This window comes from Serratia rubidaea, from assembly GCF_016026735.1.
In the GTDB taxonomy this organism is placed as follows: Bacteria; Pseudomonadota; Gammaproteobacteria; order Enterobacterales; family Enterobacteriaceae; genus Serratia_B; species Serratia_B rubidaea.
Genome location: NZ_CP065640.1, coordinates 4,401,891 through 4,459,561, shown reverse-complemented (window position 1 = coordinate 4,459,561; position 57,671 = coordinate 4,401,891). Strand labels below are relative to the sequence as shown.

The window sequence follows — 57,671 nt, the reverse complement described above, 5'->3', positions numbered from 1 at the left end:
GCGGCAATCTCGCCGCCTTGCTGGTGGTCTAGCCCGCTTTTCAGGCCGTTGTCGATAATGTTTATCGCCTTGGACAGCGCCTGGCCCTTGCCGGTGATATTGCCTTGTTCCATCAGTATGCGTGCGCGGGACAGGGCGCTTTGCGCCCCGTCGAATAGCATTACGATTAACTGATGCGGACTGGCGCTCATGACGCCGCTTTCCAAACCAACCTGTGCGTAGGCCTGCGTTCCGCTACGGTTATACATGCTGTTGTTTACCTGTCTTTAGACTGCTCAAGAGAACTGTTGGGTTAAATAGCTGCTGGTGCCGTTGAGTTTGGTCAGAACGGTATCCAGCTGGACGAATTGCTGTTTATAGCGGTCGATGGTGTTCTGAATGCTTTCCGACACGCGGTCGATTTGCGTGTTCAGCCGGTCGAGGCTGCTGTTGATGCTCTTGGTGGAGCTCTCGATAATGCCGCCGGCCTTGATATAGTTCTGGATCTCGTTATGAATCTCCGTCGCCATACCGCTGTCTTTACCGTTGCCGGCAAAGAAGTTCGCCACCTGGTCAGGTTTGTCTTCAATCGCTTTTTTCAGTTTGTCACTGTCGATTTCCAGCTTGCCGGTTTTGACATCGGTCTTGATGCCCAGGTTGCCGAGGCCCTTGAGTTCCGGGTTATTTTGCGCGGTGCTCAGCGCGTTCTTAATCGATGACTGAATGCCGCGCAGGGTGTTGTCCCCCAGCAGCGCGCCGTTACTGGTCGACTGCTTTTCGCCGCTTTTTACCGGCGTGTATTTGGTCAGCGAGTTAAAGGTATCCAGCAGGGAGTTGTAACTGTCGACCCACTCTTTGATCTTGTCGGCGGAGCCGCTCTTGTCGGCGTCAATCACCAGGTTCTGCGACTCGCCGGGCTTGGTGAGGGTCTTCAGATCCAGCGTGACGCCCTGCAGCGCATCGGAGATAGAGTTGGTGCTGCGCTGAATCTGCGTGCCGTTAATGGTGACTTTGGCGTCCTGGCCTTTCACCGTTTCCTGCAGCGCGCCCGTGCCGCTGGTGCTGTCGTAGTTCAGCACCGCGCCCAGTTTGTCGTCGTTATTCACCTGCACGGAGATTTTGCTCTCTGCGCCCGGGGTGCTGGCGCTGATGGCCAGTTTGTACTCATTGTCGCCGACGCGCATGATGCTGGCGTTGACGCCGGCCTTGGCGCCGTTGATGGCGTCGCGCATTTCCACCAGCGACGTCTGGTCGTCGCCGAGCGGAATGGTCACCGCTTTCGGCGGGTTGCCGGAGGTCAGGGTGAGGGAGCGGTCGCTGGCGCCGCTTTCGCCCAGTTTCTCCGTCTGGCTGGCAATATGGGCTTTAGTGGTCAGCGTTTGCGGCTGCGCCAGCTGGTCGACGGTGATGGTGTAGTTGCCCGGCACCGCTTTGGCGTTGGTGGTGACGTTAAACTGATCGTGCTTGCTGGCGGTGGTGTTGGTGAAAAATTCCGGCTTGGCCAGCTCTTTACTCAGGTTGTCGAACTTCTCCAGCGCGCCTTTCAGCGTGCCGTAAGCGGTCAGCTTGGCGTTATAGCTGCTCTGCTGGGTGGTGTAGGGCGTCAGACGCTGCTTTTCCGCCTGGCTCAGTTTGTCCAGTAATCCATTCATGTCCATGCCGGTGCTGATGCCTAATGAACTGATCGCTGCCATGGGTCGTGCTCCTTGTTGGTTGTATTCACTTAATGCGTTATCGGCCCGGCGGATAAAAAGTTTACGCAGAAAAGTAAAAAACGATGGCGCAATAGAAGAGGGAAAAAGCGTGTTATTTACGCCATTGGGCAATGGCGAAAAAAAAATAAAAAAAATCTAAAGGTTGCAAGGGCAGCGCCGATACCTGAGTGGACGGTGATTGACGCCGTGGGCAACAGCCCGAACCTTTAATTGTGAATATGAATGACGCTATGCATTCATACTGATTCGTAAGGAAACTCACACTATGGCACAAGTAATTAACACCAACAGCCTGTCGCTGATGGCGCAGAACAACCTGAACAAATCTCAGTCTTCTCTGGGCACCGCGATTGAGCGTCTGTCTTCCGGTCTGCGTATCAACAGCGCGAAGGACGATGCGGCCGGCCAGGCGATCTCCAACCGCTTCAGCGCCAACATCAAAGGCCTGACTCAGGCGTCCCGCAACGCTAACGACGGCATCTCCCTGGCGCAGACCACCGAAGGCGCGCTGAACGAAGTTAACGACAACCTGCAGAACATCCGTCGTCTGACCGTACAGGCGCAGAACGGTTCCAACTCTGACAGCGACCTGAAATCCATCCAGGACGAGATCACCCAGCGTCTGTCTGAAGTTAACCGTATCTCTGAGCAAACTGACTTCAACGGCGTGAAAGTGCTGAGCAAAGATCAGTCTCTGACTATCCAGGTTGGCGCTAACGACGGCGAAACCATCAACATCGATCTGCAAAAAATCGATGCCAAGCAGCTGGGTCTGGAAGGTTTTGACGTGACCGTTAAAGGCCCGACCGCGGGTAACGAAGTTGCCAAGGGCGCAACCATCAAGGCCTCTACCGGCGAAGACGTGAGCTACGATCCGGCGGCAAGCGGTCTGGCGGCAGGTAAGACGCTGATTACCGGTAAAGATGCGGACGGTAAAGACACCATGTTCGTTGAAACCACCGATGCGGCCACCGGCGCGAAAACCTACGCGGGAGCGACCGTGGATAAAGACGGTAAAGTCACCGAAGACAGCACCGCCGTTACCATGAAAACGCCGCTGGATACCCTGGACAAAGCGCTGTCTCAGGTTGATAAACTGCGTTCTTCTCTGGGTGCGGTACAGAACCGTTTCGATTCTGTCATCAACAACCTGAACAGCACCGTTAACAACCTGTCCGCTTCCCAGTCCCGTATTCAGGATGCCGACTACGCGACCGAAGTGTCCAACATGAGCCGCGCCAACATCCTGCAGCAGGCTGGCACCTCCGTGCTGGCGCAGGCTAACCAGTCGACTCAGAACGTGCTGTCTCTGCTGCGTTAATCCCCGCTCTCCGATTAACTGTCGCTTATCACCCCGCCTGCCTCGGCGGGGTTTTTTTATGCCCGTGCGCCGGCGTTGAGCCGCATGGGGTAAATAAGGCCCGTTTTTTGCGGCTGTTCCGCCGATTGTCATTGCGTCCACTGCGGATAATAACGCTGACTCCTTAATCCGCAGGTTTTAGACATAGTGAGCGATCTGTATACCGCCGAAGGCGTAATGGACAAAAACTCCCTCTGGCTGCGCTACGTTCCGCTGGTGCGCCACGAGGCGCTGCGCCTGCAGGTCCGGCTGCCCGCCAGCGTCGAGCTTGACGATCTGCTGCAGGCCGGCGGCATCGGGCTGCTGAACGCCGTCGAACGTTACGACGCGCTGCAGGGGACCGCCTTTACCACCTATGCGGTGCAGCGCATCCGCGGCGCAATGCTCGATGAGCTGCGCAGCCGCGACTGGGTGCCGCGCAGCGTGCGGCGTCACGCCCGCGAAGTAGCGCAGGCGATGCAGCGGCTGGAGCAGCAGTTGGGGCGTCCGCCTGCCGAGCTGGAGGTGGCGCAGGCGCTGGACATTTCGCTCAGCGATTACCGTCAGATCCTGCTGGATACCAATAACAGTCAGCTGTTCTCCTACGACGAGTGGCGCGAAGAGCAGGGGGAAAGCGTCGAGCTGATGCTGGAAGGGCATGAAGAGGCCAATCCGCTGCAGCAGCTGCTGGAGGGCAACCTGCGTCAGCGGGTGATTAACGCCATCGAAGCCCTGCCGGAGCGCGAGAAGATGGTGCTGACGCTCTATTACCAGGAGGAGTTGAACCTGAAGGAGATTGGCGCGGTGCTGGACGTCGGCGAATCGCGCGTCAGTCAATTACACAGCCAGGCGATTAAACGTCTGCGCGCCCGTTTGGCAAATGATTGATCGGCGATAACAGGAGCTATCATTATGTCTGGAACAGTACTGAAAAAGCGGCCGCTAAGCCGCTATATGAAAGATTACAAACACACCCAGACCCACTGCGGTCAGTGCGGTAAACTGCTGGACCGCATGGCGCTGGTGTTTCGCGGCAAGATCATCAATAAAGAGGCCATCGCCCGTATGGATCAGCCGATCGATGATCAGGTATGGCAAAACGTGCAGCAGGAGCTGACCGCGCTGTGCCGTTTCTGCAGTGAAATTTCCTGCAACAGCCACCCCAGCTATTTCGACATTATGGCGTTCAAGCAGTACCTGTTCGAACAGACCGAAATGAGCCACAGCACCGTGCGTGAATACGTGGTGCGCCTGCGGCGGCTGGATGAAATGCTGACCGCACGCAACTATCCGGCGGATAAATTCAGCAACGGCGGCAGCCACCACCTGATTGACGACCTGCCCAGCGCCGGACATAACAACTATCGCATCGCGCTGCGTAAATACGACCAGTATCTCGCCTGGCAGAAGAGCTACTAGGCCCGTGGCGGCCGTCTGCGGGCGGTCGCCGGCACTCCCATGATGAATAATGAGTGATTATTGACGTCACTTCTGTTACACCTAGCTGTCAGACGTTAATACCGCTTTACTGGGAGTAAGCTGTGAATCTGCAACAGCAACTGGCGCAATTCCCGCGCCTCGATTTGGTTGGCTCCGCCACGCCGCTGGAGAAACTGTCCCGCCTTTCTGACTACCTTGGCCGTGAAATATACATCAAACGTGACGACGTCACGCCGATGGCTATGGGTGGCAACAAACTGAGAAAACTGGAGTTTTTGGCCGCCGATGCGCTGGAGCAGGGGGCCGATACGCTGGTGACCGCCGGCGCCATCCAGTCCAACCACGTCCGCCAGACCGCCGCCGTCGCCGCCAAACTTGGCCTGCACTGCGTGGCGCTGCTGGAAAACCCCATCAATACGCAGGCGGAAAACTACCTGAGCAACGGCAACCGCCTGCTGCTGGATCTGTTCAATACGGAAGTGGTGATGTGCGATGCGCTGCACGCGCCGCAGCAGCAGCTGGAGGAGCTGGCGACGCGTCTGGAAGCGCAGGGCTTCCGGCCTTATGTGGTGCCGGTGGGCGGCTCTAACGCACTCGGCGCGCTGGGCTACGTGCAGTGCGCGCTGGAAATCGCGCATCAGGGCAAGGACGTTGCCTTCAGTTCCGTGGTGGTGGCCTCCGGCAGCGCCGGTACCCATGCCGGTTTGGCGCTCGGGCTGCAGCAGCTGCTGCCGGACAGCGAACTGATTGGCGTCACCGTTTCACGCCGCGCTGAGGAGCAACTGCCGAAGGTCGAACAGATCCGGCAGGAACTGGCCCTTGCGCTGGGTCTGGAGGCGCAGGCGCCGATTACGCTGTGGGATGACTATTTTGCACCGCAGTACGGCATGCCGAACGACGAGGGCATGGCGGCGGTGCAGCTGCTGGCGCAGCAGGAAGGCATTTTGCTTGACCCGGTGTATACCGGTAAGGCGATGGCCGGGCTGATCGACGGCATTGCTCAGGGGCGTTTCCGCGATGACGGCCCAATCTTGTTTGTGCACACCGGCGGCGCGCCGGCGCTGTTCGCCTATCACCCGCAGGTATAGGCCGGCAGGTAGTTATATTCCATTCTGGACTATATTTATTAGGTAATATTCCTTTATACCGCGATGCAGGCTGTTAAAGTCCTGAAATCAAAAAAGATAACATTTTATACGGGGTATCTATGCTCTTTTCCAAAGTTCGACGCCAACTGGCACTGGGGATGATGGCGGTGGCGCTGACCGCCGGCCTGACGGCAAACACCTTCGCGGCAGACAATCTGCTGGAGCAGGTCAAACATAACGGCACGCTGAAAGTGGGGCTGGAAGGCACCTATCCGCCGTTCAGTTTCCAGGGGGAAGACGGTAAGCTGACCGGCTTCGAAGTGGACTTCGCCAACGCGCTGGCGCAGCATCTGGGCGTCAAGGCCAAGCTGAGCCCGACCAAATGGGACGGCATGCTGGCGTCGCTGGATTCCAAACGCATCGACGTGGTGATCAATCAGGTCACCATTTCCGACGAGCGGAAGAAAAAATATGACTTCTCCACGCCGTACACCGTCTCCGGCATTCAGGCGCTGGTGAAGAAGGGCAATGAGGGGCAGATCGCCAAACCGGAAGACCTGAAGGGTAAAAAGGTCGGCGTAGGCCTCGGCACCAACTATGAACAGTGGCTGCGCGAAAATGTGCAGGGCGTTGACGTGCGCACCTATGACGACGACCCGACCAAATATCAGGATCTGCGCGTTGGCCGCATCAACGTGATTCTGGTGGACCGCCTGGCGGCGCTGGATCTGGTGAAGAAAACCGGCAATACGCTGGCGGTCGCCGGCCCGGCGTTCTCCCGTCAGGAGTCCGGCGTTGCGGTGCGTAAAAATAATCCGGAGTTGCTGAACGCCATTAACCAGGCGATCGCCGAGATGCAGAAAGACGGCACGCTGGCGAAAATCTCTGACAAATGGTTTGGTGCGGACGTAACGAAATAATGCAAGAAAGTATTCAACTGGCGCTGGATTCAGCGCCGTTTTTATTGAAGGGCGCCATACTCACGCTGCAGCTGAGCCTGGGCGGGATGGCGCTGGGGCTGATTCTGGGCTTTCTGCTGGCGCTGATGCGCCTTTCGCATTTCTGGCCGCTGTCGTGGTTGTCGCGTATTTACGTGTCACTGTTCCGCGGCACGCCGCTGATTGCCCAGCTGTTTATGATTTATTACGGCCTGCCGCAGTTCGGCATTGAGTTTGACCCGTTCCCGGCGGCGCTGATCGGCCTGTCGCTCAATACGGCGGCCTACACCTCGGAAACCCTGCGTGCCGCTATTTCTTCCATTGATAAAGGTCAGTGGGAAGCGGCGGCCAGCATCGGCATGTCGCCGTGGCAGACCCTGCGCCGGGTGATCCTGCCGCAGGCGGCGCGCACCGCGCTGCCGCCACTGGGCAACAGCTTTATCGGGCTGGTGAAAGACACCTCGCTGGCGGCGACGATTCAGGTGCCGGAACTGTTCCGTCAGGCGCAGCTGATCACCTCGCGCACGCTGGAGGTGTTCACCATGTATCTGGCGGCATCGCTGATCTACTGGCTGATGGCGACGCTGCTGTCTGCGCTGCAGAACCGTCTGGAATCGCACGTTAACCGTCAGGATAAGGAATAAGCCCATGAGCGCCATCGAAGTAAAGGACGTAGTGAAAAAGTTCAATGGCCATACGGTGCTGCACGGTATCGATCTCGAGGTGAATTCCGGCGAAGTGGTGGCTATTATCGGGCCGAGCGGCTCGGGGAAGACCACGCTGCTGCGCTGCATCAACCTGCTGGAAGTGCCGGATTCCGGCACTATCCGCGTGGGGGATATCGAGATCGACAGCGCGCGTTCGCTCGGTAAACAGAAAAGCCAGGTGCGCGAACTGCGCCAGCAGGTGGGGTTTGTGTTTCAGAACTTCAACCTGTTCCCGCACCGTTCGGTGCTGGAGAACATCATTGAAGGGCCGGTGATCGTGAAGGGCGAAGAGCGCGCCAAGGCTGAGCAGCGCGCTCGCGAGCTGCTGGCGAAGGTCGGGCTGAGCGGCAAAGAGCAGGCCTATCCGAAGCGCCTGTCCGGCGGTCAGCAGCAGCGGGTGGCGATCGCCCGCGCGTTGGCGATGCAGCCGGAAGTAATCCTGTTTGACGAACCCACCTCGGCGCTGGACCCGGAGCTGGTGGGCGAGGTGCTCAACACCATTCGCGCGCTGGCGGAAGAGAAGCGCACCATGGTGATCGTCACCCACGAGATGAGCTTTGCCCGCGACGTCGCCGACCGCGCCATCTTTATGGACAACGGCCGCATTGTCGAACAGGGGCCGGCGAAGGCGCTGTTTGCCGACCCTCAGCACCAGCGCACCCGTCAGTTCCTCGATAAGTTTATTAACCAGTAAACGCTGCCGGGCGCGGTATGCCGCGTCCGGCTTGTTCAGCCCGTCCGTGCTCTGCATCACACTATCGTCGTTTTTGGGCAGAGAATCTGTATCAGGTTCTATACTTGGTCGTTGGCTGGTGCCATCTCGTCTTTTAGCTAGGGAAGGATCTCATGAGCGGCAGCGGAACGCAGTTTGATTTTGTGGCGCTGATGCAGGAAAAATCCAGCGCGCATGGCTTTGTGCTGGATGACGATCAGTGTCGCGTCGTGGCTCGGCTGGGCAGCCTGATCGCTGCGCAGGCGCCCCGCCCGCCGCATCATGCCGGCGGCGTTTATCTGTGGGGTAAGGTCGGGCGGGGCAAGACGTTTATCCTCGACGCGTTTTATGATGCGGCGCCAATCCGCAGCAAACGCCGCGTACACTTCCATTATTTTTTCCGTGAACTACACCAACGCATGGCCGCACAGGATAACCGCGGGCGGTCAATAACCGAGGTGTTGAGCGCGCAACTGGGCGACTGCCGGTTATTGTGTTTTGATGAGTTCCATCTGCACGATATTGGCGACGCGATGCTGATCAAACCCCTGCTGGAGTTTATTTTTCAGCGGCAGATTGTGTTGGTGACAACCTCCAACTATCCGCCGGATGAACTGCTGGCCAACCCCCTCTACCACCAGCGCTTTGTGCCTTCGATAGCGTTAATCAAACAGCATATGGAGATCTTCGCGCTGACCGGCGGGCAGGATTACCGCCTGCTGGGGGCGAATGACAGCACGCCGTTTTGCGAGGGCGTCTATCTTAGCCCCGGCAGCGCAGAGCAGCGCCGGGCGTGCGGGCTGCCGCAGCCTGACGGTGAGCACGCCCTCGAGGTTGGCTACCGCAGGCTGGCGGTGCTTTCTCCCGCCGGCGACGTTCTGCACTTTTCTTTTGCGGCGCTGTGCGTGGCGCCGACGGCGGTGATGGATTATCTGGCGCTGTGTGAACGCTGCCGCTGCTGGATTATCGAAGACGTTCCGGCGCTGGCGACCCAGTCTGCGGCGGCGCAGCAGCGTTTTATCAACGTGATTGACGTGCTCTACGATCAGAGTTGCCGGCTGTATATCATCAGCGACTACCCGCTGGACGCGATGACTGACGGCGTGGCGCAGGAAGATATCCAGCGCACCCGCAGCCGGCTGAGACAGCTGAAACACGCCGTGCCGGCCGGCCGGCCATAACATCAGGCTGATACCGACATGCAAGACGCACTGCAGCTTTCCCATTATCTGGTGCTGGCCGGCGCGCTGCTGGCGGCCTATGTGATCTTCGGCATTGCCGGGTTCGGCACCGCGCTGATCGCCAGCCCGGTGATGGCGCTGTATATCCCGGTGGCGAAAATCGTGCCGTTGCTGGCGCTGTTGGATATGTGCGCGGCGCTGGTCAATGTGAGCCGCGACGGGCGCAACGCAAACCGGCCGGAATTAAGGCGGCTGATCCCGCTGATGATCGCCGGCAGCCTGATTGGCGCGCTGATCCTGCTGAGAACCCGACCCGATATCCTGCTGTTGGCGCTGGGGATCTTCGTGGTGCTGTATGCCGTCTACGCCCTCAGCGGCCTGAAACCGGATCGCCGCTTTTCCGCCAAAGCCGCCGTACCGTTTGGCCTGGTCGGCGGCGTGTTCAGTGCGCTGTTCGGCAGCGGCGGTTTTATTTACGCGATTTACCTTAGCGGACGCATTGAGCGCAAAGAGGCGATGCGCATTACGCAAACCACGCTGATCGGCCTGAGCACGCTGACCCGGGTGGTGATTTTTGCGCTGGCCGGGGTCTATTTTGACGCCGATCTGCTGCTGTTGGCGTTGGCGCTGGCACCGGGGATGCTGCTGGGTATCACGCTTGGCCGCTATTTCACGCTCAAGATGTCACGTGAACAGTTCCTGAAACTGATTAATATGATCCTGCTGGCCTCGGGCAGTATGCTGATTATCCGCTATCTGTCCGCCGCGCTGTGAATTTAAGTTTATTCCTAGCAATATCTGTGAGTTACGTCGATCAGATAGACCGCTGTCGTTGTTGAAACCCTGACCAGGAATCGGGAAAGATACCTTTGCACCCGCAGAAGCCTATGCCTTTATGCAGTCCCTGCCTCGCGAATTGGCGGGATGGATCACGATATATTATTGGATGCATTTTATCTGGATGAACATGATTGCGGTTGGCGGCGTCATGTTGGTGATTGCCAAACTCGCGGGCGTCGATCCTAACGCCTGAGCTTGAAGTAAGAGGGCGTCATAACGCGTTACCTGAGGTTTGGCTATTCCGGGGCGTCAAACGATACTACCATCAAGACAAACCCCGCCAAAGGCGGGGTTTGTGTTACTACGAGCCGGCCGATCAGCCGATGGTCATCAGGCTGGCGTTACCGCCGGCGGCGGCGGTGTTGACGCTCAGCGAGCGTTCAACCAGCAGGCGCTCCAGCAGGATATTGGTTTCGCCGTGGGTGAAGCCCTGCACGGAGACGATGGCGCCGCTGCGCTGAGCGATCTGCTCGCACAGGTTCCGCAGCTGATCGGCGTCGCCGTGATGCATGGCGGCGTCGAACTCCACCTTATCGCTCTGCCAGTCTTTGGTGAATGCGATGCGCGCCTGCACCTCATTCGGCAGACGGCGGTACAGCGTGCGCTGCAGCTCGGCTTCCGGCCACAGCACCTGGCTGCCGACCGCCAGCACGGCGGCGAGCTGCGTCAGCGCGTCGGCGTCGTTATCCGCCAGGCACAGTACGCGCTCGCGCGGCAGCAGGGCGTAGGTGTTGCGTTCGCCGGTCGGGCCAGGCAGCGGACGTACGGTGCCGCCCTGGCCGAGCTCGGCATAGCGCTGCGCCAGCTGCGCCAGATCGCGCAGGTTTTCTGCCACCGCCCACTTCTCCAGCGCCTGATGCGGCGCCAGCAGGGCCGGACGCGCGCTGGCCTCCATCGGACGCTCGGCGTCCTGACGATCCAGCGTGCGCTGCACCGCGTCTTCCGGGCGGTTGGCCAGCAGGCGGTAGAGGTACAGCGGGCCGCCGGCTTTCGGGCCGGTGCCGGACAGGCCTTCGCCGCCGAACGGCTGGACGCCGACCACCGCGCCGACCATATTGCGGTTGACGTACAGGTTGCCCACCTTGGCGCGTTCGGTCACCCGCGCGATGGTTTCATCGATACGGGTGTGGATGCCCAGCGTCAGGCCGTAACCGGCGGCGTTGATCTGATCGACCAGCGCTTCCAGGTTGGCGCGACGGTAGCGCACCACGTGCAGCACCGGGCCGAAGATCTCTTTCTGCAGTTCGTCGAAGCTCTCCAGCTCAATCAGCGTCGGCTTGACGAAGGTGCCGCGCGGCCACTCTTTCTCATCCTGCGCGTTGCGCTGCGCCGCCTGATACACCTTGCGGCCTTTGGAGCGCATGGTCTGAATATGGCGGTCGATGCCGGTTTTGGCTTCGGCGTCGATCACCGGGCCGATGTCGGTGGACAGACGTTCCGGGTTGCCCATGCGGCATTCCGCCATGGCGCCGCGCAGCATTTGCAGCGTGTGTTCCGCCACGTCTTCCTGAATGCACAGCACGCGCAGTGCGGAGCAGCGCTGGCCGGCGCTGTCGAACGCGGAGGCCACCACGTCGGTGACCACCTGCTCGGTCAGGGCGGAGGAGTCGACGATCATCGCGTTCAGGCCGCCGGTTTCGGCGATCAGCGGCGTCGGACGCCCCTGCGGATCCAGACGTCCGGCGATGCTGCGTTGCAGAATGCCGGCCACGGCGGTGGAGCCGGTGAACATCACGCCGCGCACGCGCTCGTCATTAACCAGCTGCGCGCCGACGGTTTCCCCGAGGCCCGGCAGCAGCTGCAGCACACCGTGCGGAATGCCGGCCTCCAGCAGAATGCGCACCGCCTGTGCGGCCACCAGCGGCGTTTGCTCCGCCGGCTTGGCCAGCACGCTGTTGCCGGCGGCCAGCGCCGCGGCGATCTGCCCGGTGAAGATGGCCAGCGGGAAGTTCCACGGGCTGATGCACACTACCGGCCCCAGCGGACGGTGGCTGTCGTTGGCGAAGTCATCGCGTACCTGACCGGCGTAGTAATACAGGAAGTCGACCGCTTCACGCACTTCGGCGATGGCGTTGTTAAAGGTTTTGCCCGCTTCGCGCACCAGAATGCCGATCAGGCTCTGCAGCTGGCCGTCCATCAGCTCGGCGGCGCGCTCCAGCACCGCGGCGCGCTCTGCCGGCGGGGTAGCGAACCAGATCGGGCCGGCGGCGGCGGCGGCGTCCAGCGCGCGGCTGACTTCACCTTCGGTCGCTTCACGGACGTAGCCGACCACATCGCTCGGCTCGGCCGGGTTAATCACCGGCTGCTCCACGCCCTGGTCGCTCTCTGCGTCGATAATCGGATCGGCGCGCCACTCTTGCGCGGCGCTGGTGAGCAGGGCGCTGGACAGCGAGGCCAGGCGATGCTCGTTCGACAGATCCAGGCCGCTGGAGTTAACGCGTTTTTCGCCGTACAGGTCGTGCGGCAACGGAATTTTAGGATGCGGCAGGCCAATCTGGCCTTCGCTGGCGGCCAGCGCCTCGACCGCCAGCACCGGATCGGCCACCAGCTCGTCGAGAGACAGCGTGGTGTCGGCAATGCGGTTGACAAACGAGGTGTTGGCGCCGTTTTCCAGCAGGCGACGCACCAGATAGGCCAGCAGCGTTTCGTGGGTGCCGACCGGCGCGTAGATGCGGCACGGGCGGTTCAGCTTGCCGTCGGCGATTTTACCCACCACCTGCTCGTACAGCGGCTCGCCCATTCCGTGCAGGCACTGGAACTCATACTGCCCCGGATAGTAGTTGTTGCCCGCCATATGATAAATCGCGCTCAGCGTGTGGGCGTTATGGGTGGCGAACTGCGGGTAAATCAGATTCGGCACCGACAGCAGCTTGCGCGCGCAGGCCAGGTAAGAGACGTCGGTGTAGACCTTGCGGGTATAGACCGGGTAGCCTTCCAGGCCGTCCATCTGGGCGCGTTTGATTTCGCTGTCCCAGTAGGCGCCTTTCACCAGACGGATCATCAGGCGGCGACGGCTGCGCTGCGCGATGTCGATCACCGCGTCAATGGCGGCCGGGCAGCGTTTCTGATAGGCCTGAATCACGAAGCCGATGCCGTTCCAGCCGGCCAACTGCGGTTCGAAGCAGAGTTTTTCCAGCAGGTCGAGCGAGATCTCCAGGCGATCGGCCTCTTCGGCGTCGATATTGATGCCGATATCGTACTGACGCGCCAGCAGGGTCAGCGACAGCAGCAGCGGATACAGCTCCTCCATCACCCGGTCGTACTGCGCGCGGCTGTAGCGCGGGTGCAGGGCGGACAGCTTGATGGAGATCCCCGGGCCTTCATAAATGCCGCGGCCGTTGGAGGCCTTGCCGATGGCGTGGATGGCCTGCTGGTAGGAAACCATATAGGCCTGCGCGTCCTCCTCGGTCAGCGCGGCCTCGCCCAGCATGTCGTACGAGTAGCGGAAGCCCTTGTCTTCCAGCTTGCGCGCGTTGGCCAGCGCCTCGGCGATGGTTTCGCCGGTGACGAACTGCTCGCCCATCAGGCGCATCGCCATATCGACGCCTTTACGGATCAGCGGCTCGCCGCTCTTGCCGATAATGCGGTTCAGCGAGCGCGACAGGTTGGCCTCGTTATGGGTGGACACCAGTTTACCGGTGAACAGCAGGCCCCAGGTGGCGGCGTTCACGAACAGCGACGGGCTGCGTCCCAGGTGGGAGTGCCAGTTGCCGGTGCTGATTTTGTCGCGGATCAGCGCGTCGCGGGTTGGTTTGTCCGGAATGCGCAGCAGCGCCTCCGCCAGACACATCAGCGCCACGCCTTCCTGTGAGGAGAGTGAGAACTCCTGCAGCAGGCCTTGCACCATGCCGGCGCGTCCGTGTGCACTCTTTTGGTTCCGCAGCTTCTCGGCGATGCCGTAGGCCATCTTGTGCGTAGCCTGTGCAAGATCGGCCGGTAAGCGCGCCTGTTCGAGCAACATCGGCACCGCTTCCTGCTCCGGACGGCGGTAGGCGGCGGTAATAGCGGCGCGCGTGACCGACTGCGGCAGAATGTGTTCGGCAAATTCCAGGAACGGCTGGTGGGACTCTTCCTGCGGTTGCGGCATAATGTCGTCCGCTTCGGCGCTGCCGGCGGCATTAACTGCAGGAATTTCAGGGATATCGGAACCGCTCTCAAGGCGTTCGAGATAATTAAAAATGGCTTGTTTGATTAACCAGTGCGGCGTGCGATCGATGCGTTGTGCAGCGGTTTTAATGCGATCGCGCGTTGCTTCATCAAGCTTGACGCCCATAGTGGTCGTGCCCATACCATCCAGCTCCTGTGAGTTTAGAACCTATCCCGGCAGGCTATACAAATTCCGGGCCGCTTTTAGCCTGCGGGGATAGGCTCGTGAAATATGTTGTGTCTGTCTGAAGGCTGACAATATCCTGCATGTTGCAACTTTGTGCAACCTTGTTAAATCAGGATGATTAACGAAGTGTGAGTTAACTCGATTTTTTGACCGCGGGAAGCGGCATGATTTTTGCTCATTATTCAGCGATGGCCGGGGAATATGCAGTATAACCGGTCACCCCTGAATTTTTATGGCTAATGCCGTCAGGGTGCAACTACAAATGGGTAGGGGGAGTGCAACCGATAACCTGGTTAAATGTGACGCAGGGTGAACTTTGTGTAACTTTGTTGTTAAAAGTGTTGTTGAATAGCAAAAAGGTCATCTAGGATAGCCAGCGGTCTGACAATACCGGGCAGAAACTAGTATCGACTACGCACTGCGCCGACGGCGTTTCGTTCCGACGCGTCGGCAGGCGACAGACACCGCACTACAGCGCGAATTAAAACACCCGAAAGAATTCACGGCGTTGCCGGCGAAGGATGAAGGGGAAAATGAAAGTGGAGAGTTGAATGACAATAAGCACACCTATGCTGGTGACCTTCCTGGTGTATATCTTCGGGATGGTGCTGATCGGCTTACTCGCCTACCGGGCGACCAACAACTTCGATGATTACATCCTTGGTGGCCGTAGCCTGGGCAGCGTGGTGACCGCGCTCTCCGCCGGCGCGTCTGATATGAGCGGCTGGCTGCTGATGGGCCTGCCGGGCGCGATTTTTCTGTCCGGCATCTCCGAAAGCTGGATCGCTATCGGCCTGGCGATCGGCGCCTACCTGAACTGGAAGCTGGTGGCGGGGCGGCTGCGGGTGCATACCGAAGCCAACAACAACGCGCTGACGCTGCCGGACTACTTCACCAGCCGCTTTGAAGACAACAGCAAACTGCTGCGGGTGATTTCGGCGGTGGTGATCCTGGTGTTCTTCACCATCTACTGCGCCTCCGGCATCGTCGCCGGCGCGCGCCTGTTTGAAAGCACCTTCGGCATGAGTTATGAAACCGCGCTGTGGGCCGGCGCGGCGGCGACCATTCTGTACACCTTTATCGGCGGGTTCCTGGCGGTAAGCTGGACCGATACCGTGCAGGCCAGCCTGATGATCTTTGCGCTGATCCTGACGCCGGTGTTCGTGATTTTGGCCGTCGGCGGCATTGATACCTCCCTGCTGGTGATTGAGGCGAAGAACCCGGCCAACCTGGATATGCTGAAAGGGCTGAATCTGGTGGCGATCCTGTCGCTGCTCGGCTGGGGCCTGGGCTACTTCGGCCAGCCGCACATTCTGGCGCGCTTTATGGCGGCGGACTCCCACCGCACCATCCGCAGCGCACGCCGCATCAGCATGGCCTGGATGATTCTGTGCCTGGCGGGCACCATCGCGGTCGGCTTCTTCGGCATTGCCTACTTCGCCAATAACCCGGCACAGGCGGGCAACGTCTCGGAAAACGGCGAGCGGGTGTTTATCGAACTGGCGATGATCCTGTTTAACCCGTGGGTGGCCGGTATCCTGATGTCGGCAATTCTGGCGGCGGTAATGAGCACCCTGAGCTGCCAGCTGCTGGTGTGCTCCAGCGCCATCACCGAAGATTTCTACAAAGCCTTCCTGCGCAAGGGCGCCAGCCAGCGCGAACTGGTGTGGGTCGGCCGTGTAATGGTGCTGGTGGTGGCGTTGATCGCTATTGCCCTGGCCGCCAACCCGGAAAACCGGGTGCTGGGGCTGGTGAGCTACGCCTGGGCCGGTTTCGGCGCCGCCTTCGGGCCGGTAGTGCTGTTCTCCGTCACCTGGTCGCGCATGACGCGCAACGGCGCGCTGGCCGGGATGCTGATTGGTGCGATCACCGTACTGGTGTGGAAACAGTACGGCTGGCTGGATCTGTATGAAATCATCCCTGGCTTCCTGTTCGCCAGCATCGCCATCGTGCTGGTCAGCCTGATGGGCGGCAAGCCGTCGGCCGCCATGACCGAACGTTTCGACCAGGCGGAAGCGGAATTCAAAGCCGAATAACGTCTGCAGACGATAAGCTTTGCTAACAGACGGCCTCCCACTGCGGAGGCCGTTTTTTTTCAGGCGCCCGCAGGTTGGCTAAAATTGCCCATAGCTGAGTTGGCCGGTGTTGTTCTGCGGACGTCATCCGCATAAGAGAGAAATTGTGAATATAACCCCATGTCCGCTGGTGCTGATCCCCGGCTTTATGCTGGATGAGACGCTGTGGCAGCGGTTTCAAACCTGTCTGCCGGCCGGCTGGCCGGTACTGCACGGCGCGTTGAGCGGCGGCAAAACCATCCGCGATATCGCCCGCCATCTTGCCGAGACGCTGCCGCCCAGGTTCGTGCTGGTTGGCTTCTCGCTGGGCGGCTATATCGCCAGACAGCTGGCGGCGGATTACCCGCAGCGGGCGGCGGCGCTGGTGCTGGTGGCCAGCTCGCTGCGTGAGGACACCGAGCAGCAGATGGCGTCGAAGCAGCGGGCGGTGCAAAGCCTGTCCGCCGCCACCTTCAGCGGCCTGAGCCGCACGGCGATTGCCGGTTCACTGCACCCTGACCGCGCTGCGGATACGGCGCTGATTGCGGCGATCAGACAGATGGGCAACCGGCTGGGCTACGCCGCACTGGCGAGCCAGTCGGCGCTGCGCAGGGCCGATGTCCCCGCGGCGGCGATACAGTGCCCGACACTGGTGGTCGCGGGCGCGCAGGACGCGCTGCGCTCGCTGGATGAGGCGCAGGAACTGACCGCGGCGATTGCCGGCGCCACGCTGCAGGTGCTTGACGGCAGCGGACATATGCTGCCGCTGGAGCAGCCGCAGGCGCTGGCCGATACGCTGGTCCGCTGGCTGAACGAGCAGGGAATTGATTAGCGGCCGCCGTCTCCGCGCTGCTCCCATCCCGGCACGGCTTTTGCAGGTTTCCGCCTATTCTTGCTGAACGGAGCCTGCACCATGAGTCGCAATGCCGCCTTTCCGCCCAGCGCCGCCGATTTCCTGCTGGCGTCGAAACGCTGTGAAATTACCGTCCTGCAACAGCTGCTGCACATGGGGCAGCTGGTGGGAGAGGTAAGCCAACTGATCCATATGCTGCAGCGCGAGCGGGGCACGGTGAATATTTACCTCTGCTCACAGGGCGCGCTGTTCGGCGACCGGCTGGCGGCGCGGCGGCGCGATGTGGAACAGGCCGAGCGGGCGGTACAGCGCCTGCTGGCGCAGCTGGATGCGACCACTGCGCCGCTGGCGGTCGCCGGCCGGCTGTTCGGCCGCATCGCCGGCGCGCTGCAGCATCTCACTCTATTGCCGACGCTGCGACAGCAGGCGGAGGCGCGCCGTCTGACGCCGGAGGAGGCGATGCAGCATTTTAACGCGATCGTTCACAGCCTGCTGGCGCTGGTGTATGAGGCGACGGACGCCTGTCTGGAGCCGGCGATGGCGCGCCGGCTGATCGCTATGTTCAGCTTTATGCAGGGTAAAGAGCTGGCCGGGCAGGAGCGGGCGCTGGGGGCGGCGGGGTTTGCCGCCGGGCAGTTTGACGATGCGGCGCAGCAGCGGCTGCCACAGCTGATTGACGGCCAGGAGCGCTGTTTTCACACCTTTGTCGAGTTTGCCGACCCGGCGTCGCTGGCGCAGTGGCGGCAACTGCAGCAGCAGGACGACCGCGAGTTTGAACGCCTGCGACGCATGGCCTGCACCCGGCGGCAGCCGGGCGGCGATCTCAGCCTGCGCTGGTTTGACATAACCTCGGCGCGCATTGACGCGATGAAACAGATTGAGGACCGGCTGGCGGCCGCGCTGATGGACGGCTGTCGCGCCAGCCTGGTCGCGGCGCAGCGGGCGCTGACGCAGCCGGAGCCAACGTGGCCGGCGTTGGAGCCGGGCTATACGGTGTTTGTCAGCGCGCCGGCGGCCGACGGCGAAGCGCTGCTTGACGACGGGGTTAACCCGCAGCTGGGGCGCTCGCTGATGGCGATGATCCGCCAGCAGTCGCAGCGGCTGCAGGCGCTGTCGGAAGAGCTGGCGGCGACGCGCGCCACCCTGCAGGAGCGGCGCGAAATCGAGCGCGCCAAAAGCCTGCTGATTCAGCACCGCGGCCTGACGGAAGAGAGCGCCTATCAGCTGCTGCGTAAGATGGCGATGGACCAGAATAAGCGTCTGATTGATATTGCCCGCGCCATGCTGGCGGTGGCGGACATTCTGCCGGGGAAATAGCCGCCCCTGTTTTGAGGATATTTGCACGCCCTCAGTGCAGACGCTGCCTCGCCGTTGTGCAACGGCCGCACCGCGGCCGGCGGCAGGCCGCATAAACCGGCGCAGGGAAAACTGGCACGCAAGCTGCATTACTGTACGCGTTATCGGCCAACGGCGGTTGATGACCTGACTAATTCGGATAAAGGCGTCCTTGCTGTGCGTTTCACCGTGGGTGGAGCGTGCAGACGGGACGCCTTTTTTTGTTTTTCACACCCAGATGAGGAGCTGTTGATGACGCACACCAAATCGCCGGGAATGGCGCTGTCGCGCCGCCGCTTTCTGCTCGGCAGCGCGGCGTTGGGCGGCAGCATGATGGCGCCGGGGCTGTTCAATGCCGCCTGGGCCGCCGGCTCGGACGCGCCGGAGAAAAAGCGGCTGCGCGTCGGCTTTATTCCGCTGACCGACTGCGCCTCGGTGGTGATGGCGGCGGTGAACAAGTTTGATGAGAAATACGGCATCGAAATCATACCCAGCAAAGAGGCCAGCTGGGCGGCGGTGCGCGACAAGCTGCTGTCCGGCGAGTTGGACGCCGCCCATGCGCTGTACGGCATGATTTACGGCCTGCAGCTGGGGGCCGCCGGCCCGCAGCGCGATATGGCGGTGCTGATGACGCTCAACAACAACGGCCAGGCCATCACCCTGGCCAACCAGCTGAAACAGGCCGGCGTGCGCGACGCCGCCGCGCTGAAAACGCGGATCGACGGCGAAGAGAAGGGCGCCTACAGCTTTGCGCAGACCTTCCCCACCGGCACCCACGCCATGTGGCTGAACTACTGGCTGGCGGAGGCCGGCATCCACCCCTACAACGACGTGCGTAACCTGGTGGTGCCGCCGCCGCAGATGGTGGTGAACATGAAAATCGGCAATATGAGCGGCTTTTGCGTCGGCGAGCCGTGGAACCAGCGCGCGATTGCCGAAGATATCGGCTTTACCGCCGTTACCACGCAGGAGATCTGGCCGGATCATCCGGAAAAGGTGCTGGGCGCCACCGACGCCTGGGTGCGCGCCCACCCCAACAGCGCGCGCGCCCTGACGGCGGCGGTGCTGGATGCCGCGCGCTGGATCGACGCCTCCGACGCCAACCGCATCGCCAGCGCCAACCGGCTGGCGGGGCGCGCCTACATCAACACCAACGCGGCGTTTCTTACCGGCCGCATGCTCGGCGACTACCAGAACGGCCTGGGCAAACGCTGGCAGGACGCGCATGCGATGCGCTTTTTCCGCGATGGCGAGGTGAGTTTCCCGTATCTGTCAGACGGCATGTGGTTCCTGACCCAGCAGCAGCGCTGGGGATTGCTGCGGAGCGAGCCGGATTATCTGGCGGTCGCCACGCGTATTAATCGCATCGATATCTATCGACAGGCGGCGACGGCGGTCGGCGGCGTTAGCCTGCCGGCCAGCGCGCTGCGCGCCAGCACCCTGTTCGATGGTAAACGCTGGGACGGCAGCAACCCGGCGGCATACGCCAACAGTTTTGCTGTTAAACGTGACGTGAGAGGTAGGCAATGAAGAATCTGGCTGAACGAATCGACGCCGCCGCCGAGCCGGTGAGCGCGCAGATTGTCCCGTTGAAAGAGACGCCGCCGGCCGCCCCGGCGCCGGAAACCGTTGCGCCGCCGCGCCGGCGTCTGCGCGTGCAGCCGCTGCTGCGGCGCGCGCTGCCGGCGCTGTTGGGGCTGCTGTTGGCGATCGCCGTCTGGCAGGTTGTGGCGCAAAACAGCCAGGGGTTCCCGACGCCGCTGGCGACCTGGCATGCGGCGCTGACGCTGTTCGCCGACCCGTTCTATTACGCCGGGCCGAACGATCAGGGGCTGGGGTGGAACGTGCTGGCGTCGCTGCAGCGCGTGGCGGGCGGCTTCGCGCTGGCGGCGCTGGTGGGCATTCCCGTCGGCTTTCTGGTCGGCCGCTTCGCCTTTATGGCGCATATGCTGGGGCCGATTATCTCCCTGCTGCGGCCGGTCAGCCCGCTGGCCTGGCTGCCGATCGGTCTGCTGCTGTTTCAGCGCTCCGAGCCGGCGTCAACCTGGACCATTTTTATCTGCTCGATCTGGCCGATGATCCTTAATACCGCTGAGGGCGTCACGCGCATCCCGGCGGATTACCTCAACGTGGCGCGGGTGCTGAAGCTGTCGGAGTGGACGGTGATGCGCAAAATCCTGTTCCCGGCGGTACTGCCGTATGTGCTGACCGGCGTACGCCTGTCAATCGGCATCGCCTGGCTGGTGATCGTCGCGGCGGAGATGCTGACCGGCGGCGTCGGCATCGGCTTTTGGATCTGGAATGAGTGGAACAACCTCAACGTCGAAAACATCATCGTCGCCATCCTGGTGATTGGCGTGGTCGGCCTGCTGCTTGAGCAGGGACTGATGTGGTTGGCAAAACGTTTTAGCTATCAGAGCCAGTAAGGAGCCGCGATGAAACCGATTATTCAGATCCAGAACGTCAGCCAGCGCTTTGCAACGCCGCAGGGTGAGTTTGTCGCCCTGCATCAGGTCAGCGTCGACATTCAGCCGGGGGAAACCGTCAGCCTGATTGGCCACTCCGGCTGCGGTAAATCTACGCTGCTGAACCTGATCGCCGGGCTGACGCTGCCGAGCGACGGCGTGCTGCTGTGCGACAACCGGCAGATCGCCGGCCCCGGCCCGGAGCGCGGGGTGGTGTTCCAGAACCACTCGCTGCTGCCGTGGCTCACCACCTACGAAAACGTGGCGCTGGCGGTGCATCAGGTGTTTCGCGGCCAGATGAGCCGCGCGGAAATGCGCGAATGGATCGTCCATAACCTTGAGCTGGTGCATATGGGCCATGCGCTGGATAAGCGGCCGCATGAGATTTCCGGCGGAATGAAGCAGCGGGTCGGCATCGCCCGCGCGCTGGCGATGAAGCCCAAAGTGCTGTTGATGGATGAGCCGTTTGGCGCGCTGGACGCGCTGACCCGCGCCCACCTGCAGGATGCGGTGATGGATATTCAGCGGCGGCTGCACACCACCATCGTGCTGATCACCCACGATGTTGACGAAGCGGTGCTGCTGTCCGACCGGGTAATGATGATGACCAACGGCCCGGCCGCCACGGTCGGCGAAGTGCTGCAGGTCGAACTGGAGCGTCCGCGCGCGCGCGTCGCACTGGCGGACGATCCGGCCTATCACCGCTACCGCCAGCAGGTGCTGACGTTCTTGTACGAAAAGCACGCCAAGGCGGCCTAGGAGATGGCTATGACAACGCAGCAACGCCTGGTGGTGATCGGCAACGGTATGGCGGGCATGCGGCTGGTGGAGACGCTGTGCCGGCTGGCGCCGCAGCGCTATGACATCACGGTGATCGGCGAGGAGCCGCGCGGCAACTACAACCGCATTCTGCTGTCGCCGCTGCTGGCGGGAGAGAAAACCTTCGATGAGGCGCTGCTGCATCCGCCGGCGTGGTATCGCCAGCATGGCGTCACGCTGTTGCATGGTGAAACGGCGCTGAGGCTGGAGCGCCAGGCGCGGCGGGTGATTACCAGCGGCGGCAGCGTAGGCTATGACCTGTTGGTGCTGGCCACCGGTTCGCGGCCGTGGATGCCGCCGACCCCGGGCATTGAGCTGCCCGGCGTGTACGGCTTCCGCACCCTGGACGACGTGGAGGCGATGCTCGGCCGCTGCCGTCCGGGCGCGCGGGCGCTGGTGGTGGGCGGCGGCGTACTGGGGATTGAGGCGGCGGCGGCGCTAGCCGCCCGCGGCATGTCAGCGGTGGTGGTGCACCGGGGCGAGTGGCTGATGGAGCGGCAGCTGGATGCGCGGGCGGCGGGCCTGCTGCAGAGCAATCTGGCGACGCGCGGCATTGCCTGCCATCTGGCGACGCAGGTCAGCGCCTTCTATGGCGACGGCGGGCTGCAGGGCGTCAGACTGAGCGACGGGCGCGAACTGCCCTGCGAGCTGGCGGTGATCGCCGCCGGCGTGCGTCCTGCCGTGGCGCTGGCGCAGCAGGCGGGGCTGACGTGCCGGCGCGGCATTCTGGTGGATGACCGCCAGCAAACCGACGATCCGGCGATCTTTGCCGTCGGCGAGTGCAGCCAGTTGGGGGAAACCACCTTCGGCCTGGTGGCGCCGTGCTGGCAGCAGGCGACGCTGCTGGCGCAGCGGCTGGCCGGGCAGGAGAGCGAACCTTTCCGCCCCGCGCCGCTGAACACCCGTTTAAAGGTCAGCGGTATCGACATGCTGTGCGCCGGCGAGGTGCAGGCGGCGGACGACGATGAGGTGCATTACGCCGAGGATCCGCAGGCGCAGCACTACCGCCGCCTGCTGCTGCGCGATGGCCGGCTGCACGGCGTGCTGCTGTACGGTGACGCCGGCGACGCGCAATTTTATCTGCAACGGCTCGGCTGCCCGGTAACGGATCCGGCGGCGCTGCTGTTCGGCAGGACAGAAAGTGAAGCCGCAGCGACGGCGAACGAGAGGAAAAACGATATGCACAAGCCCGTATTGTTGGTCGCCGGTCACGGCATGGTGGGACATCATTTCCTGGAGCAGCTGGTGGCGCGTGAACTGCACCAGCGCTACCACATCGTAGTGTTTGGCGAAGAACAGGTGGCGGCGTATGACCGCGTGCATCTGTCGGAATACTTCTCCGGTCGCAGCGCGCAGTCGCTGTCGATGGTGGAAGAGGGGTTTTTTGCGCGCTACGGCATTGAACTGCGGCTGGGCCTGCAGGTGTGCGCCATCGACCGTCAGCGTAAGTGCGTCACGGACAGTGAAGGGCGGGAGACCGCCTATGACCAACTGGTGCTGGCTACCGGGTCGTATCCGTTTGTGCCGCCTATCCCCGGCAACCAGCGGCCGGACTGTCTGGTGTACCGCACGCTGGACGATCTGGCGGCGATTGCCGCCAGCGCTGACGGCGCGCGGGTCGGCGTGGTGGTGGGCGGCGGCCTGCTGGGGCTGGAGGCCGCCAACGCGCTGCGTCAGCTGGGGTTGGAAACCCACGTGGTGGAGTTTGCGCCGCGTCTGATGGGGGTACAGCTGGACGACGGCGGCGCCGCCATGCTGCGCAAGAAAATCGAAGCGCTGGGGGTAACGGTGCACACCGGTAAGGAAACGCGGGCGATTGAAGACGGTTTGTTACACCGTCACAGCATGCATTTTGCCGATGGCGAGCGGTTGGAGAGCGATCTGATCCTGTTTTCCGCCGGCATCCGGCCGCGCGACCAGTTGGCGCGCGAGTCCGGCCTGACGCTGGGCGATCGCGGCGGCATCGTGATTGATGACCAGTGCCGCACCAGCGATGCGGCGATTTTCGCCATCGGCGAGTGCGCCCTGTGGAACGGACAGATTTTTGGCCTGGTGGCGCCGGGCTATCAGATGGCGCGCACCCTGGCGGAGACGCTGGCCGGCGGCGAGGCGCGCTTTGGCGGCGCGGATATGAGCACCAAACTGAAACTGCTGGGGGTGGAGGTGGCGTCGATCGGCGACGCCCACGGCCGCAGCGCCGGCAGCCAGAGCTACAGTTGGGTTGACGGGCCGGCGGAGATTTACAAAAAGCTGGTGGTCTCCGCCGACGGTAAAAAACTGCTGGGGGCGGTGCTGGTGGGCGACAGCGCTGAATACAGCACGCTGTTGCAGACGATGCTGAACGATCTGCCGCTGCCGGCGGCGCCGGAAAGCCTGATCCTGCCGGCCGGCGCCGGTGACGCGCCAAAGGCGCTGGGGGTAGCCGCCTTGCCGGCCGGCGCGCAGATCTGTTCCTGTCACAGCGTCAGCAAGGGCGATATCGGCGCGGCGGTGGAACAGGGCTGCGGCGATCTGGCGGCGGTTAAGAGCTGCACCAAAGCGGGCACCGGCTGCGGCGGCTGCACGGCGCTGGTTAAACAGCTGCTGGAGCATGAGCTGGCGCAGCGCGGCGTCGAGGTGAAAAAGGACGTCTGCGAACATTTCGCCTATTCGCGCCAGGAGTTGTACCACCTGGTGAGGGTCGGCAATATCCGCAGCTTTGACGCGTTGATGGCCAAACACGGCCGCGGCCACGGCTGCGAGGTCTGCAAGCCGCTGGCGGCGTCGATACTGGCCTCCTGCTGGAATGAGCACCTGCTGGAGCCGCAGCATCTGCCGCTGCAGGACACCAACGACCGCTTCTTCGCCAATATTCAAAAAGACGGCACCTATTCGGTGGTGCCGCGGGTGCCAGCCGGCGAAATCACGCCGCAGGGGCTGATCGCCATCGGGCAGATCGCCCAGCGTTATCAGCTGTACACCAAAATTACCGGCGGTCAGCGGGTGGATATGTTCGGCGCGCGGTTGGAGCAGCTGCCGGAAATCTGGCAACAGCTGGTGGAGGCCGGCTTTGAAACCGGCCACGCCTACGGCAAATCGCTGCGCACGGTGAAGTCCTGCGTCGGCTCCAGCTGGTGCCGCTATGGCGTGCAGGATTCCACCGGGCTGGCGATTGAGCTGGAGAACCGCTACAAGGGGCTGCGCTCGCCGCACAAAATCAAGATGGCGGTCTCGGGCTGTACGCGTGAATGCGCGGAAGCACAGAGCAAGGACGTCGGCGTTATCGCCACCGATAAGGGCTGGAACCTCTATCTGTGCGGCAACGGCGGCATGAAACCGCGCCATGCCGATCTGTTTGCCAGCGATCTGGACAGCGCCACGCTGGTCCGCACCATCGACCGTTTTCTGATGTTCTACATCCGCACCGCCGACCGGCTGCAGCGCACCAGCACCTGGATGGATAATCTGGAAGGCGGGCTGGACTATCTGCGCCAGGTGGTGCTGGAGGATAGCCTCGGCATTGGCGACGAGCTGGAAAGTGAGATGCAGGCGGTGGTAGCCAGCTACCAGTGTGAATGGCAAACCACGCTGGCCAGCCCGGAGAAGCTGCGCCAGTTCCGCGCCTTCGTCAACAGCGACCAGCCGGATGAGGCGGTGGCGTGGCAGCCGGAGCGCGGACAGCGCCGACCGGCCGAGGCGCGCGGCGAAGTGATAACGCTGCAGCCGGCGCGGGGAGACGCGGCGCAGTGGGAACCGGTGTGCGCACTGAGCGATATACCGGCGCACAGCGGCATCGCCGCCCGGGTGGCCGGGCGGCAGGTGGCGCTGTTCCACCTGCCGGGCGTCGGGGTGTATGCGTTGGCCAACCGTGAGCCGGGCAGTTCGGCTAACGTGCTGGCGCGTGGCCTGCTGGGCGACGTCGCGGGCGAACCGGTGGTGATCTCGCCGTTGTACAAGCAGCGTTTCCGCCTGCGCGACGGCGTCAGCCTGGAAGACAGCCAGCTGCGCCTTGAGGTCTGGCCGGTACGGGTGGAGCAGGATCGGGTCTGGGTGTACGGCAAACCAGGGCCGCTGCAGCCGCAGGCGCAGGAGATGGCCGGGGTGGCGCTGTGAGCGCGCCGCACTGCACCACCTGCCCGTACTGCGGCGTCGGCTGCGGCGTGACGGTGGAGACGCGGGGTGACGGCGTCACCGTCAGCGGCGACGAGGCGCATCCCGCCAACGGCGGCCGCCTGTGCGTTAAGGGCAGCGCGTTGGCGGAGACGCTGGATCTGGACGGCCGGCTGCTGCAGCCGCAGGTCGACGGGCAGCCGGTCGGCTGGCCGCAGGCGCTGGATACGGTCGCCCGGCGCTTTGCGCGGATTATTGCCCGGCACGGGCCGCAGGCGGTGGCGTTTTACGCCTCCGGTCAGCTGCTGACGGAGGATTACTACGTCGCCAATAAGCTGATGAAGGGGTTTATCGGCGCGGCCAATATCGACACCAACTCACGCCTGTGCATGGCGTCGGCGGTGGTGGGTTATAAGCGCGCCTTCGGCGGCGACGCGGTGCCCTGCAGCTATCAGGACGTTGAGCTGACGGACGTGGCGATCCTGTGCGGCTCCAACGCCGCCTGGGCGCATCCGATCCTCTATCAGCGGCTGGTGCGCGCCCGCCAGCAGCGGCCGGCGCTGAAGGTGGTGGTGATCGACCCGCGCGCCACCGCCAGCTGCGACGACGCCGATCTGCATCTGGCGCTGCGCCCCGGCAGCGACGCCGCACTGTTTAACGGCGCGCTGCACTGGCTGGCGCAGCAGGGGCTGTTGGATGAGGACTTTTTACAGCGTCACACCGACGGCGCGGCGGCGGCGCTGCAGGCGGCGGCAAGCTGGACGCCGCAGCGGGTGGCGACGTTCTGTCAGCTGCCGCTGGCGCAGGTGATGGCTTTTTATCGCCTGCTGGCCGATGCGGAAAACTGGCTGACGCTGTATTCGATGGGGATAAACCAGTCATCGAGCGGGGCCGACAAATGCAACGCCATTATTAACCTGCATCTGGCGGGCGGCCGCATCGGCAGGGCGGGCAGCGGGCCGTTTTCGATAACCGGTCAGCCGAATGCCATGGGCGGGCGCGAGGTGGGCGGGCTGGCCAACCAACTGGCGGCGCATATGGGCTTCGACGATGCGGACGTCGACCGCGTGCGGCGCTTCTGGCGGGCGCCGAACATCGCCCGCCGGCCGGGGCTGAACGCGGTGGATCTGTTCCGCGCGGTGGCCGACGGCGCGGTGAAGGCGGTATGGATTATGGGCACCAATCCGGTGGTGTCGCTGCCGGACGCCGACCGGGTGCGGCAGGCGCTGAAAGCCTGTCCGCTGGTGGTGGTGTCTGAAGTGATGGCCGACACCGATACCGCCGCACTGGCGCATATCCGCCTGCCGGCGCTGGCCTGGGGGGAGAAGGAGGGCAGCGTAACCAATTCGGAGCGCTGTATTTCACGCCAGCGCGCCTTTCTGCCGCCGCCGGGCGAAGCGCGCGCCGACTGGTGGATCCTCAGCCAGGTGGCGCAGCGTATGGGCTACGGCGAGGCGTTCGGCTACCAGCATCCGGCCGAGATCTTCAGCGAACACGCGGCGCTGTCCGGCTTTGAAAACCACGGCGCGCGGGCGTTCGATATCAGCGGGCTGGCCGGGTTGGATCGCCAGGCCTGGCGGCAGATGGCGCCGCTGCAGTGGCCGGTTAACGCACAGCATCCGGCGGGCTGCCGGCGTCTGTTTAGCGACGGGCGTTTCTTCCACCCCGACGGTAAGGCGCGGCTGCTGCCGATCACCCCGCGTCTGCCGCAGCATGCGCCGACGGCGCGCTATCCGCTGGTGCTCAATACCGGACGCATTCGCGACCAGTGGCACACCATGACGCGCACCGGTAAAACGGCGCGGCTGATGCGCCATATCAGTGAACCGTTCTGCGCGCTGCATCCACAGGATGCGGCGGCGCTGGGCATCGCCGACGGCGAGCTGACGCGTCTGGCCTCGCGCCACGGCTGGATGATTGCGCGCGCGCAGCTGACGACGGATCAGCCGCGCGGCAGCGTCTTTGTGCCGATGCACTGGAACGACCGTTTTACCGCGCAGGGGCGGGTGGACAGCCTGATCCCGCCGGTGGTTGATGCATTGTCCGGCCAGCCGGAGAGCAAGCATGCGCCGGTGCGCGTCGACCGCTGGCCGGTTTGCTGGCAGGCGGAGATTTTCCTGCGCGACGCCGCGCCGCCGCCGCCCGGCGTGTACTGGAGCCGAGTGACGCAGCGGCAGGCGACGCATTTTATTATGGCCGGACAGCAGCCGGTGACGGAGTGGGCGGCGTGGCTGCAGCAGCACTTTGGTCTGGAGGGGCTGACGCTGCAGAGCGCGTCGCTGTCGCAGCACGGTTATCACCTGATCGGCTGGCGGCAGGGCGCGGTGCAGCTGGCGTTTTATGCGCGACGACAGGCATTGGCGCTCGACCGGACGGCGATTCTGGCCGCCTTCGAACAGGCGCCGTCGCCGGGGGCTGCACGGCTGGCGCTGCTGGCCGGCCGCGCCGCGCCGGGGCAACTGGCGCAGGGGCGGACGGTGTGCAGCTGTTTTGGCATCGACGAGCCGCAGATTTTGGCGGCGATTGGCCAGGGCTGCGGCAGTACTCAGGCGCTGGGCGAGGCGCTGCAGTGCGGCACCAACTGCGGCTCCTGCCTGCCGGAATTAAAAAAACTGCTGGCGCAGTGCGCCGGCCGGCGGGTGGCCTGACGGGCGGGCTGCGCCGCCGCTACAGCGCGCCGCTAATCTGCAGCTTGGCGAATACCGTCGGCAGGCTGTCGGTCAGCAGCGCCTGCAGATCGCCGTACCAGAACTGCTGCACGCCGATCAGGTTGATGTACAGATAGGAGCCGACGCCGAGGCTGAAGCACAGCAGCGTCAGCAGCACCCGGCTGACGGCGTCCCGCAGCTGACCGCAGATGATAACGATAAAGATCAGCACGAAAATCATCATATTGAACGAGTAGCGGTTGGCGACCTCTTCAAAACTGCTGGTGGCGAAGAAGATGGCGCAGGTATAGAGAAACATCAGCCGCACCGCGTAGGCGCTCTGCAGCGCCGGGTGTTCGGGGTGGCGGAAACAGCGGCGGGAAAACTGGTACAGCGCCTCCACCACGCCGATATACAGCAGCGTGATCTGAATTTTCCGCAGCGGATTGTTGCCGAAGCTGCCGCTGACGTAGGCCTCGGCGCGCGTCGCCAGAAAGTCGTTGCCGGCCAGCGCCAGCAGCTTGGGCATCAGCAGCGCGCCGCCCAGATAGCAGGCGGCGAACGCCGCCAGCGCCGGCAGCGTGCCGATGGTGCGCCAGCGCGCCGGCAGCAGCAGGAAGGGCAGAAACAGATAGGACGAAAAGTGGCTCAGGGAGGCCAGAATAATCCACAGCAGCATCGGCGCCCGCCGCCGTTCCGCCGTCGCCAGCACCAAAAATGACAGCGCCAGCCCCTGACGCAGCAGATTGCCGTACAGCCCCTGAAAGTTGTACTGGCAGCAGAACAGAAACAGGATCACGACAAAGTAGACCCGCGTCAGGCGATAGACGCCCAGGGCCAGCAGCGAGAAGCTGAGAATAAAGAAGGCGGCGAAGGCGGCGTTGCCGCTGCCGAACAGCATGGCGCTCAGTTTGAACAGCAGGTGTGAGAGAAAGTCCGCGCCGGAAAACTGCGCCAGCCACTCCGTCAGGCTATAGCCGCTGTAGTTCTGCATCTCAAGGTAATAACTCACCTTGTCGTTCATGCGCGGCTCCAGCGTTTTGGTCGCCAGCGGCACCGTGGAAATCAGCGTCAGGATCAGAAACGCGGCCAGATTCAGGCGGCGGCTGGGCCGTTGGCGCAGCAGCATCACGGCGGCGATCAGCCCGCAGCACGCCGTCAGCGTGATATAGGGGGCGATCCAGAGGGCCAGGGCCAGCGGCGGCAACAGCCAGCCCGCTGCGGGAAAGCGCGTTTCCGGCACGCCGGCGGCCGCGGCGGATGAGTTTGGCATAAGCGGTTCTCCGTTGCCTGAATGTCCCTGAATGCGTAGTGCAGGCTAACATCCGCCGCTCCCTGCACGCATGTGAGTTTTGGTGAAATGGCGCAGGTTTCACCCCGCCGCCGGTTGACGGCGGGGTGATAGGGGAAAACCGCAGAGGTGAAATTCGGTGAAATATGGCGAATAAAGCGGCAAGGCGTGGGCCTTGCTGCGCTTATGCCGCACCGTCGCCGGCCGGCTGACGTTTGGCCGGCAGGAAGCGACGGGTCAGCGCATTGCGCACCGGCACGACGAAACGCTCCTGGAACAGCAGGCACAGCAGCACGCTCAGCAACAGATACAGCAGGTAGCCGGCGATTGACAGTTTGACCTCGCCGGCGGCGGCAATGCAGGCGCTCCAACTGCTGAAGCAGCCCAGCGGATCGCCGCGCAGCCACTGTTCGGCGGTGCGGAACAGGTTAAACAGCGGCACGTGCAGCGCAAAGATCGACAGCGAGGCGGCCCCCAGCCGCGGCGACCAGTGCTGCAGCCAGCGGCTGGCCGGGGTGCGCGCCAGCGCGCTCAGATAGACCAGCGCGCACTGCGCCGGCAGCAGCAGACCGTTGTGCAGCAGGAAGTACCAGTATTTGGCGCCGCCGTGGGTGAACAGGAAGGTGGCGGTAACGAAGCAGACGGCGATAAAGGCGACGCAGCCCCAGCGCCAGGCGGCGCCGTGCGGCACGGCGTCGGCGCGCCGCTGGCGGAAGATGGCGTAACAGACGATGCCGGCCAGAAACTCCGGCAGACGGAACAGCGGGCCGCGCTGCAGCAGGCCGGTATACGGCATGCCGTACAGTTGGTGCCAGATCACCCAGATCGGCGGCAGCAGATACAGCCCCCACAGCAGGACAAACCACAGTTTTTTATTCCGCACCGCCAGCAGGCGCGGCGCCAGCAGCGGAAACAGCAGGTAAAAGAAGAACAGGGTGGACAGCGACCACAGCGGCGCGTTGAAGGTCAGAAAATAGGGATTCCAGGCCTGCAGCATCAGCAACTGCAGCAGCGCGTTAAACGCCAGCTGCGTGTTGGTCATATAGTGGCGGAACATTTCCGGGTTGGTTGCCCCCAGATCCTCGTGGGTATCGTAAACCACAAAGCGCAGGCTGGCGCCCGGTCCCTCCGGCGGAATCGCCCACCACTGCATCAGGGTTAGCGTCAGGATGGAGATCAGCAGGGCGGCGATATGAATCGGGTACAGGTTAAAGAACCGCTTGGCCCAGAAGGTGCGTGCCGGTTCGCGCATCTGATTGCCGTTGAAATAGACGTGGCTCAGCAGAAAACCCGACAGGATAAAGAAGGTGCTGGTGGCGAAGAACCCCATACTGGTAAGCTCCGCCAGCATCGGGACGCTACGGATCTGCGGATACTGGTGGGCGGTGTGATACACCATCACATAGCACCCCAGCAGAAATCTCAGCCACTCCAGGCCGATAAAACGCTCTTTACTTGGTTGTTTATGGCCCACTCAGCCTCCTGCTCTGCACGTCAAAGTGGTTCGAAGCATAGCAGGTTTCATGCCATTGCCGATTGAGTTTTATCTGATTGTTTTCTCAGAGCCGCGGGCTATGCTGCGGTGTCGCCGTTGGTCCCCGGCGACTCACGAATTACGGCCGGCGGCCTGTGCTATAGTGAAGACATCTTTGGCGGTCTGCGGTTCGGAGTAACCGTGGCAAAAAGTGAGTTTAACCCTCTCCCGTGGACGGGGATGCGGTGCGAGTTTAATGGCTGTTTTGATTCAACATTTTCGTAAAATAAAATCTGTTGCTGACGGCAGCGCGGCCCGCCGGGCGTCGCTGCTGTGTCTGTTGCTTCCCCTGCTGCCCGTTTTGCCCGCCGCGGCGGAATCCCCGCCGGCGCCCGACTCCGTGCTGAACCGCAATAAAAATGCCGCCGCCGATCTGCCGGAGCTGGGCGGCAGCACGGTGCTGGAAAGCGCGCGGGAAAAAGAGTGGGCGACCAAGGCCAAATCCTTTGGCGAGAATAGTAATCTGAACAAAGTGTCCCGGGAGCAGCTGCGCGCCCGGGCGGAGAACTACGCCATCGGTCAGGCGACCGGCCTGCTGCAGCAGCAGGCGCAGGATCTGCTGTCGCCGCTGGGCACGGCGAATGTGTCGCTGGCGCTGAGCGCTGACGGCGATTTTGCCGGCAGCAAGGGGCAGCTGTTCAGTCCGCTGTACGATGTTAACGGCCTGCTGACCTACAGCCAGCTTGGCTTCCAGCAGCGCACCGACAGCTCGCTGGCCAATCTTGGGCTGGGGCAGCGTTGGATCAGCGGCGACTGGCTGCTGGGTTACAACACGGTGTTTGACAGCGATCTGGAGAACCAGCGCAATCGCGCCAGCGTCGGCGCCGAAGCCTGGGGGGATTATCTGCGTTTTTCCGCCAACTATTACCAGCCGCTGTCGGCGATGCGTCAGCAGCAGAGCGACGGCGTCTTCCTCAGCCGTCCCGCGCGCGGCTATGATATTACCACCCAGGGCTACCTGCCGTTTTACCGCCAGCTTGGCGCCACGCTGAGCTATGAGCAGTATCTTGGCGACAATGTCGATCTGTTCGGCAGCGGCAATAAACAGCGCGACCCGCGTGCAATGCAGCTGGGGCTGAATTATACGCCGGTGCCGCTGATGACGCTGAAGGCGCAGCACAAGCTGGGGGACGGCGGGGAAACGCAGGATAACGTGGAGCTGTCGGTCAATTATCGCTTCGGCGTACCGCTGTCAAAACAGATCTCGCCGGAATATGTGGCGCAGGCGAAGTCGCTGCGCGGCAGCCGCTACGATCCGATTGAGCGCAACAGCGTGCCGGTGCTGGAGTTTAAACAGCGCAAGACGCTGCAGGTGTTCCTGGCGACGCCGCCGTGGAATCTGCAGCCGGGCGAAACGCTGCAGCTGGTGGTGGACATCCGCGCCAGCAACAAGATCGTCCGCGTCAGCTGGCAGGGCGATACCCAGACGCTGAGCCTGACGCCGCCGCGCAATAATACCGATCCGCACGGCTGGAGCGTGATCATGCCGGCCTGGGATGATACGCCGGGGGCGGAAAACCGCTATCGGCTGTCGGTGACGCTGGAAGATGAAAAACAGCAGCGCGTGACCTCTAACTGGATCACGCTGCAGCTGACGCCGCCGCTGAACGCCGGCGACGGCCGGGAAGAGGCGCTGCCCGAGCCGAAAATGCTGCAGACGCCGCCGGTGCCGGCGCTTAACTGACGGTTTTGCCCTGCAGCACCCACACGGCGGCCTCGACGCGGGATTTGAGCTTCATCTTCTTCAGCAGGTGTTTGACGTGCACTTTTACCGTGCTTTCGGTGATCATCAGCTTGCGGGCGATCAGTTTGTTCGGCAGTCCCTGGGCGATCAGCTTCAGAATATCGCGCTCGCGCGGGGTCAGCTGACGGATATCGCGCTCGGCGGCCGGGCGGCTGTCGCGCAGGCTGGCGGCCAGGATCGGCGTTAAGGTTTCGCTCAGCACCATCTGCCCGGCGGCGGCCTGATGCAGCGCCTTCAGCAGGGCTTCCGGCTCCATATCTTTCAGCAGATAGCCGTCGGCGCCGCGTTTGAGCGCGCTGACGACGTCGTCTTCATGGTTGGAAACGCTGAATACCACCACCCGGCCGGACAGGGCGGTCAGCCGCAGCTGGTCGAGGGTTTCCAGACCGTTCATGCCGGGCATATTCAAATCCAGCAGGATCAGGTCCGGGTCAAACTGTTCCGCCAGTTCAACGCCCTGGGCGCCGTTGCTGGCCTCGGCGATAACCTGCAGGCGGGAATCCATGCTGATAAGCTGCTTCACGCCGTTGCGCAGCATGGGATGGTCGTCAATCAGCAGTATGGTGGCGGCACCTTCGGTGGTCATAACTTCTCCTGTAAATGTTCAATGGCTGACGGCGCGGCTCCCGCTATTTCATGGGATCTCCGGCCGGAAGACCACGCTGACCGTCGTTCCGCCGGCGTCGCCGGAGACGATCTCACAGCGGCCATGCAGGTTTTTGGCGCGGTCGCGCATAATAATCAGCCCGTAATGATCGGGACGTTCGCTGTTGGGCGGCAGCCCGCAGCCGTTATCGCTGACGGTCAGCGTCACTTCCCCCTGACGGTTGGTCACCTGAATGCGCACCTCCGTCGCCCTGGCGTGTTTGTGAATGTTGCTCAGCGCCTCGCGGGCGATTTGCAGCAGGTGGATCGCCTGGTACGCCGGGACGGTGCGCGGCCCGAGCTGATAGTCCAGCGCGATGTCGATACCGAGGCGCGCGTTAAATTCCCGCACCGTACTCTGCAGCGCCGCCAGCAGGCCGGGTTCGGTCAGCTGCAGCCGGAAGGTGGTCAGCAGTTCGCGCAGTTGGCGGTAGGCGGTGTTCAGCTCTTCGCGCATCTGCTGCACCAGCGCCAGGCTATCGGCCGGCAGGGCTGCGCCCTGCATCTGCAGGCAGCTGGTCTGCATCTTCAGACACGACAGGGACTGGGCGATCGAATCGTGCAGTTCGCGGGCGATGGCGGCGCGCTCCTCCATCAGGATCAACTGCTGCTGATGGTCGACCTGCCGCTCGATCGCCAACACGCTGGTCAGCTGTTCGACCAGCGTGCCGACCAGTTGCCGGTGTTCGTCGCTCAGCGGCTGCCGGCTTTGCGCCAGCAGGAGGCCGTAGTTGCCCAGTTTGTCGCTCAGGCTCCAGCTGAGCGTCGGCCCTTCATCCGCCAGGGGCTCGTCACCCAGACAGGCGCGGCAGTCCGGATTATGGCAATGCTCCGGACGCAGCGCTTCCTGGCTGCTGAGCTGTTGAAACTGCTCCTGGCTGTTGTTTTCGTACAGCCTGACCTGCATGGCGCGCAGCGGCGTCAGGGTCTGCAGCTGGCTGAGCACCGGCATCAGTCGGCTGCACATCGGGTCGCTGGTATGCAGCTGACGGCTGGCGTGATAGAGAAAGCGCAATACCTGATTTTTTTGCTGCAGATCGGCGGTTTTTTCCGCCACGCGCTGCTCCAGCCGGGTGTACATGGTGGACAGTTCGTCCGACATGCCATTCAAGGCGCCGCCGAGCGAGGCCATTTCATCCTGCCGTCCGCGCTGGGGGAAGCGCCGGCTGAAATCGCCGCGCCCGACCGCCATCGCCATCGCCACCAGCTGGCGCCAGGGGTGCAGCAGCCGGCGCCGCAGATAGCAGACGGTAACGGCCAGCAGCAGCAGCGTCAGCGCGATAAACACCCACTGCACCAGCGTTGCCATCTGCAGACGACGTTCGGTCTGACGATCGATATCCGAGACCAGCGCATCCAGCAGGCCGACGAAGTGTGCTACCTGAGGGGCGGCGTCAGCGGGCCGCTGAGCCTGGCGCAGCCGGGGCTGCAGCGTGTGCTGCCAGTAGTCGCGCAGCGCATAAAATTGCGGCGTCAGTCCTTCCTGCGCCACCGAACGTTGTAAATCCCGGCTGTCGGCGTCACGGCTGAGTTCCGCGATCAGCCCCTCGCTGCGCGCGTCCAGCGGCAGCGACGCCAGCAGGCGGTAGCTCTGCATGCGCAGCGACCCCGCCTTGTTGATGGCATGCGCATTGCCCTGAATGCTTTGCGCCATCCAGGCGGAGATGCCCATACCGCCGCTGCCAAGCAGCGCCAGCAGCAGCATCAGCACGGCGACCTGATTAACGATGGAGAGCGGGGCCAGCAACGATTTCATAGGGCGCGGGTTCCTGAAAAACGACGGCGAGACGACAGCGGAGATTGGGCGCAGACGCCGCGGCTCCGCTAACAATTCGGCGCTATTTTTCATTATCCCTGCAGATAACCCCATACCTCTAACGAAGTACCACTTAGTTTCACCGCCCATCGGCAAGAGGGTTCCCGCGCTGCCGGCTTCCGCTTAGCTAATTGAATAGCAAGCTTATTTAAACCGGCGTGCGCTTACTCCCTAAGAGAGTTAGGACTTTTTTGCCGCGCTGACTACCTGCACCCGGCTTGATTTATGTCAACTTTGCGCTACCGGGGGGACTCTAGGGTGGGCGCAATTATCAGCGTGCTTTCGAGGTTATTTATGTCGCACATAGCAACGTCATCAAACAAAAAAACGGGCGCGGTTATTCAGGACTGGCGGCCCGAAGACAGTGAGTTCTGGCAGCAGCGGGGGCAGCGTATCGCCAACCGCAACCTGTGGATTTCGATTCCCTGTCTGCTTCTGGGTTTCTGCGTCTGGATGTTGTTCAGCGCCGTTGCCGTCAACCTGAATAAGGTCGGTTTTAACTTCACCACCGATCAGCTGTTTATGCTGACCGCGTTGCCTTCGGTATCCGGCGCGATTATGCGCGTGCCGTACTCCTTCGTGATACCGATTTTCGGCGGCCGCCGCTGGACGGCGATCAGCACCTGCCTGTTGATCGCGCCTTGCCTGTGGCTGGGCGTGGTGGTGCAGGATCCCGCCACGCCGTTCCATATCTTTGTCATTATTGCGCTGCTGTGCGGCTTCGGCGGCGCCAATTTCGCCTCCAGCATGGCGAATATCAGCTTCTTCTTCCCTAAAGCGAAGCAGGGCGGCGCGCTGGGGCTGAACGGCGGCCTGGGCAACCTCGGCGTCAGCGTGATGCAGCTGGTGGCTCCGCTGGCGATTACGCTGGGGATGTTCGGTCTGTTTGGCGGCAGCGGCCACCTGCAGCCGGACGGCAGCCAGCTGTGGCTGGAGAACGCCGCCTGGATCTGGGTGCCGTTTTTACTGGTCGCCACGCTGGCGGCCTGGTTCGGCATGAACGATCTGGCGGCCTCCAAGGCGTCGCTGCGCCAGCAGCTGCCGGTGCTCAAGCGCGGGCATCTGTGGCTGCTGAGCCTGTTGTATCTGTCTACGTTCGGCTCTTTTATCGGCTTTTCCGCCGGGTTCGCCATGCTGTCGAAGACCCAGTTTCCGGATGTGGTGATCCTGCACTATGCCTTCTTCGGCCCGTTCCTTGGCGCGCTGGCGCGTCCGGTCGGCGGCGCGCTGTCAGATCGCTTCGGCGGTGTCCGCGTGACGCTGATCAACTTCGTGCTGATGGCGCTGTTTGCCGGACTGCTGTTCCTGACGCTGCCAAGCGCCGGCTCATCCGGTTCCTTTATCGCCTTTTACGGCGTCTTTATGCTGCTGTTCCTGACGGCGGGACTGGGCAGCGGCTCCACGTTCCAGATGATCGCGGTTATTTTCCGTAAAATCACCGTCGACCGCGTCAAGGCCGCCGGCGGCAGCGACGCTGAGGCGCAGCGCGAAGCGGTGACCGATACGGCCGCGGCGTTGGGGTTTATCTCCGCCATTGGCGCGATAGGCGGGTTCTTCATCCCGAAAGCTTTCGGCACCTCACTGGCGATGACCGGTTCGCCGGCCGGAGCGATGAAAGTCTTCCTGGTGTTTTATATACTTTGCGTGGCGGTGACCTGGCTGGTATACGGACGTAAGGCGCGCGGGTAACACGCTTTTCCCGGCAGGTATCTTTGCGTTAAGAGAGATACCTGCACCAATGGAATTAATGACTGTAATCTCAAGAAATTTAAACAGGAATATAGGTAAGCTTCCTAATAAAATGTAGGCCTTCACCCAATGGCTCAGTACATTATCTAATATGGCGCTGAATGTCGGATTATTTACGCTAATCATTTCCGTGCATCTTTCCCTGTAACGTCTAAACTATAGTATCACCCCAGTATTTTCTATTTTAATTTAATTGTCCGCCAATCATTCAATGAGATTAATCTCATTCTTCTTTCATGCCATTATTTATAATCAACTTACAATAGGATTAATTCGAAAATTATATTTATCAATGCGTTGCCTTGTTGTGTTAAGAATGAAATTTTACAAATTCATTGCAGATGGCAGTCCGTCTTTAATTTGTATTTTTATGTTTAAATTCAAATAATTGTAATGTTGCTAGGTGAGTTTTCTGCGAAAGACTGAGGTTTCCATAAGGCCTGAAAGGTAGGCGTTAAAATTATATGGATATGTATTGATCGCATAAGTGAAATTGAATTTTCATATGAGTGAAAATATAAATTCGCCAACTTGTTGAGTTTACATTTGATTTCTTGGTCGTTTTTTCTTATTTCTATACCACGCGTGCAGGAGTGGGCTCATTAAGGAAATTAACGTGGATCTCGACAAAAGAATAACGATCAGGAATCTCAATGTATTGATCCCTTCCAGGAAAAGCACCCGTCTACGTTGGAAGGAGTATCAAATACTCTCTCTGCTGGTGGCCAATTCTCCTGAACTGGTGACCCGGGCGGAAATTATAGAAAGCATCTGGAAAGGCACCTATTGCTCTGATTCGACGATAAATCAGACGATTAAATCGATTCGTCAGAAGATAGGCGACAGCGATCACACCATTATCAGAACTATCCCTCGCTTAGGCTACAAGGTTGAAAACCGCGCAATATTTAATTTCCTGAGCGATGATAGCCATGATGAAGAACCTATTTTAGGTTCTGGCTACATTTCTTCAGGGGATATTCAACAGGAATCATCTGAAAGTTTGGCGGAGGGGCGTGCTTCTGCAGAGGTGGAAATAAGTGACGAGCATGAGCCGGGGATGGCGCAGGAAAAAATAGCATCCCGGCGCCACTTTTGGCATCGACAGCCGTTTAACGCGCCGCAGAAACGGCCGGGACGTTTTTCCCTGCTGATTGCCCGCGCTGTCAAGTGGCTATCCGCGCTGACGTTATGTGCGGTTATCGCCAATGTTTTCTTTTATCTGGGGGGAAATCGCATGCACACCCCGGAGCGGGTGATGCTGACTTTAAAACTGGGCAATCCCGATGCGCCCGCGTCGCACTCGCTCTTATGCCTGTATCAGGGAGACAAGTCGCTGCAGGTGACGATTGAGTGCATCGATCCCAAAAAGGGAGAGTTTCAGCAGCAATACCGCGACGACGAAATAAAGGACCGCGGCGAAATTCAGCTTACTCTGCCGGAACATTTGATAAACGCATTTATTCCACAGGAAAGAGAAAATTAGCTAAAGAGAAATTTCACTTTCAACCCTATTTCACATGGCACAGCGGCTGCTATTTTATTTTTTGTTATTTGAAAGGGAGCATTAATTTGTTCAGTCTGTAAAGGAAATGATGGTTAATCGCCATTGGTTTTTCGTCTGCATTAGTCGGCGGGAATAACGATAACAGGCTGAGTGAATATTATGGATGAGCGGAAAGTAGCTATTATCGGTGGTTCTGGTTTTATTGGCACGCGTTTGGTCAAACGCCTGCGTTCACGCAGTGACATCACCCTACGCATTATTGATAAAAATCCGAGTGAAGCCTACCCCGAACTTTATCAATACGGCGATATAACGCAGCCGCAAACCCTGCGCGACGCGCTGAAAGGGTGTGATGCGGTGATCAATCTGGCGGCGGAGCACCGGGATAACGTGCAGCCCACCGCGCTTTACTATCAGGTGAATGTGGAGGGGGCGCGCCACCTGTGCCATCAGGCCGCAGAGCTGGGCATCCGTCAGATGATCTTTACCTCTTCGGTCGCCGTTTACGGCTTTGTCCAGCAGGAAACCGGTGAAGACGGCACCTTTGCCCCTTTTAACCATTACGGCAAATCCAAACTGGAAGCGGAATATGTTTATGAAGCCTGGCGCAAGGCGGATAAGCAAAACAAGTTGACGATCATCCGGCCGACGGTGGTCTTTGGCGAAGGTAATCGCGGCAACGTTTATAACCTGCTGCGCCAAATTGCCGGCGGACGATTTGTCATGATTGGCAGCGGGAATAATTTCAAGTCGATGGCCTATGTCGAAAATATTGCCGCCCGGCTGGAATATGCGCTTGACCAACAGTCCGCTTATCAGGTCTGCAATTATGTCGATAAACCCGATTTGACCATGAATCAGCTGGTGACCACGGTGTCTGCTTCGCTGGGTAAAAATAACAGGACGCTGCGTATTCCCTACTGGCTGGGGCTGTGCGGCGCCGGTGCGTTAGACCTGGTGAGTAAAATAACCCGGCGGCAATTTCCTGTCAGCCGCGTGCGCGTGCAGAAGTTTTGCGCCAGAACGCAGTTTAAGAGCGACGTGCGCAGCGATTTTGTTGCGCCTGTGGCTTTGGATGATGCGCTCGGCAAAACCATCAGGCATGAGTTTGGCGCGCATTAACGCAAGGGAACGCTGACGCCGGCGTGCGCAACGCGTCGCGCCAAGGGCAAGGAGGGACGATGCTTTATCAACTGGGAGTGATATTTTTTTTGGCGCTGTTGCTGATGGCCTGCGTCAGGCGAATCGCCGTGAAACTGGCGCTGGTGGATAAACCCAGCGCCCGCAAACAGCATCAGGGGCATATCCCGCTAAGCGGCGGCATCGCGATTTATCTGTCGGTGGTGCTGTTTTCACTCTGGCAACCGGACGGCATCCCGCATATGGCGACATATCTGTGCTGCGTGACGGCCTTGCTGCTGCTGGGCGTGCTGGACGACCGTTTTGAGCTGCCGGTCGCGCCGCGCATGACGGTGCAGGGCGGGCTGGCGCTGGTGATGATGCTGGCGGCCGGCATGCAGCTCTCCTCGCTGGGGCGTCTGTGGGGCGACGAAACGGTGCAGCTTGGCTACGGCGCTCTGCTGGTGACGCCGTTGGCGGTATGGGGCGCGATCAACGCTTACAACATGGTTGACGGCATAGACGGCCAACTGGGCATTCAGTGCTGCGTGACCCTCTCCGGGCTGACCGTACTGTTCGCCCTGGGCGGCCGCCCGGGCGCGGTGTTCTGGTGCCTGAGCCTGATCGCCACCCTGGCGGCCTATCTGCTGTTTAACCTCGGCCTCCTGGGGCGCCGCAACCAAGTCTTTATGGGCGACGCCGGCAGCATGGTGATGGGGTTTACCGTGCTGTGGCTGCTGCTGGCCGCAACGCAGGGCGGCGATGCGGTGATGCGTCCGGTCGGCGCGCTGTGGCTGATCGCGATGCCGCTGATGGATATGGCGAGCGTAATGCTGCGTCGTATCGCCCGGCGTCAGAGTCCGTTTCGCGCCGGGCGCGATCATCTCCACCATATTCTGATACGCCGTGGCCTCCGTGCCCGTCAGGCGTTGGCGGTCAGCGGGCTGTTGGCTATGGCGTTGGCTGCTTTCGGCCTGTTCGGCGAGCTGCTGGGGCTGCAGGAGAATCTGATGCTGGCCGCATTTTTGCTGTGTTCCGGCGGTTATTTTCTGCTGGGGCGCGAGCCGCGGCGGACAAGGATGGCGTCCGGTTCGCCGGCTGCCGATCGTTAATTTTTTGTAGCAGGATGCTTGCATGAATCGTGTTTTTTCCCGTCTGGCGCTGGCGTTATCCGCCGCGCTGCTCGGCAGTTGCAGTCTGTTCCCCGGTTCTCATTTGCCGACGGCCGGTAAGCATAAGGTTACGCTGGCTGACGATGCCGCTGCGCCGACGCCGCGTGTGGAGGTATACCGCATGACGCCGATGCTGTTGGCGGAAATGCGGCGGGTGGCGCCGTCAGCGCGGCCCAATCCGCAGTTGGAGCTGTTCCGACAGAACTATCAATACCGCATTGGCGTCGGCGACGTATTGAACGTCACGGTGTGGGATCACCCGGAGCTGACCACGCCGGCCGGGCAGTATCGCAGCGCCAGCGATACCGGCAACTGGGTGCATACCGACGGCAGCATTTTTTATCCATATATCGGCAGGCTGCAGGTAGCGGGGAAAACCCTTGAGGAGGTGCGCAGCCTGATCGCTGCCCGGTTGGCGGAAGTGGTTGAGAATCCGCAGGTGGGCGTCACTATTGCCGCATTTCGTTCGCAAAAAGCCTATGTCACCGGTGAGGTGAACGTCTCCGGCCAGCAACCGATCACCAATGTGCCGCTCACGGTGCTGGATGCGATCAACGCCGCAGGCGGACTGACCGAAGCGGCTGATTGGCGCAATGTGATCGTGACGCGACAGGGAAAAGAGCAGGCGATCTCTTTACAGGCACTGATGCAGTACGGCGATCTGAGCCAGAATCTGCCGCTGACGGCAGGGGATATTCTTTACGTGCCGCGCAACGACGACCAGAAAGTATTTGTGATGGGCGAGGTTGGCAGGCAGGCCACCCTGAAGCTGGACCGCAGCGGCATGACATTGACCGAGGCGCTGGGCAACGCCGGCGGCATGAGTCAAACGTTGGCAGACGCCACCGGCGTCTTCGTTATTCGCCCCGGCCGCGACAAGGACGGAGGGCCGTTGGCGGCGCTGTACCAGTTTGACCTGTCGGACGCTACCGCGTTGGCGATGGGTACGGAGTTTTACCTACGGCCGTACGACGTGGTGTATGTCACCGCGGCGGCGGTAACGCGCTGGAACCGGTTGATTAGCCAATTGGTGCCGACTATTTCCGGGTTGAACGATCTGAGCGAGGCTACGTTGCGGTTGCGCAACTGGTAAGGGCAGGGGCAATGCAAGGAACAGCGATGATAAAAAATAGTGTGCAGCCTGTCGCAGCGGCGGCCAGAGAAGAGACGCTGGAGTGGGAGCGACTGCTTGGCTCGCTATGGGACAACCGCTGGCGTCTGGCGCTGGCAACCCTCCTGGCGGCGCTGCTGGGGGGGCTTTATGCGCTGCTGGCGACGCCGGTTTATGAGGCGACGGCGATGGCGCAGGTGGAGCAACCGACCAGCGGCGCGTCGCTGCTGCGTCAGTCGCTGGATAACGCCGGCGAGCAGTTTTCCGCCACGCAGGATGAAGTGGCGCTGGTCAATTCCCGTTATGTGCTGGGGAAAACCGTGGACAGTCAGGGGTTGACGGTGCGCGTCAGCGCAGACACGTTCCCGCTGGTGGGTAAAGGTATTGCGCGCCTGTTGGGTAAGCCTTTGCCACAGTTGGCGATAGCCGAACTGGCGGTGCCGGCGGATATGCAGGGAGAACCCCTGACCTTAAGCGTGCGGGAAGACCAGCGCTTTACCCTGAGCCAGGACGGACGAACGCTGCTGCGCGGGCGGGCGGGGGAAACGTTGCAGGACGGCGCATGGCGCCTGCGCGTGACGACGCTGTCAGCCGAACCGGGCGCGACGTTCAGCGTTGTGAAGTTGGCGCGTCAGCAGGCGATTGACGATCTGCGCCGTACGCTGAGTATCGCTCTGGCGGGTAAAGAGAGCGGCATCATGACCTTCAAACTGGAAAGTGAAGACCCGCAGCGCGCCAAACGGGTGCTGCAGAGCATCACCGAAAATTATCTGCAGCAGAATATCGATCGTAAAACTGAAGAGGCCCAGCGCATGCTGGCTTTTCTGGCGCGCCAGTTGCCGCAGATCCGCGCTTCGCTGAATCAGGCGGAGAACCGGCTGAATCAGTTCCGCCGGCAGAATGATTCGGTGGATCTGTCGCTGGAGGCCAAATCAGTACTGGATACGCAGGTGCAGCTGGAGGCGCAGCTTAACGAACTGACCTTCAGAGAGTCGGAGATATCCAAACTGTATACCCGCGCGCATCCGGCGTATCGCGCCCTGTTGGAAAAACGCGCCACGCTGCAACAGGAGAAAGCGCGTCTGGGCAAGCAGGTGCAGAATCTGCCGAAAACCCAGCAGGAGGTGCTGCGGCTGACGCGCGATGTGCAGGTTGATCAGCAGGTGTATATGCAGCTGCTGAACAAGCAGCAGGAGCTGAACATCAGCAAAGCGGGCACGGTGGGGAACATTCGCATTATCGATGCGGCGGAAACGGCGATTAAACCGATCAAACCGCAGAAAATGCTGATCGTCATCCTGGCGCTGCTCAGCGGCGCGACGATTACCGCCGCGATAATTTTGCTGCGCAGCGCCTTCCATCGGGGGATCGGCGATACCGCCGCGCTGGAAAAATGCGGTATCAATGTGTACGCCACGGTGCCGCTGTCGCTATGGCAAAGCAAACGCAACCGCAGCCAGCAGCTGTTGTTGACGCGCGCCGGCGGCGAACGGCTGCCGATACTGGCGCAGGAGCAGCCGGAGGATCTGGCCGTCGAAGCGTTTCGCAGTTTGCGCACCAGCCTGCACTTCGCCATGACGGAGGCGAGCAACAATATCCTGATGATCTCCGGCGCCAGCCCGGCCAGCGGGAAAAGTTTCGCCAGTATCAATCTGGCGGCGGTGCTGGCGCAGGCCGGCCAGCGGGTATTACTGATCGATGGCGATATGCGCAAGGGGTTTCTGCACCGCTGGTTGAGTAACGACGCGCAGCGGGGGTTATCCGACGTACTGGTCGGCCAGCTGGAGCCGAGCCTGTCGGTGCGTACCACGGCGATAGCCAATCTGGATTTTGTGCCGCGCGGACAGGTACCGCCGAATCCCTCCGAGCTGTTGATGCACCCGCGTTTTACGGATTTCTTGTGCTGGGCGGGACAGCGTTACGACATGGTGCTGATCGATACGCCGCCGATCCTGGCGGTTACCGATGCGGCGGTTATCGGACATCACGCTGGTACATCGCTGATGGTGGTGCGTTTTGCGGCCAATAGTATCAAACAGGTTGAAACCAGCCTGCGTCGCTTTGAACAAAACGGCGTCATTGTCAAAGGGGTGATCCTTAACGGCGTGGTGCAAAAGGCCGTGACCGATGTCGGCTATTACAACTTCGCCTACCCGAGTCATCGGGAAGAGGGCGAGGCGGCGTCAGGAACCTAGTCGTATGAAGGCGATTTTGCACAATGCGTTCTGGCTGATGCTGGAGCGGGTATCGCTCAGCCTGTCGGGGGTGTTTGTCTCGGTCTATGTGGCGCGCTACCTGGGGCCGGCGCAGTTCGGCACGCTGAACTACCTGTTGGCGACTATCGCCATCGTGGTGCCGCTGGCGCAGTTGGGCGCCGACAGCGTGATCTTCAACCGCGTTGCTCGCCGCCAAGCCAGCGGCGTTCGGCTGATGCTTGCCTCCATGCGCCTGCGACGGCGGCTGTTTTTACTGCTGGCGCTGCCGCTGTGGCTATGGAGTTTTTATCATCACCCGGCGCCGCAGACCTGGATGAGCACGCTGCTGTTGGCAAGCGCCTATTTTTCCGTCCAGGACGTATACAAGATTTACTACGACGCCCGGCTGCAGGCGAAGCGTAATACGTTGATTAACAATCTGGCGTTAACGCTGGCGATTGTGCTGCGGCTGGCGCTGATCGGCGCGGCGCTGCCGCTGGTATGGTTTGCCGTACCGTATTTAATCGCCAGCGCGCTGCCGTATCTGACGCGCCTGTGGCTGTTCCGCCGGGAACCGTCGCCGCCGGCGCTGCATAGCGCACGCGCGTCTCGGCGCTATGACCGCTACCTGCTGCGCGTCGGCCTGCCGCTGGCCGCCGCCGGGCTGTCGATCGTCATCTATACCCGTATTGACCAGATTATGCTCGGCAACCTGCTCGGGCCGCAGGCGGTGGGGTGGTACAGCGCTGCCGTGACGCTGAGTCAGGGCTGGACCTTTATTCCGCTGGCGCTGGTAACGTCGCTGATGCCGGGGATTGCCCGCAGCGCCGCCGGCCCGGAGCGGGCGTACCGTATCCGTCTGCTGTGCCTGCTGGCGCTGCTGATGTCGCTGCCGGCGCTGCTGATACTGAGCGGCTGCGCCACGCCGCTGGTGACCTGGCTGTACGGCGATGCGTTCCGCCCGGCCGCCGGCATCCTGGCTATCTGTACGCTGACCGCGCTGTTTTCCGTATTGGGGACGGTGGCGTACCGCAACATGGTGCTGCTGGCGGGCTATCGCTTTATTGCGCTGAAAATGCCGCTGGTGGCGTTGGCCAACGCGGCGATGAACGCCGTGCTGATCCCGCGTTACGGGCTGCTCGGCGCGGCGCTGTCGACGCTGCTGGCCGAATTTCTTTCTCTGTTTGTTTTGAACGCTTTTTTCCGCGGCGGGCAGATCGTTCGCCTGCTACTGACCTGTTATTACGCCCTGCCACGTTTTATTCGCACGCTAAGGAGGCGGCATGCTTAATCGTTTATTTAGAGGGATCGTCCGGCGTCTGCCCGACGCGCTGCACCATCAGGTGAAATATGCGCTGCGTTTTAAGCGATTACCGCATTTGTCCAGTCCGCGCGGTTATGGCGAGAAGTTGATGCGGCGTAAAATTTATCCGCGCGCTATTTACACCAGGCTGTCTGATAAATACCGGGTGCGCGAATTTATTGCCGGGCTTTGGGGAGAAGAGTACCTGATTGAGCTGTATGCGCACGGCGAGGCGCTGAGTTACGACGTTTTTAGCCGTCTGCCGCGTCAGTTTGTACTCAAGGCCAATCACGGCAGCGGTTATAACCGGCTGGTATTTGATAAGGAGCAGGTCAGCTATGCCGAGTTATATGACCAGTCCCAGCGCTGGATGCGCGCCAACTTTTATCAGCAAAGTCGCGAGCGCCACTACCGCGATATTACCCCCTGCATCATGGTTGAGCGGCTGCTGCTGGAAAACGGCGAGGTGCCGAACGATCTTAAATTTCACTGCTTCAACTGTGATGGCGTGATCCGCATATTTATCCAGGTGGATTACCACCGCTTCGGTGAACACCGGCGGGATATCTTCGATGAGCGCTGGAACCGCACTGAAATCCGCATTGGCCTGCCCAATGCAGAACAGCCCGCCGCCGCACCCTCGCAGCTGGCGGAGATGCTGCGTCTGGCGCGGTTGACCGTGCGGCAGTTTTCCTATCTGCGGGTTGATTTTTATCAGGTGGGCGAGCGGGTTTATTTCGGCGAACTGACGTTTACGCCCGGCGCCGGCATGACACGTCTGCAGCCTGAGCGCATCGATCAGGAGTGGGGCGACTATTTTACCGAGTAGCGTACGGCATGACGTCGGCGTTGCCTTACGCCCGTTATGACCGCGGATAAACGCGATGATCTACCACTATCCTTGAGGTAAGAAATGGATTTCTCAATTGTTATGCCAATTTATAACAGCGCAGGATTTTTACCGAAGACGCTCTCCCGCATTTTTGCCGCCTGCCGGGGATTCGACTATCAGGTGATTCTGGTGGACGACGGCTCGGAGGCGATTGACATCGCCCAGGTGCGGCAAATCGCCAGCGCCCACAGCCAGGTGATGCTGCATGAGAAGAAGCAAAAGAGCAATGCGTCGGTATCGCGCAATCTGGGGGTACGGCTGGCGGAGGCGGAGGTGGTGTTTTTTCTCGACGCTGACGATTACTTCACCACCAACTATCTTATCCGCCGCCTGAAGCACCATGAAGACGTCAGCATCGACATTATTTTCGGCAATTACGCTGAGGTAAGCGGTCTGTCGGTGCGCGACTACACCTTTCAGTATCAGAGCGGCAGCGCCGGGGAGGATTTCCTGTTCCTGGAGATGGGTGACATCCGCTCTTCCACCATCAGCATGCGTAAAAAAAGCGACCGGCGCTTTTTGTTTCCCGAATTTCTGGCGAAGCATCAGGACTGGGGATTTCTGGTTAATGCCACCAATTTGGGCGCACAGGTCGCACACGATGTCGGCGGCGGCGTATATCTGGACGTTGGCCGCACCAGCCGGATGAGCGCGCGGTTGAATCTGGAGGCCAGCGATCTGTTTATCGACGCTTTCCTGCACGCCAGCGAGCGGCATATCAGCGGCTTTGCCTGCAAACATTTGCTGGCGTCCCTTTATAGCGAAAACCAGCAGGCGTTCAACTATTACTCCTCACGCATTCTGCAGCATTCGCTGAGCGGTAAATTCAAATTGATCAAGCTGTACGGCGACTGTCTGACGCGGCTGGGAGTGTTCCCGTTGGGTGGCCGCCTGCTGCGCCATGTTCGTAACGGTTTTTGGAGGTGAGATGACGCCGCGCAATGTTGCCATTGTGATTGAAAACATCGCCGGGAAAGGCGGCACCGAACGCGTCGCCAGCGGATTGGCCAATGCGCTGGCCGACGACAGCGGCGCGCAGGTAACGCTGTTTTCCCTCGGCGGTGAACCGGCCTTTTTTCCGCTGACGCCGGCGGTGACGCTGCGCCTGCTGGACGACCGCGCGCCGTTTTGGCCGTGGCGCCTGGCCTGGACGCTGCGCAGGGAACGTTACGACGCCATCATTATCGTCTCGATGGGGCGGCTGTCGGTGGTGATGACGCCCTATCTGCGTTTGCTGTGCCCCGATGGCCGGCTACTGCTCAGTGAACACGTCAGTTTTCAGCAGTATCCATGGCCGATGCGCTGGCTGAAGCTGCTGGTATATGCCCTGGCCGACCGGGTGATTTTGCTGACGCAGCAGGATCGCGCGCGGATAAGCCGCTGGATCCGGCCGGAAAAATGCCTGGTGATAGAAAACGTTTCGCCGTTTGCATCGCAGCCGCTCGACGGCAGCCAGCGGCGTAATGTCGCGCTGGCGATTGGCCGACTTACCGAACAGAAGGGATTTGATCGGCTGATCGACGCCTGGCGACAGATCGCCCGGCTGGCGCCGTCGTGGCAATTGTTGATCGTCGGCGACGGTCCGGCGCGGCCGGCGCTGCAACTGCAGATAGCGCAGGCCGGGCTGGAGCATCAGGTTACTTTGCTGCCGGCGACGCAGGACGTGGCGAGCTATTACCGCCAGGCCAGCGTGTACCTGATGACGTCGCGTTATGAAGGGCTGCCGATGGTGCTGATCGAGGCGTTGAGCTTCGGCCTGCCGCTGGTGGCTTACGACTGTCCGACCGGACCGGCGGAGCTGATAACGTCCGGCGTTAACGGTTACCTGGTGCCGGACGGCGATCGCCCGCAGTTTTGCGAGCGGGTGATGGCGCTGATTATGGATCACGCGCTGCGGCAGCGCTTTGCGCAGGCTTCCTGGCAGCAGGCGCAGCGCTTTACGCCGGCGCGCATTTACCCTGAGTGGCAACGGATTATCACGTGAGGAATATATGGAAAAAGTATCAGTCATTATGCCGGCCTATAACGCGGCGGCCTCCATCAAGGCGTCGATTCTGGGCGTGCTCAACCAGAGTTTCAATGATTTTCAGCTGTACGTGATTGATGACGCCTCCAGCGATGAGACGGCGGAGATCGTGGCGTCGATGAAGCACGATCGCGTGACCTATGTCCGCAACCCGCGCAATCTGGGCGTGGCAGCCACGCGCAACATCGGTATCGAGATGGCGCGCGGTGACTATCTGGCGTTTTGCGACAGTGATGACGTCTGGCTGAGCAATAAGCTGGCGCGCCAGGTGGAAATTTTGCAGTCCGGCCGTTATGACGTGGTGTGTTCGCATTACTACACCTTCGAACAGGACCTGCATCAGGTGAAGAACTATCGCGGCGCGGCGGAGATTATCGACTATGCGGCGATGCTTCGCAGCAACCGCATCGGCAATCTGACCGGTATCTATAATCAGCGGCGCACCGGCAAGGTGTATCAGCAAGCGGTCGGCCACGAAGATTACCTGATGTGGCTGGCGGTGCTGGAGCGGGCGTACAACGGTCTGGCGTACTGCGTACCGGAGCCGCTGGCGTTTTACCGGCTTTCCAACCACTCCCTGTCCGGCAACAAACTGCAGGCGGCGGACTGGCAGTGGAAGATTTACCGCCAGTATCTGGGGCTGTCATACCAGAAATCCTGCTATCTGTTCTTTGCCTATCTGCTGAACGCGGCGATGAAACGCCAGTGAGCGGCCTGATGCCGGCGATCGCCGCCGCCGCGCTGCTGCACGCTATGCCGCCGCAGGATTGCGCGCCGAATCTGTTGCACAACCCCGGTTTTGAACAGGGGCAGCAGGGCTGGCGCGGCGCAGGCGCCGGGCCGGATAGCGTGGCGCACGGCGGCGCGGCCAGTCTGCGTTATCACAATCCGGATGACGCCCGCTACCGCACCTTCAGTCAGACCATCGCGGCGCAGCCCGGCCAGACGATCGCGTTCGGCGCCTGGCTGAAAGGGCGCGGGCTGCAGGGGCCGCCGCAGGATCGCGGCGCCAGCGTGTATATCCAGAGTTTTGATGCGCAGGGGCGCTTTCTGGAGGGCCGTTACCCGGCGGGGATCGTCGGCGACAGCGACTGGCGACCAATCTCGGCCCGGTACCGCGTCCCGCAGCGGGCGGCGCGGGTGACGCTGGGGTTATACCTGCGGCGCGGCACCACCGGCACGGCGTGGTTTGACGACGTTTACGCCTGTGCGCTGCCGCCCCAGGCGACTCTCTATCCGGCAAACGGCCGCACGCTGATTGAAACGCCGCAGCCGCAGTGGGTGACGGTCAGCAGCGTGCTGCTCGACCGGCAGCGCAAGGTGATCGACCAGACGAAGCGGCGGCGCTATATCGCCGATCGTCAGTGGCTGACCTATACGCCGCCGCCGCTGCCGCCGGGGGAATACCGTCTGCGGCAGCAGGTGACCGAGGCGGCGACCGGACGGCGGCGCAGCAGTGAAATTGCGCTGGATATCGGCCAGCCGACGCCGGCGGTGACGATTGACGGGCAGGGCTTTACCCGTCGCCACGGCGAGCGGCTGTTTCCGCTGGGGATATACTCCACCCGCGACGGCGATGACGATTTGGCGCGCATCGCCGCCGCCGGTTTCAACAGCGTGCTCAATTATCGCTATGGTCTTGGCAAGGACGCCGACGGTTTTTTCCGCCGCAGCCGGCGTCACGGGCTGCAGGTGATTTACGCCATCAAAGATCTGTATGCCGGCAGCCGTTTTGCGCCGGCGACGCGCGGCAGCTATGCGGCACTGGCCGCTACTCAGATTAACCGGCTGAAAAATCAGCCTAATTTATTGGCCTGGTATATCAACGATGAGCTGGGGCTGGAGTTTTTGCCGCAGATTGCCGCCAGGCACCAGCAGGTGCAGCGGCTTGACCGTCACCATCCGACGTTTCAGGTGCTGAACAAAACTGCCGCGCTGGACGACTATTACAACAGCACGGATATTTTGGCGACCGATCCCTATCCGGTCGGTTCGGAGCCGCATCTGCGCCGCACCCTGCATGATACGTTGCAGACCGTGCGCGCAGCGCGCGGGGTGAAGGGCGCCTGGATGGTGATTCAGATTATGGATCACGCCGCTTACGACAGCCGCCGTCAGGCGCGGGCGCCGACGGAAGATGAAGTCCGCGCCCAGGCCTGGCTGGCGCTGATCGGCGGCGCGCGCGGGCTGCTGTTTTACTCCTACAACGACCTGTTTTATCAGCAGCAGCGCGGACGTTTTGAACGCGCCGCGTTTGCAGCACAGTGGCGCGGCATTGCGCGCGTCGCGCGGCAGATCAGCAGTTTCAGCCCCTATCTGCTTACCGGTGACGGTGTAACGTTACAGCTCGAAGGCCCCGCGGCGGCGCGGATCTTTGTGCGCGGCGACAGCGCGCTGCTGCTGGCCGCCAATCCCGAGGCGCGCACGGTGACGCTGCGCCTGACGCTGCCGGATGGCTGGCATCATCAGACAGAGCGCACGCTGACGATGTCGTTGCCGCCGTTTGGCGCCATCCACCTGCCGTTGCAGCGTTAACGTCGCGCAGAGGTACCCCCAAATAGCCGGCAGCAGCGCGCACTTTGTGCATTGGGGCCGGCGATTTTAATTTCTGTTTTTAAATCAACAACAAACATCTTTTCCTGTGCTTATCCGAAAGGGGTACTGGCGTGCATGCGCGCGTTTTTCGCATGGCGTTGCGTTGATTTCAATCAATTTGCCGCCGCCGCTGCATCAGTAGCCTTGGCCGCAGAGTGAGCAGTGACCTACGTCGCGACGACCCTAGACCCGAACCGCCGGCGCAGCCGCCGGGCAGTAAGGGAAAATAACGATAAGAGCCTTCAGGAGAACTCCGGATGAGCAAGTTTTTAGACCGGTTCCGCTATTTTAAGCAGCTGGCGGAACCGTTTTCTGGCGAACACGGCCAGACGCTTAACAGCAACCGAGACTGGGAAGACGGCTACCGCAGCCGTTGGCAGCACGACAAAATCGTGCGTTCGACCCATGGTGTTAACTGCACCGGTTCGTGCAGCTGGAAGATCTACGTGAAAAATGGCCTGGTGACCTGGGAAACCCAGCAAACCGATTACCCGCGCACCCGCCCCGATCTGCCGAACCATGAACCGCGCGGCTGCCCGCGCGGCGCCAGCTACTCCTGGTATCTCTACAGCGCCAACCGCCTGAAGTATCCGCTGATGCGTAAACGCCTGCTGAAGCTGTGGCGTGAAGCCAAGGCGCAGCACAGCGATCCGGTTGAGGCCTGGGGCGCTATCGTCAGCGATCCGGACAAGGCCAAGAGCTATAAAATCGCCCGCGGGCGCGGCGGTTTTGTGCGTTCCAGCTGGCAGGAGGTGAATGAGCTGATCGCCGCCTCCAACGTCTACACCGCAAAAACCTTCGGCCCGGACCGCATTATCGGCTTCTCGCCGATTCCGGCAATGTCGATGGTGTCTTACGCCTCCGGCGCGCGTTATCTGTCGCTGATCGGCGGCACCTGCCTGAGCTTCTACGACTGGTATTGCGACCTGCCGCCGGCGTCGCCGATGACCTGGGGCGAGCAGACCGACGTGCCGGAATCCGCCGACTGGTACAACTCCTCCTACATTATCGCCTGGGGCTCCAACGTACCGCAGACCCGCACGCCGGACGCCCACTTCTTTACCGAGGTGCGCTACAAGGGCACCAAAACCGTGGCGGTGACGCCGGACTACGCCGAAGTGGCCAAACTCTGCGACCAGTGGCTGAATCCGAAGCAGGGCACCGACAGCGCGATGGCGCTGGCGATGGGCCATGTGATGTTGAAGGAGTTCCATCTGGATCGTCAGGTCGGCTACTTCCGCGATTACGTGCGCCGCTATACCGATATGCCGATGCTGGTGCTGCTGGAGCCGCGCGCCGAGGGCTATTACGCCGCCGGCCGGATGCTGCGCGCCAGCGATCTGGTGGACGCGCTGGGGCAGGACAACAATCCGGAATGGAAAACCGTTGCGCTGGATGAGAAAAGCGGCCAACTGGTGGCGCCGCAGGGCTCGATTGGCTTCCGCTGGGGTGAGCAGGGCAAATGGAACCTGGAGCAGCGCGCCGGCCAGGGGCAGCAGGAGGTTGAGCTGCAGCTGAGTCTGCTGGGTTCGCACGATGAGGTGGCCGAGGTCGGCTTCCCGTATTTCGGCGGCGCGGAAAGCGAACACTTCAGCAGCGTAGCGCTGGAGCAGGTGTTGCGCCATCAGCTGCCGGTTAAGCGGCTGCAGCTGGCGGACGGCAGCGAAGCGCTGGTGGCCAGCGTTTACGATCTGACGTTGGCCAACTACGGCCTCGATCGCGGGCTGGACGACGCCAACTGCGCCGTCGACTACGACGACGTCAAGGCCTATTCGCCGGCCTGGGCGGAGCAGATTACCGGCGTTTCCCGCCAGCATATCATCCGTATTGCGCGCGAATTTGCCGACAACGCCGAGAAAACCCACGGCCGTTCCATGATTATCGTCGGCGCCGGGATGAACCACTGGTACCACATGGATATGAACTACCGCGGCCTGATCAATATGCTGATCTTCTGCGGCTGCGTCGGCCAGAGCGGCGGCGGCTGGGCGCACTACGTCGGCCAGGAAAAGCTGCGTCCGCAAACCGGCTGGCAGCCGCTGGCGTTCGGCCTTGACTGGCAGCGCCCGCCGCGCCAGATGAACGGCACCTCATTCTTCTACAACCACTCCAGCCAGTGGCGTTATGAAACCGTCGGTACCGAGGAGCTGCTGTCGCCGCTGGCGGAAAAATCCCGCTTCAGCGGCAGCCTGATCGACCTTAACGTGCGTGCTGAACGTATGGGCTGGCTGCCGTCCGCACCGCAGCTCAATACCAACCCGCTGCATATCGCCGCACAGGCGGCCGCGGCCGGGCAGTCGCCGCTGGATTACACCGTGGACAGCCTGAAACAGGGGGCGCTGCGCTTTGCCGCGGAACAGCCGGACAATCCGCAGAACTTCCCGCGCAACCTGTTCGTCTGGCGCTCCAACCTGCTGGGCTCCTCCGGCAAAGGCCATGAGTATCTGCTCAAGTACCTGCTGGGAACGGAAAACGGCATTCAGGGGAGCGATCTGGGGCAGCAGGGCGGCGTTAAACCGCAGGAAGTGGAGTGGCAGGATCGTGGCGGCGAAGGCAAGCTGGATCTAGTGGTGACGCTCGATTTCCGCATGTCCAGCACCTGTCTCTATTCCGATATCGTACTGCCGACCGCCACCTGGTATGAGAAGGACGATATGAATACTTCGGATATGCATCCGTTTATTCATCCGCTGTCGGCGGCGGTCGATCCGGCCTGGGAGTCGAAAAGCGACTGGGAAATTTACAAGGGCATCGCCAAGGCCTTTTCCGAGGTGTGCGTCGGCCATCTGGGCCAGGAAACCGACGTAGTGACGCTGCCGATCCAGCATGACTCCGCCGCTGAGCTGGCGCAGCCGCTGGGCGTGCAGGACTGGAAAAAGGGCGAATGCGATCTGATCCCGGGGAAAACCGCGCCGCATATTATGCTCGTCGAGCGCGACTACCCGGCCACCTATGAGCGCTTTACCTCGCTGGGGCCGCTGCTGGATAAGCTGGGCAACGGCGGTAAGGGCATCAGCTGGAACACCCAGAATGAGGTCGATTTCCTCAAACAGCTGAACTACGTCAAGGCCGACGGCCCGGCCGCCGGCCGGCCGAAGATCGACAGCGCGATCGACGCGGCGGAAGTGATTTTGTCGCTGGCGCCGGAAACCAACGGCCAGGTGGCGGTAAAAGCCTGGCAGGCGCTCAGCAACGTCACCGGCCGCGATCACACCCATCTGGCGTTGAACAAGGAAGATGAAAAAATCCGCTTCCGCGATATTCAGGCCCAGCCGCGCAAGATCATCTCCAGCCCGACCTGGTCCGGCCTGGAAGATGAGCACGTGTCCTACAACGCCTGCTACACCAACGTACATGAGCTGATCCCGTGGCGCACCCTCAGCGGCCGCCAGCAGCTGTATCAGGATCACGAGTGGATGCGCGCCTTTGGCGAGAGCCTGCTGGTGTACCGTCCGCCGATCGATACCCGTGCCGCGCAGCCGCTGCTGAACCGACAGCCGAACGGCAACCGGGAGAAGGCGCTCAACTTCCTGACGCCGCACCAGAAATGGGGCATCCACTCGACCTACAGCGACAACCTGCTGATGCTGACGCTGTCGCGCGGCGGGCCGATCGTCTGGATGAGCGAAGAGGACGCCACCGAGCTGGGCATTGCCGATAACGACTGGATTGAGGCGTTCAACGCCAACGGCGCGCTGACCGCCCGCGCGGTGGTCAGCCAGCGCATTCCGGCCGGCATGACCATGATGTACCACGCCCAGGAGCGCATCGTGAATATTCCGGGCTCGGAAATCACCAGCCAGCGCGGCGGCATCCATAACTCGGTCACCCGCGTCTGCCCGAAACCGACGCACATGATCGGCGGCTATGCGCAGCTGAGCTATGGCTTCAACTATTACGGCACCGTCGGCTCCAACCGCGATGAGTTTGTGGTGGTGCGCAAAATGAACCGTATCGACTGGTTGGACGGCGAAGGTAACGACGACACCCAGGGCAGCCAGCAGGAGAAAGCCAAATGAAAATTCGTTCGCAAGTCGGCATGGTGCTGAATCTGGACAAATGCATCGGTTGCCATACCTGTTCGGTCACCTGTAAGAACGTCTGGACCAGCCGCGAAGGCGTGGAGTACGCCTGGTTCAACAACGTGGAAAGCAAACCGGGCGTCGGCTATCCGCACGCCTGGGAAGATCAGGAGAAATGGCAGGGCGGCTGGATCCGCAAAATCAACGGTAAGCCGGAGCCGCGCATGGGCAACCGCGTCGGCGTGCTGTCGAAAATCTTCGCCAACCCGCACGTGCCGGCGCTGGATGATTACTACGAACCGTTTGATTACGACTATCAGCATCTGCATACCGCGCCGCAGGGCAAACAGCAGCCGATCGCCCGGCCGCGCTCGCTGATTACCGGCCAACGTATGAAGAAAATCGAAAACGGCCCGAACTGGGAAGAGATCCTCGGCGGCGAGTTTGCAAAGCGTTCGCAGGATCAGAACTTCGCCAATATGCAAAAGGCGATGTACGGCCAGTTTGAGAACACCTTCATGATGTATCTGCCGCGCCTGTGCGAGCACTGCCTGAACCCGGCGTGCGTGGCGACCTGTCCGAGCGGCGCCATTTACAAACGCGGCGAAGACGGCATTGTGCTGATCGACCAGGACAAGTGCCGCGGCTGGCGCATGTGCCTGACCGGCTGCCCGTACAAGAAAATCTACTTTAACTGGAAGAGCGGCAAATCGGAGAAGTGCATTTTCTGCTATCCGCGCATCGAGGCCGGCCAGCCGACCGTCTGCTCGGAAACCTGCGTCGGACGTATTCGCTACCTCGGCGTGCTGCTGTATGACGCCGACCGCATCGAACAGGCGGCGTCGACGGAAAACGCGCAGGATCTGTATCAGAGCCAGCTGGACATCTTCCTGGATCCGCACGATCCGGCGGTGATTGCCCAGGCGCTGGCGGACGGCGTGCCGCAGAGCGTGATCGACGCCGCGCAGCAGTCGCCGGTGTACAAAATGGCGATGGACTGGAAGCTGGCGCTGCCGCTGCACCCGGAATACCGCACCTTGCCGATGGTGTGGTACGTGCCGCCGCTGTCGCCGATTCAGTCGGCGGCGGATGCCGGCGAGCTGGCGCACAACGGCGTGCTGCCGGACGTCGACAGCCTGCGCATCCCGGTGCAGTACCTGGCGAACCTGCTGACCGCCGGCGATACCGCGCCGGTGCTGTTGGCGCTGAAACGCATGCTGGCGATGCGCCACTACAAGCGCGCCGAAAGCGTGGACGGCGTGACGGACACCCGCGCGCTGGAAGAGGTCGGCCTGAGCGAGGCGCAGGCGCAGGAGATGTACCGCTATCTGGCAATCGCCAACTACGAGGACCGCTTTGTGGTGCCGTCCAGCCACCGTGAGCTGGCGCGCGAGGCGTTCCCGGAAAGTAAGGGCTGCGGTTTCAGTTTTGGCGACGGCTGCCACGGCAGCGACGGCAAGTTCAACCTGTTCAACAGCCGCCGCATCGACGCGATTGACGTGACGCAGAAAACCGCGCGTCAGGAGGATGCCTCATGATGACGTTACGGATTATCGCCCGCCTGTTGGACTACCCGGACCAGGCGCTGTGGGAGCATCAGGATGAGCTGCTGGCGGCGCTGGAGCCGGCCTGCGAGCTGGATCTGCACTACAGCGCGTTGCTGATGCAGTTTATCCGCGATCTGTGCGCCCGCCCGCTGCTGGACGCGCAGGCCGATTACTGCGAACGGTTTGACCGCGGACGCGCCACTTCGCTGCTGCTGTTTGAACATGTGCATGGCGAATCGCGCGATCGCGGGCAGGCGATGGTCGACCTGATGGCGCAATACCGCGCCGACGGGCTGCAGATTGACAGCCGCGAGCTGCCGGACTTCCTGCCGCTGTATCTGGAGTATCTCGCCAGCCGCAGCGATGAAGCGGCGTGCGAAGGGCTGCAGGACATCGCGCCGATCCTGGCGCTGCTGGGGGCGCGCTTACACCAGCGCGGCTGCGCATACGGCGTGCTGTTTGACATCTTGCTGGCGCTGTCCGGCAGCGATATTCAGGCGCAGGCGCTGAAGCAGCAGGTGGCCGCAGAGGCGCGCGACGATACGCCGCAGGCGCTGGATGCGGTATGGGAAGAGGAACAGATTAAGTTTCTCGGTGAACCGCAGGGCTGCGCCTCCGCGCAGCAGACCGCGCATCAGCGGCGTTTTGCCGGCGCGGTGGCGCCGCAGTACCTGGACCTGTCGGATGCGTTAACCGGAACCAAAGGACGCTAATCATGCAATTTCTGAATCAGTTTTTCTTCGATATCTATCCGTATCTGGCGGGGACGATTTTTCTGGTCGGCAGCTGGCTGCGTTACGATTACGGCCAGTACAGCTGGCGCGCCGGCTCCAGCCAGATGCTGGATAAAAAGGGCATGCGGCTGGCT

General features: G+C 61.6%; 41 protein-coding genes (2 of these 41 cut by a window edge). 34 read left to right on the top strand and 7 right to left on the bottom strand.

The features are described from left to right. Positions 1-248: the 5' portion of a flagellar export chaperone FliS gene (fliS, locus tag I6G83_RS20980; protein WP_054306773.1), read on the bottom strand. 163 nt of this gene lie to the left of the window's left edge; 248 of the gene's 411 nt are visible here — the first part of the coding sequence; its start codon is at positions 246-248; the stop codon falls past the left edge of the window. A 27-nt stretch (positions 249-275) separates the two neighbouring features. Further along, positions 276-1,673, bottom strand: coding sequence for a flagellar filament capping protein FliD (gene fliD / locus I6G83_RS20975; RefSeq protein ID WP_054306772.1), 1,398 nt, complete (start codon positions 1,671-1,673; stop codon positions 276-278). 286 nt (positions 1,674-1,959) lie between these two features. Between fliD and I6G83_RS20970 the strand changes: the two genes are divergently transcribed. From I6G83_RS20970 to I6G83_RS20930, 9 genes are all read left to right on the top strand, one after another. Then, positions 1,960-3,015 (top strand): flagellin FliC, encoded by a 1,056-nt coding sequence (locus I6G83_RS20970; protein ID WP_054306771.1) that lies wholly within the window; start codon positions 1,960-1,962, stop codon positions 3,013-3,015. Positions 3,016-3,201: 186 nt separating this feature from the next. Next, positions 3,202-3,921, top strand: a complete 720-nt coding sequence (locus tag I6G83_RS20965; RefSeq protein ID WP_054306770.1) for an RNA polymerase sigma factor FliA — start codon at positions 3,202-3,204, stop codon at positions 3,919-3,921. A gap of 24 nt (positions 3,922-3,945) precedes the next feature. After that, the gene (gene fliZ / locus I6G83_RS20960) at positions 3,946-4,452 is read left to right on the top strand and encodes a flagella biosynthesis regulatory protein FliZ (RefSeq protein ID WP_054306769.1); all 507 of its coding nucleotides are present in this window, start codon (positions 3,946-3,948) and stop codon (positions 4,450-4,452) included. A gap of 122 nt (positions 4,453-4,574) precedes the next feature. Continuing rightward, positions 4,575-5,561, top strand: a complete 987-nt coding sequence (locus I6G83_RS20955; RefSeq protein WP_062778889.1) for a D-cysteine desulfhydrase — start codon at positions 4,575-4,577, stop codon at positions 5,559-5,561. Positions 5,562-5,680: 119 nt separating this feature from the next. Next, positions 5,681-6,481: a cystine ABC transporter substrate-binding protein gene (gene tcyJ / locus I6G83_RS20950; RefSeq protein ID WP_054306767.1), complete on the top strand. Its 801-nt coding sequence runs from the start codon at positions 5,681-5,683 to the stop codon at positions 6,479-6,481. Beyond that, positions 6,481-7,143, top strand: coding sequence for a cystine ABC transporter permease (gene tcyL / locus I6G83_RS20945; RefSeq protein WP_054306766.1), 663 nt, complete (start codon positions 6,481-6,483; stop codon positions 7,141-7,143). Before tcyJ ends, tcyL begins: the two co-directional genes overlap by 1 nt. A 4-nt stretch (positions 7,144-7,147) precedes the next feature. Next, a complete protein-coding gene (tcyN, locus tag I6G83_RS20940) occupies positions 7,148-7,900 on the top strand; it encodes an L-cystine ABC transporter ATP-binding protein TcyN (protein ID WP_015672792.1) in 753 nt (250 codons plus the stop codon). A 152-nt stretch (positions 7,901-8,052) separates the two neighbouring features. Beyond that, on the top strand, positions 8,053-9,099 hold the full coding sequence (zapE, locus tag I6G83_RS20935) for a cell division protein ZapE (protein ID WP_054306765.1): 1,047 nt from the start codon (positions 8,053-8,055) through the stop codon (positions 9,097-9,099). Positions 9,100-9,117: 18 nt separating this feature from the next. Beyond that, entirely contained in the window at positions 9,118-9,873 is a 756-nt protein-coding gene (locus I6G83_RS20930) for a sulfite exporter TauE/SafE family protein (RefSeq protein WP_054307454.1), read from the top strand. 382 nt (positions 9,874-10,255) lie between these two features. On the opposite strand, the gene putA is transcribed toward I6G83_RS20930, so the two are convergent. Next, entirely contained in the window at positions 10,256-14,227 is a 3,972-nt protein-coding gene (gene putA / locus I6G83_RS20925) for a trifunctional transcriptional regulator/proline dehydrogenase/L-glutamate gamma-semialdehyde dehydrogenase (protein WP_054307455.1), read from the bottom strand. A gap of 596 nt (positions 14,228-14,823) precedes the next feature. Between putA and putP the strand changes: the two genes are divergently transcribed. The 8 genes from putP to I6G83_RS20885 all read left to right on the top strand — a co-directional run bounded on the left by putP (position 14,824) and on the right by I6G83_RS20885 (position 28,535). Then, positions 14,824-16,308 carry a sodium/proline symporter PutP gene (gene putP / locus I6G83_RS20920; protein ID WP_054307456.1) on the top strand — a complete coding sequence of 495 codons (1,485 nt, stop codon included), beginning with the start codon at positions 14,824-14,826 and terminating at the stop codon, positions 16,306-16,308. Positions 16,309-16,453: 145 nt separating this feature from the next. Then, on the top strand, positions 16,454-17,158 hold the full coding sequence (locus I6G83_RS20915; protein ID WP_054307457.1) for an alpha/beta fold hydrolase: 705 nt from the start codon (positions 16,454-16,456) through the stop codon (positions 17,156-17,158). Positions 17,159-17,239: 81 nt separating this feature from the next. Next, a complete protein-coding gene (locus I6G83_RS20910; protein ID WP_054307458.1) occupies positions 17,240-18,496 on the top strand; it encodes a nitrate regulatory protein in 1,257 nt (418 codons plus the stop codon). 270 nt (positions 18,497-18,766) lie between these two features. Next, positions 18,767-20,044: a CmpA/NrtA family ABC transporter substrate-binding protein gene (locus I6G83_RS20905; protein ID WP_054307459.1), complete on the top strand. Its 1,278-nt coding sequence runs from the start codon at positions 18,767-18,769 to the stop codon at positions 20,042-20,044. Beyond that, positions 20,041-20,940, top strand: a complete 900-nt coding sequence (ntrB, locus tag I6G83_RS20900) for a nitrate ABC transporter permease (protein WP_062778892.1) — start codon at positions 20,041-20,043, stop codon at positions 20,938-20,940. The genes I6G83_RS20905 and ntrB overlap by 4 nt, the downstream gene beginning before the upstream one ends. Positions 20,941-20,949: 9 nt before the next feature. Further along, the gene (locus I6G83_RS20895) at positions 20,950-21,738 is read left to right on the top strand and encodes an ABC transporter ATP-binding protein (RefSeq protein ID WP_054307962.1); all 789 of its coding nucleotides are present in this window, start codon (positions 20,950-20,952) and stop codon (positions 21,736-21,738) included. Between the two features lie 9 nt (positions 21,739-21,747). Further along, complete coding sequence (nirB, locus tag I6G83_RS20890; RefSeq protein WP_073971775.1) at positions 21,748-25,890, top strand: nitrite reductase large subunit NirB; 4,143 nt, start codon at positions 21,748-21,750, stop codon at positions 25,888-25,890. Next, positions 25,887-28,535, top strand: a complete 2,649-nt coding sequence (locus I6G83_RS20885) for a nitrate reductase (RefSeq protein ID WP_062778895.1) — start codon at positions 25,887-25,889, stop codon at positions 28,533-28,535. The genes nirB and I6G83_RS20885 overlap by 4 nt, the downstream gene beginning before the upstream one ends. A gap of 19 nt (positions 28,536-28,554) precedes the next feature. Here the strand turns inward: I6G83_RS20885 and I6G83_RS20880 are convergent, their stop codons facing one another. Both I6G83_RS20880 and I6G83_RS20875 read right to left on the bottom strand, forming a co-directional pair. Continuing rightward, positions 28,555-29,808, bottom strand: coding sequence for an EpsG family protein (locus tag I6G83_RS20880; protein WP_054307650.1), 1,254 nt, complete (start codon positions 29,806-29,808; stop codon positions 28,555-28,557). Between the two features lie 202 nt (positions 29,809-30,010). Further along, the gene (locus tag I6G83_RS20875) at positions 30,011-31,300 is read right to left on the bottom strand and encodes an acyltransferase family protein (protein WP_054307651.1); all 1,290 of its coding nucleotides are present in this window, start codon (positions 31,298-31,300) and stop codon (positions 30,011-30,013) included. A 256-nt stretch (positions 31,301-31,556) separates the two neighbouring features. Between I6G83_RS20875 and I6G83_RS20870 the strand changes: the two genes are divergently transcribed. Continuing rightward, positions 31,557-33,044 (top strand): YchO/YchP family invasin, encoded by a 1,488-nt coding sequence (locus I6G83_RS20870; RefSeq protein WP_054307652.1) that lies wholly within the window; start codon positions 31,557-31,559, stop codon positions 33,042-33,044. On the opposite strand, the gene narL is transcribed toward I6G83_RS20870, so the two are convergent. Then, the gene (gene narL / locus I6G83_RS20865; RefSeq protein ID WP_054307653.1) at positions 33,037-33,690 is read right to left on the bottom strand and encodes a two-component system response regulator NarL; all 654 of its coding nucleotides are present in this window, start codon (positions 33,688-33,690) and stop codon (positions 33,037-33,039) included. The two genes, I6G83_RS20870 and narL, sit on opposite strands and share 8 nt — an antisense overlap. A 48-nt stretch (positions 33,691-33,738) precedes the next feature. Further along, entirely contained in the window at positions 33,739-35,505 is a 1,767-nt protein-coding gene (narX, locus tag I6G83_RS20860) for a nitrate/nitrite two-component system sensor histidine kinase NarX (protein ID WP_054307654.1), read from the bottom strand. Between the two features lie 354 nt (positions 35,506-35,859). On the opposite strand from narX, the gene I6G83_RS20855 reads away from it, so the two are divergent. The 16 genes from I6G83_RS20855 to narI all read left to right on the top strand — a co-directional run. Continuing rightward, on the top strand, positions 35,860-37,254 hold the full coding sequence (locus tag I6G83_RS20855; protein WP_054307655.1) for a NarK family nitrate/nitrite MFS transporter: 1,395 nt from the start codon (positions 35,860-35,862) through the stop codon (positions 37,252-37,254). A 676-nt stretch (positions 37,255-37,930) separates the two neighbouring features. Continuing rightward, positions 37,931-38,800, top strand: a complete 870-nt coding sequence (locus I6G83_RS20850; protein ID WP_054307656.1) for a winged helix-turn-helix domain-containing protein — start codon at positions 37,931-37,933, stop codon at positions 38,798-38,800. A gap of 180 nt (positions 38,801-38,980) precedes the next feature. Beyond that, positions 38,981-39,943: an NAD-dependent epimerase/dehydratase family protein gene (locus tag I6G83_RS20845; RefSeq protein WP_054307657.1), complete on the top strand. Its 963-nt coding sequence runs from the start codon at positions 38,981-38,983 to the stop codon at positions 39,941-39,943. A gap of 59 nt (positions 39,944-40,002) precedes the next feature. Then, entirely contained in the window at positions 40,003-41,052 is a 1,050-nt protein-coding gene (gene wecA, locus I6G83_RS20840) for a UDP-N-acetylglucosamine--undecaprenyl-phosphate N-acetylglucosaminephosphotransferase (RefSeq protein WP_054307658.1), read from the top strand. Positions 41,053-41,074: 22 nt separating this feature from the next. Beyond that, positions 41,075-42,205, top strand: a complete 1,131-nt coding sequence (locus I6G83_RS20835) for a polysaccharide export protein (protein ID WP_054307659.1) — start codon at positions 41,075-41,077, stop codon at positions 42,203-42,205. A gap of 26 nt (positions 42,206-42,231) precedes the next feature. Next, positions 42,232-44,418 carry a polysaccharide biosynthesis tyrosine autokinase gene (locus tag I6G83_RS20830; RefSeq protein ID WP_054307660.1) on the top strand — a complete coding sequence of 729 codons (2,187 nt, stop codon included), beginning with the start codon at positions 42,232-42,234 and terminating at the stop codon, positions 44,416-44,418. A gap of 4 nt (positions 44,419-44,422) precedes the next feature. After that, a complete protein-coding gene (locus tag I6G83_RS20825) occupies positions 44,423-45,709 on the top strand; it encodes a flippase (RefSeq protein WP_054307661.1) in 1,287 nt (428 codons plus the stop codon). Next, complete coding sequence (locus tag I6G83_RS20820; protein WP_054307662.1) at positions 45,702-46,550, top strand: ATP-grasp fold amidoligase family protein; 849 nt, start codon at positions 45,702-45,704, stop codon at positions 46,548-46,550. The genes I6G83_RS20825 and I6G83_RS20820 overlap by 8 nt, the downstream gene beginning before the upstream one ends. 84 nt (positions 46,551-46,634) lie before the next feature. After that, the gene (locus I6G83_RS20815) at positions 46,635-47,540 is read left to right on the top strand and encodes a glycosyltransferase family 2 protein (RefSeq protein ID WP_054307663.1); all 906 of its coding nucleotides are present in this window, start codon (positions 46,635-46,637) and stop codon (positions 47,538-47,540) included. Position 47,541: 1 nt separating this feature from the next. Beyond that, entirely contained in the window at positions 47,542-48,597 is a 1,056-nt protein-coding gene (locus I6G83_RS20810) for a glycosyltransferase family 4 protein (protein WP_054307664.1), read from the top strand. 7 nt (positions 48,598-48,604) lie between these two features. Further along, positions 48,605-49,348: a glycosyltransferase family 2 protein gene (locus tag I6G83_RS20805; protein ID WP_054307665.1), complete on the top strand. Its 744-nt coding sequence runs from the start codon at positions 48,605-48,607 to the stop codon at positions 49,346-49,348. Beyond that, positions 49,345-51,174 carry a carbohydrate-binding protein CenC gene (locus tag I6G83_RS20800; RefSeq protein WP_232238931.1) on the top strand — a complete coding sequence of 610 codons (1,830 nt, stop codon included), beginning with the start codon at positions 49,345-49,347 and terminating at the stop codon, positions 51,172-51,174. Before I6G83_RS20805 ends, I6G83_RS20800 begins: the two co-directional genes overlap by 4 nt. A 317-nt stretch (positions 51,175-51,491) precedes the next feature. Next, positions 51,492-55,253, top strand: coding sequence for a nitrate reductase subunit alpha (locus I6G83_RS20795; protein ID WP_062778898.1), 3,762 nt, complete (start codon positions 51,492-51,494; stop codon positions 55,251-55,253). After that, positions 55,250-56,794, top strand: a complete 1,545-nt coding sequence (narH, locus tag I6G83_RS20790; RefSeq protein ID WP_062778901.1) for a nitrate reductase subunit beta — start codon at positions 55,250-55,252, stop codon at positions 56,792-56,794. Before I6G83_RS20795 ends, narH begins: the two co-directional genes overlap by 4 nt. Further along, on the top strand, positions 56,791-57,516 hold the full coding sequence (narJ, locus tag I6G83_RS20785; protein ID WP_054307526.1) for a nitrate reductase molybdenum cofactor assembly chaperone: 726 nt from the start codon (positions 56,791-56,793) through the stop codon (positions 57,514-57,516). The genes narH and narJ overlap by 4 nt, the downstream gene beginning before the upstream one ends. A gap of 2 nt (positions 57,517-57,518) precedes the next feature. Then, positions 57,519-57,671, top strand: the 5' end (the start) of a protein-coding gene (gene narI, locus I6G83_RS20780; RefSeq protein WP_062778904.1) for a respiratory nitrate reductase subunit gamma. 525 nt of this gene lie beyond the right edge of the window; the window shows 153 of its 678 coding nt (coding positions 1-153); it begins with the start codon at positions 57,519-57,521; its stop codon lies off the right edge, out of view.

Excerpts from the sequence above, each read along its gene's own strand:
- fliD (WP_054306772.1), bottom strand. The coding sequence starts at position 1,673 with ATGGCAGCGATCAGTTCATTAGGCATCAGCACCGGCATGGACATGAAT.
- I6G83_RS20820 (WP_054307662.1), top strand. The coding sequence starts at position 45,702 with ATGCTTAATCGTTTATTTAGAGGGATCGTCCGGCGTCTGCCCGACGCG.
- tcyN (WP_015672792.1), top strand. The coding sequence starts at position 7,148 with ATGAGCGCCATCGAAGTAAAGGACGTAGTGAAAAAGTTCAATGGCCAT.
- I6G83_RS20930 (WP_054307454.1), top strand. The coding sequence starts at position 9,118 with ATGCAAGACGCACTGCAGCTTTCCCATTATCTGGTGCTGGCCGGCGCG.
- I6G83_RS20855 (WP_054307655.1), top strand. The coding sequence starts at position 35,860 with ATGTCGCACATAGCAACGTCATCAAACAAAAAAACGGGCGCGGTTATT.
- zapE (WP_054306765.1), top strand. The coding sequence starts at position 8,053 with ATGAGCGGCAGCGGAACGCAGTTTGATTTTGTGGCGCTGATGCAGGAA.
- nirB (WP_073971775.1), top strand. The coding sequence starts at position 21,748 with ATGACAACGCAGCAACGCCTGGTGGTGATCGGCAACGGTATGGCGGGC.
- I6G83_RS20880 (WP_054307650.1), bottom strand. The coding sequence starts at position 29,808 with ATGCCAAACTCATCCGCCGCGGCCGCCGGCGTGCCGGAAACGCGCTTT.
- I6G83_RS20910 (WP_054307458.1), top strand. The coding sequence starts at position 17,240 with ATGAGTCGCAATGCCGCCTTTCCGCCCAGCGCCGCCGATTTCCTGCTG.
- ntrB (WP_062778892.1), top strand. The coding sequence starts at position 20,041 with ATGAAGAATCTGGCTGAACGAATCGACGCCGCCGCCGAGCCGGTGAGC.
- I6G83_RS20845 (WP_054307657.1), top strand. The coding sequence starts at position 38,981 with ATGGATGAGCGGAAAGTAGCTATTATCGGTGGTTCTGGTTTTATTGGC.
- fliZ (WP_054306769.1), top strand. The coding sequence starts at position 3,946 with ATGTCTGGAACAGTACTGAAAAAGCGGCCGCTAAGCCGCTATATGAAA.
- narH (WP_062778901.1), top strand. The coding sequence starts at position 55,250 with ATGAAAATTCGTTCGCAAGTCGGCATGGTGCTGAATCTGGACAAATGC.
- putP (WP_054307456.1), top strand. The coding sequence starts at position 14,824 with ATGACAATAAGCACACCTATGCTGGTGACCTTCCTGGTGTATATCTTC.
- tcyJ (WP_054306767.1), top strand. The coding sequence starts at position 5,681 with ATGCTCTTTTCCAAAGTTCGACGCCAACTGGCACTGGGGATGATGGCG.
- I6G83_RS20905 (WP_054307459.1), top strand. The coding sequence starts at position 18,767 with ATGACGCACACCAAATCGCCGGGAATGGCGCTGTCGCGCCGCCGCTTT.
- narJ (WP_054307526.1), top strand. The coding sequence starts at position 56,791 with ATGATGACGTTACGGATTATCGCCCGCCTGTTGGACTACCCGGACCAG.
- I6G83_RS20830 (WP_054307660.1), top strand. The coding sequence starts at position 42,232 with ATGATAAAAAATAGTGTGCAGCCTGTCGCAGCGGCGGCCAGAGAAGAG.
- I6G83_RS20815 (WP_054307663.1), top strand. The coding sequence starts at position 46,635 with ATGGATTTCTCAATTGTTATGCCAATTTATAACAGCGCAGGATTTTTA.
- I6G83_RS20835 (WP_054307659.1), top strand. The coding sequence starts at position 41,075 with ATGAATCGTGTTTTTTCCCGTCTGGCGCTGGCGTTATCCGCCGCGCTG.
- tcyL (WP_054306766.1), top strand. The coding sequence starts at position 6,481 with ATGCAAGAAAGTATTCAACTGGCGCTGGATTCAGCGCCGTTTTTATTG.
- narX (WP_054307654.1), bottom strand. The coding sequence starts at position 35,505 with ATGAAATCGTTGCTGGCCCCGCTCTCCATCGTTAATCAGGTCGCCGTG.
- wecA (WP_054307658.1), top strand. The coding sequence starts at position 40,003 with ATGCTTTATCAACTGGGAGTGATATTTTTTTTGGCGCTGTTGCTGATG.
- I6G83_RS20870 (WP_054307652.1), top strand. The coding sequence starts at position 31,557 with ATGGCTGTTTTGATTCAACATTTTCGTAAAATAAAATCTGTTGCTGAC.
- putA (WP_054307455.1), bottom strand. The coding sequence starts at position 14,227 with ATGGGCACGACCACTATGGGCGTCAAGCTTGATGAAGCAACGCGCGAT.
- I6G83_RS20805 (WP_054307665.1), top strand. The coding sequence starts at position 48,605 with ATGGAAAAAGTATCAGTCATTATGCCGGCCTATAACGCGGCGGCCTCC.
- I6G83_RS20970 (WP_054306771.1), top strand. The coding sequence starts at position 1,960 with ATGGCACAAGTAATTAACACCAACAGCCTGTCGCTGATGGCGCAGAAC.
- narL (WP_054307653.1), bottom strand. The coding sequence starts at position 33,690 with ATGACCACCGAAGGTGCCGCCACCATACTGCTGATTGACGACCATCCC.
- I6G83_RS20825 (WP_054307661.1), top strand. The coding sequence starts at position 44,423 with ATGAAGGCGATTTTGCACAATGCGTTCTGGCTGATGCTGGAGCGGGTA.
- I6G83_RS20895 (WP_054307962.1), top strand. The coding sequence starts at position 20,950 with ATGAAACCGATTATTCAGATCCAGAACGTCAGCCAGCGCTTTGCAACG.
- I6G83_RS20810 (WP_054307664.1), top strand. The coding sequence starts at position 47,542 with ATGACGCCGCGCAATGTTGCCATTGTGATTGAAAACATCGCCGGGAAA.
- I6G83_RS20795 (WP_062778898.1), top strand. The coding sequence starts at position 51,492 with ATGAGCAAGTTTTTAGACCGGTTCCGCTATTTTAAGCAGCTGGCGGAA.